This window comes from Lacinutrix sp. MedPE-SW, from assembly GCF_001874145.1.
Classification (GTDB): domain Bacteria; phylum Bacteroidota; class Bacteroidia; order Flavobacteriales; family Flavobacteriaceae; genus Lacinutrix.
In genome coordinates this window covers 173,015-230,685 of record NZ_MPCX01000004.1, presented here as the reverse complement: position 1 = coordinate 230,685, position 57,671 = coordinate 173,015, and the positions used below count along the sequence as shown (strand labels likewise).

At 30.7% G+C, this 57,671-nt stretch carries 57 protein-coding genes and 1 tRNA gene (2 of these 58 running past the window's edge); 23 read left to right on the top strand and 35 right to left on the bottom strand.

Annotated features, from left to right (window positions below; all coding sequences use genetic code 11):
• The 7 genes from BM549_RS06090 to BM549_RS06060 form a co-directional block, all read left to right on the top strand.
• On the top strand, nucleotides 1–1,810 hold part of the coding region annotated (locus BM549_RS06090) for a gliding motility-associated C-terminal domain-containing protein (RefSeq protein ID WP_290469453.1) (this coding region is incomplete at its 5' end). The annotated region extends 90 nt beyond the left edge of the window; 1,810 of 1,900 annotated nt are visible.
• Nucleotides 1,811–1,868: 58 nt separating this feature from the next.
• Nucleotides 1,869–2,798, top strand: coding sequence for a type IX secretion system membrane protein PorP/SprF (locus BM549_RS06085; RefSeq protein ID WP_290469452.1), 930 nt, complete (start codon nucleotides 1,869–1,871; stop codon nucleotides 2,796–2,798).
• An 18-nt stretch (nucleotides 2,799–2,816) separates the two neighbouring features.
• Nucleotides 2,817–4,733, top strand: a complete 1,917-nt coding sequence (locus BM549_RS06080) for an OmpA family protein (protein WP_290469451.1) — start codon at nucleotides 2,817–2,819, stop codon at nucleotides 4,731–4,733.
• A 132-nt stretch (nucleotides 4,734–4,865) separates the two neighbouring features.
• Nucleotides 4,866–5,405 (top strand): isopentenyl-diphosphate Delta-isomerase, encoded by a 540-nt coding sequence (idi, locus tag BM549_RS06075; protein ID WP_290469450.1) that lies wholly within the window; start codon nucleotides 4,866–4,868, stop codon nucleotides 5,403–5,405.
• Nucleotides 5,386–5,793, top strand: a complete 408-nt coding sequence (locus BM549_RS06070; protein WP_290469449.1) for a 6-carboxytetrahydropterin synthase — start codon at nucleotides 5,386–5,388, stop codon at nucleotides 5,791–5,793. The genes idi and BM549_RS06070 overlap by 20 nt, the downstream gene beginning before the upstream one ends.
• Nucleotides 5,794–5,956: 163 nt before the next feature.
• Nucleotides 5,957–6,223 carry a hypothetical protein gene (locus BM549_RS06065; protein ID WP_290469448.1) on the top strand — a complete coding sequence of 89 codons (267 nt, stop codon included), beginning with the start codon at nucleotides 5,957–5,959 and terminating at the stop codon, nucleotides 6,221–6,223.
• A gap of 57 nt (nucleotides 6,224–6,280) precedes the next feature.
• Nucleotides 6,281–6,354 (top strand) — tRNA-Thr (locus BM549_RS06060).
• 130 nt (nucleotides 6,355–6,484) lie between these two features.
• Here the strand turns inward: BM549_RS06060 and BM549_RS06055 are convergent.
• The 5 genes from BM549_RS06055 to BM549_RS06035 all read right to left on the bottom strand — a co-directional run bounded on the left by BM549_RS06055 (nucleotide 6,485) and on the right by BM549_RS06035 (nucleotide 11,232).
• A complete protein-coding gene (locus tag BM549_RS06055; protein ID WP_290469447.1) occupies nucleotides 6,485–7,189 on the bottom strand; it encodes a DUF4369 domain-containing protein in 705 nt (234 codons plus the stop codon).
• A 54-nt stretch (nucleotides 7,190–7,243) separates the two neighbouring features.
• The gene (locus BM549_RS06050) at nucleotides 7,244–8,554 is read right to left on the bottom strand and encodes a DUF819 family protein (protein WP_290469446.1); all 1,311 of its coding nucleotides are present in this window, start codon (nucleotides 8,552–8,554) and stop codon (nucleotides 7,244–7,246) included.
• A 436-nt stretch (nucleotides 8,555–8,990) separates the two neighbouring features.
• The gene (locus BM549_RS06045) at nucleotides 8,991–9,914 is read right to left on the bottom strand and encodes an alpha/beta hydrolase (protein ID WP_290469445.1); all 924 of its coding nucleotides are present in this window, start codon (nucleotides 9,912–9,914) and stop codon (nucleotides 8,991–8,993) included.
• 355 nt (nucleotides 9,915–10,269) lie between these two features.
• Nucleotides 10,270–10,869 carry an alpha-ketoglutarate-dependent dioxygenase AlkB gene (locus BM549_RS06040; RefSeq protein ID WP_290469444.1) on the bottom strand — a complete coding sequence of 200 codons (600 nt, stop codon included), beginning with the start codon at nucleotides 10,867–10,869 and terminating at the stop codon, nucleotides 10,270–10,272.
• Between the two features lie 3 nt (nucleotides 10,870–10,872).
• Entirely contained in the window at nucleotides 10,873–11,232 is a 360-nt protein-coding gene (locus BM549_RS06035; protein WP_290469443.1) for a MauE/DoxX family redox-associated membrane protein, read from the bottom strand.
• Nucleotides 11,233–11,274: 42 nt separating this feature from the next.
• Between BM549_RS06035 and BM549_RS06030 the strand changes: the two genes are divergently transcribed.
• Nucleotides 11,275–11,940, top strand: coding sequence for a M15 family metallopeptidase (locus tag BM549_RS06030; RefSeq protein WP_290469442.1), 666 nt, complete (start codon nucleotides 11,275–11,277; stop codon nucleotides 11,938–11,940).
• A gap of 18 nt (nucleotides 11,941–11,958) precedes the next feature.
• On the opposite strand, the gene BM549_RS06025 is transcribed toward BM549_RS06030, so the two are convergent.
• The gene (locus BM549_RS06025) at nucleotides 11,959–12,759 is read right to left on the bottom strand and encodes an RNA methyltransferase (protein WP_290469441.1); all 801 of its coding nucleotides are present in this window, start codon (nucleotides 12,757–12,759) and stop codon (nucleotides 11,959–11,961) included.
• A 410-nt stretch (nucleotides 12,760–13,169) separates the two neighbouring features.
• Here BM549_RS06025 and BM549_RS06020 point away from each other — a divergent pair, with 410 nt between their 5' ends.
• The 3 genes from BM549_RS06020 to BM549_RS06010 all read left to right on the top strand — a co-directional run bounded on the left by BM549_RS06020 (nucleotide 13,170) and on the right by BM549_RS06010 (nucleotide 15,176).
• On the top strand, nucleotides 13,170–13,430 hold the full coding sequence (locus BM549_RS06020) for a T9SS type A sorting domain-containing protein (protein ID WP_290469440.1): 261 nt from the start codon (nucleotides 13,170–13,172) through the stop codon (nucleotides 13,428–13,430).
• A 97-nt stretch (nucleotides 13,431–13,527) separates the two neighbouring features.
• Nucleotides 13,528–14,343 carry a DUF6503 family protein gene (locus BM549_RS06015; protein ID WP_290469439.1) on the top strand — a complete coding sequence of 272 codons (816 nt, stop codon included), beginning with the start codon at nucleotides 13,528–13,530 and terminating at the stop codon, nucleotides 14,341–14,343.
• 35 nt (nucleotides 14,344–14,378) lie between these two features.
• A complete protein-coding gene (locus BM549_RS06010) occupies nucleotides 14,379–15,176 on the top strand; it encodes a DUF6503 family protein (RefSeq protein WP_290469438.1) in 798 nt (265 codons plus the stop codon).
• 75 nt (nucleotides 15,177–15,251) lie between these two features.
• Here BM549_RS06010 and BM549_RS06005 read toward each other — a convergent pair whose 3' ends face one another.
• From BM549_RS06005 to BM549_RS05990, 4 genes are all read right to left on the bottom strand, one after another.
• Nucleotides 15,252–15,617, bottom strand: a complete 366-nt coding sequence (locus tag BM549_RS06005) for a hypothetical protein (RefSeq protein WP_290469437.1) — start codon at nucleotides 15,615–15,617, stop codon at nucleotides 15,252–15,254.
• Between the two features lie 49 nt (nucleotides 15,618–15,666).
• Nucleotides 15,667–16,968 (bottom strand): amidohydrolase family protein, encoded by a 1,302-nt coding sequence (locus BM549_RS06000; RefSeq protein ID WP_290469436.1) that lies wholly within the window; start codon nucleotides 16,966–16,968, stop codon nucleotides 15,667–15,669.
• A gap of 56 nt (nucleotides 16,969–17,024) precedes the next feature.
• Nucleotides 17,025–20,006: an amidohydrolase family protein gene (locus tag BM549_RS05995; RefSeq protein WP_290469435.1), complete on the bottom strand. Its 2,982-nt coding sequence runs from the start codon at nucleotides 20,004–20,006 to the stop codon at nucleotides 17,025–17,027.
• 69 nt (nucleotides 20,007–20,075) lie between these two features.
• On the bottom strand, nucleotides 20,076–21,143 hold the full coding sequence (locus BM549_RS05990; RefSeq protein ID WP_290469434.1) for a DUF3810 domain-containing protein: 1,068 nt from the start codon (nucleotides 21,141–21,143) through the stop codon (nucleotides 20,076–20,078).
• 97 nt (nucleotides 21,144–21,240) lie between these two features.
• Between BM549_RS05990 and BM549_RS05985 the strand changes: the two genes are divergently transcribed.
• A complete protein-coding gene (locus BM549_RS05985) occupies nucleotides 21,241–22,701 on the top strand; it encodes an aminoacyl-histidine dipeptidase (protein ID WP_290469433.1) in 1,461 nt (486 codons plus the stop codon).
• A 44-nt stretch (nucleotides 22,702–22,745) separates the two neighbouring features.
• On the opposite strand, the gene BM549_RS05980 is transcribed toward BM549_RS05985, so the two are convergent.
• The 8 genes from BM549_RS05980 to BM549_RS05945 all read right to left on the bottom strand — a co-directional run bounded on the left by BM549_RS05980 (nucleotide 22,746) and on the right by BM549_RS05945 (nucleotide 29,494).
• The gene (locus BM549_RS05980) at nucleotides 22,746–23,207 is read right to left on the bottom strand and encodes a hypothetical protein (protein ID WP_290469432.1); all 462 of its coding nucleotides are present in this window, start codon (nucleotides 23,205–23,207) and stop codon (nucleotides 22,746–22,748) included.
• A gap of 77 nt (nucleotides 23,208–23,284) precedes the next feature.
• Nucleotides 23,285–24,202: an AraC family transcriptional regulator gene (locus tag BM549_RS05975; RefSeq protein WP_290469431.1), complete on the bottom strand. Its 918-nt coding sequence runs from the start codon at nucleotides 24,200–24,202 to the stop codon at nucleotides 23,285–23,287.
• 28 nt (nucleotides 24,203–24,230) lie between these two features.
• Nucleotides 24,231–24,836 (bottom strand): hypothetical protein, encoded by a 606-nt coding sequence (locus tag BM549_RS05970; RefSeq protein ID WP_290469430.1) that lies wholly within the window; start codon nucleotides 24,834–24,836, stop codon nucleotides 24,231–24,233.
• A 10-nt stretch (nucleotides 24,837–24,846) separates the two neighbouring features.
• Nucleotides 24,847–25,797, bottom strand: a complete 951-nt coding sequence (locus tag BM549_RS05965; protein WP_290469429.1) for an SDR family oxidoreductase — start codon at nucleotides 25,795–25,797, stop codon at nucleotides 24,847–24,849.
• A 171-nt stretch (nucleotides 25,798–25,968) separates the two neighbouring features.
• Nucleotides 25,969–26,481 carry a hypothetical protein gene (locus BM549_RS05960; protein ID WP_290469428.1) on the bottom strand — a complete coding sequence of 171 codons (513 nt, stop codon included), beginning with the start codon at nucleotides 26,479–26,481 and terminating at the stop codon, nucleotides 25,969–25,971.
• Nucleotides 26,482–26,700: 219 nt separating this feature from the next.
• Nucleotides 26,701–27,918 (bottom strand): peptidylprolyl isomerase, encoded by a 1,218-nt coding sequence (locus BM549_RS05955; RefSeq protein ID WP_290469427.1) that lies wholly within the window; start codon nucleotides 27,916–27,918, stop codon nucleotides 26,701–26,703.
• A gap of 21 nt (nucleotides 27,919–27,939) precedes the next feature.
• Entirely contained in the window at nucleotides 27,940–28,482 is a 543-nt protein-coding gene (gldI, locus tag BM549_RS05950) for a gliding motility-associated peptidyl-prolyl isomerase GldI (protein ID WP_290469426.1), read from the bottom strand.
• Entirely contained in the window at nucleotides 28,475–29,494 is a 1,020-nt protein-coding gene (locus BM549_RS05945) for a bifunctional oligoribonuclease/PAP phosphatase NrnA (protein ID WP_290469425.1), read from the bottom strand. Before BM549_RS05945 ends, gldI begins: the two co-directional genes overlap by 8 nt.
• A gap of 87 nt (nucleotides 29,495–29,581) precedes the next feature.
• Between BM549_RS05945 and BM549_RS05940 the strand changes: the two genes are divergently transcribed.
• Nucleotides 29,582–30,001 (top strand): nucleoside-diphosphate kinase, encoded by a 420-nt coding sequence (locus BM549_RS05940; RefSeq protein WP_013870483.1) that lies wholly within the window; start codon nucleotides 29,582–29,584, stop codon nucleotides 29,999–30,001.
• 102 nt (nucleotides 30,002–30,103) lie between these two features.
• Complete coding sequence (locus tag BM549_RS05935; protein WP_290469424.1) at nucleotides 30,104–32,677, top strand: M4 family metallopeptidase; 2,574 nt, start codon at nucleotides 30,104–30,106, stop codon at nucleotides 32,675–32,677.
• 78 nt (nucleotides 32,678–32,755) lie between these two features.
• On the opposite strand, the gene BM549_RS05930 is transcribed toward BM549_RS05935, so the two are convergent.
• From BM549_RS05930 to BM549_RS05910, 5 genes are all read right to left on the bottom strand, one after another.
• Nucleotides 32,756–32,947: a cold shock domain-containing protein gene (locus BM549_RS05930; protein ID WP_013870485.1), complete on the bottom strand. Its 192-nt coding sequence runs from the start codon at nucleotides 32,945–32,947 to the stop codon at nucleotides 32,756–32,758.
• A 172-nt stretch (nucleotides 32,948–33,119) separates the two neighbouring features.
• Nucleotides 33,120–33,311, bottom strand: coding sequence for a cold-shock protein (locus BM549_RS05925; protein WP_013870486.1), 192 nt, complete (start codon nucleotides 33,309–33,311; stop codon nucleotides 33,120–33,122).
• A 103-nt stretch (nucleotides 33,312–33,414) separates the two neighbouring features.
• Nucleotides 33,415–33,711 (bottom strand): DUF721 domain-containing protein, encoded by a 297-nt coding sequence (locus BM549_RS05920; RefSeq protein ID WP_013870487.1) that lies wholly within the window; start codon nucleotides 33,709–33,711, stop codon nucleotides 33,415–33,417.
• A gap of 18 nt (nucleotides 33,712–33,729) precedes the next feature.
• Entirely contained in the window at nucleotides 33,730–34,146 is a 417-nt protein-coding gene (locus BM549_RS05915) for a hypothetical protein (RefSeq protein WP_290469423.1), read from the bottom strand.
• A gap of 2 nt (nucleotides 34,147–34,148) precedes the next feature.
• The gene (locus tag BM549_RS05910) at nucleotides 34,149–35,228 is read right to left on the bottom strand and encodes a DNA replication/repair protein RecF (protein WP_290469422.1); all 1,080 of its coding nucleotides are present in this window, start codon (nucleotides 35,226–35,228) and stop codon (nucleotides 34,149–34,151) included.
• A gap of 125 nt (nucleotides 35,229–35,353) precedes the next feature.
• Between BM549_RS05910 and BM549_RS05905 the strand changes: the two genes are divergently transcribed.
• From BM549_RS05905 to BM549_RS05870, 8 genes are all read left to right on the top strand, one after another.
• On the top strand, nucleotides 35,354–36,130 hold the full coding sequence (locus BM549_RS05905; RefSeq protein ID WP_013870490.1) for a tetratricopeptide repeat protein: 777 nt from the start codon (nucleotides 35,354–35,356) through the stop codon (nucleotides 36,128–36,130).
• A 27-nt stretch (nucleotides 36,131–36,157) separates the two neighbouring features.
• Nucleotides 36,158–36,640 (top strand): 6,7-dimethyl-8-ribityllumazine synthase, encoded by a 483-nt coding sequence (gene ribH / locus BM549_RS05900; protein ID WP_013870491.1) that lies wholly within the window; start codon nucleotides 36,158–36,160, stop codon nucleotides 36,638–36,640.
• Between the two features lie 204 nt (nucleotides 36,641–36,844).
• Nucleotides 36,845–37,042 (top strand): hypothetical protein, encoded by a 198-nt coding sequence (locus tag BM549_RS05895; RefSeq protein WP_013870492.1) that lies wholly within the window; start codon nucleotides 36,845–36,847, stop codon nucleotides 37,040–37,042.
• A gap of 5 nt (nucleotides 37,043–37,047) precedes the next feature.
• Nucleotides 37,048–37,323: a hypothetical protein gene (locus BM549_RS05890; RefSeq protein WP_013870493.1), complete on the top strand. Its 276-nt coding sequence runs from the start codon at nucleotides 37,048–37,050 to the stop codon at nucleotides 37,321–37,323.
• Nucleotides 37,324–37,329: 6 nt separating this feature from the next.
• Nucleotides 37,330–39,192, top strand: a complete 1,863-nt coding sequence (mutL, locus tag BM549_RS05885; RefSeq protein ID WP_290469421.1) for a DNA mismatch repair endonuclease MutL — start codon at nucleotides 37,330–37,332, stop codon at nucleotides 39,190–39,192.
• Nucleotides 39,193–39,218: 26 nt separating this feature from the next.
• Nucleotides 39,219–40,007: a rhomboid family intramembrane serine protease gene (locus BM549_RS05880; protein WP_041301446.1), complete on the top strand. Its 789-nt coding sequence runs from the start codon at nucleotides 39,219–39,221 to the stop codon at nucleotides 40,005–40,007.
• Nucleotides 40,007–40,867 (top strand): rhomboid family intramembrane serine protease, encoded by an 861-nt coding sequence (locus BM549_RS05875; RefSeq protein ID WP_013870496.1) that lies wholly within the window; start codon nucleotides 40,007–40,009, stop codon nucleotides 40,865–40,867. The genes BM549_RS05880 and BM549_RS05875 overlap by 1 nt, the downstream gene beginning before the upstream one ends.
• A 2-nt stretch (nucleotides 40,868–40,869) precedes the next feature.
• A complete protein-coding gene (locus BM549_RS05870; protein WP_290469420.1) occupies nucleotides 40,870–41,889 on the top strand; it encodes an endonuclease/exonuclease/phosphatase family protein in 1,020 nt (339 codons plus the stop codon).
• A gap of 15 nt (nucleotides 41,890–41,904) precedes the next feature.
• On the opposite strand, the gene BM549_RS05865 is transcribed toward BM549_RS05870, so the two are convergent.
• The 8 genes from BM549_RS05865 to BM549_RS05830 form a co-directional block, all read right to left on the bottom strand.
• Nucleotides 41,905–42,219, bottom strand: a complete 315-nt coding sequence (locus BM549_RS05865) for a DUF6122 family protein (protein ID WP_290469419.1) — start codon at nucleotides 42,217–42,219, stop codon at nucleotides 41,905–41,907.
• On the bottom strand, nucleotides 42,219–42,836 hold the full coding sequence (locus BM549_RS05860; protein ID WP_290469418.1) for a WbqC family protein: 618 nt from the start codon (nucleotides 42,834–42,836) through the stop codon (nucleotides 42,219–42,221). Before BM549_RS05860 ends, BM549_RS05865 begins: the two co-directional genes overlap by 1 nt.
• A gap of 30 nt (nucleotides 42,837–42,866) precedes the next feature.
• The gene (lepB, locus tag BM549_RS05855; RefSeq protein WP_290469417.1) at nucleotides 42,867–44,603 is read right to left on the bottom strand and encodes a signal peptidase I; all 1,737 of its coding nucleotides are present in this window, start codon (nucleotides 44,601–44,603) and stop codon (nucleotides 42,867–42,869) included.
• Nucleotides 44,604–44,663: 60 nt separating this feature from the next.
• Nucleotides 44,664–45,368, bottom strand: a complete 705-nt coding sequence (gene dapB / locus BM549_RS05850; protein WP_290469416.1) for a 4-hydroxy-tetrahydrodipicolinate reductase — start codon at nucleotides 45,366–45,368, stop codon at nucleotides 44,664–44,666.
• 102 nt (nucleotides 45,369–45,470) lie between these two features.
• Nucleotides 45,471–46,070: a DUF5683 domain-containing protein gene (locus tag BM549_RS05845; RefSeq protein WP_290469415.1), complete on the bottom strand. Its 600-nt coding sequence runs from the start codon at nucleotides 46,068–46,070 to the stop codon at nucleotides 45,471–45,473.
• Nucleotides 46,060–46,968, bottom strand: a complete 909-nt coding sequence (locus BM549_RS05840) for a ParB/RepB/Spo0J family partition protein (RefSeq protein ID WP_290469414.1) — start codon at nucleotides 46,966–46,968, stop codon at nucleotides 46,060–46,062. The genes BM549_RS05845 and BM549_RS05840 overlap by 11 nt, the downstream gene beginning before the upstream one ends.
• Nucleotides 46,969–46,970: 2 nt before the next feature.
• Nucleotides 46,971–47,735, bottom strand: coding sequence for an AAA family ATPase (locus BM549_RS05835; RefSeq protein WP_013870504.1), 765 nt, complete (start codon nucleotides 47,733–47,735; stop codon nucleotides 46,971–46,973).
• A 156-nt stretch (nucleotides 47,736–47,891) separates the two neighbouring features.
• Nucleotides 47,892–50,741: a pitrilysin family protein gene (locus tag BM549_RS05830; RefSeq protein ID WP_290469413.1), complete on the bottom strand. Its 2,850-nt coding sequence runs from the start codon at nucleotides 50,739–50,741 to the stop codon at nucleotides 47,892–47,894.
• A 209-nt stretch (nucleotides 50,742–50,950) separates the two neighbouring features.
• On the opposite strand from BM549_RS05830, the gene BM549_RS05825 reads away from it, so the two are divergent.
• The gene (locus BM549_RS05825) at nucleotides 50,951–52,402 is read left to right on the top strand and encodes a CotH kinase family protein (RefSeq protein WP_290469412.1); all 1,452 of its coding nucleotides are present in this window, start codon (nucleotides 50,951–50,953) and stop codon (nucleotides 52,400–52,402) included.
• On the opposite strand, the gene BM549_RS05820 is transcribed toward BM549_RS05825, so the two are convergent.
• From BM549_RS05820 to BM549_RS05805, 4 genes are all read right to left on the bottom strand, one after another.
• Nucleotides 52,403–53,608 carry a metallophosphoesterase gene (locus tag BM549_RS05820; RefSeq protein ID WP_290469411.1) on the bottom strand — a complete coding sequence of 402 codons (1,206 nt, stop codon included), beginning with the start codon at nucleotides 53,606–53,608 and terminating at the stop codon, nucleotides 52,403–52,405. It abuts the gene before it with no gap.
• A 115-nt stretch (nucleotides 53,609–53,723) separates the two neighbouring features.
• Nucleotides 53,724–55,844 carry a methylmalonyl-CoA mutase gene (gene scpA, locus BM549_RS05815; protein ID WP_290469410.1) on the bottom strand — a complete coding sequence of 707 codons (2,121 nt, stop codon included), beginning with the start codon at nucleotides 55,842–55,844 and terminating at the stop codon, nucleotides 53,724–53,726.
• Nucleotides 55,844–56,539 (bottom strand): hypothetical protein, encoded by a 696-nt coding sequence (locus BM549_RS05810; protein WP_290469409.1) that lies wholly within the window; start codon nucleotides 56,537–56,539, stop codon nucleotides 55,844–55,846. The genes scpA and BM549_RS05810 overlap by 1 nt, the downstream gene beginning before the upstream one ends.
• A gap of 11 nt (nucleotides 56,540–56,550) precedes the next feature.
• Nucleotides 56,551–57,671, bottom strand: the 3' portion of a protein-coding gene (locus tag BM549_RS05805; RefSeq protein ID WP_290469408.1) for a methylmalonyl-CoA mutase subunit beta. It continues 223 nt past the right edge of the window; 1,121 of the gene's 1,344 nt are visible here — the last part of the coding sequence; its start codon lies beyond the right edge, outside the window; it ends in the stop codon at nucleotides 56,551–56,553.

Sequence of the window (57,671 nt, the reverse complement as noted above, 5' to 3'; positions counted from 1 at the left end):
AACACCAGGTGATCAAGATACCTTTACCGTACCAGGAGAAGGAACTTATACAGATAATGGCGATGGAACAGTGACATTCACACCAGAGCCAGGCTTTACAGGTGATGCAACACCAATAGATTACACAGTTAATGATAATGACGGTAATCCATCAAATGTAGGTACTATAAGTGTTAATGTTCAAGCAAATCCAATCGCTATAGACGACGAAAGTTTGAATAATACTGTGAATACAGCGGTAACAATAAATGTTACTGTAGATAATGGTAATGGAACTGATGTTGATCCTGATGGTACAGTTGAACCAACAACAGTTAGTATAACTACACCAGGTGCAACAGATGAAACTGGAGATGGCTACAATGATACTTTAATTGTTTCAGGTGAAGGGACATGGGTGTCAGATGGAAATGGTAACATTACGTTTACACCAGAGCCAGGTTTTACAGGAGACCCAACACCAATTACCTATACTATAGAAGATAATGATGGTAATGAATCTAATGTTGCTACAGTTACAATTACATATTCGGCTAATCCAATAGCAGAAGATGATATTAGTACGGATAATCCTATTGGTTCTCCTGTTACTATTATTGTTACAGCTGATAATGGAAATGGTGCAGATAGTGATTTAGATGGAATAGTTGACCCTAGCACAGTTTCAATAACAACACCAGGAGCAACAGATACAAATGGAGACGGCCAAAACGATACATTAGTCGTAATAGGAGAAGGAACTTGGACAGTTGATGAAAGTGGAAACCTAACATTTACTCCAGAACCTAGTTTCGTTGGAAACCCAACACCAATTACTTATACTATTCAAGATAATGAAGGAAATATTTCAAATGAAGCAACTGTAACAATAACTTACGGAGATGTTGATTCAGATGGAGATGGAGTTTTAGATAGTGTTGAAGTTCTTAACGGTACAGACCCATTAGATCCTTGTGATTATAATACTGAGGATATTACAGAAGTTCAATCAGAACCTTTCTTATCGACAGATTGTGATGGTGATGGTGTAACAAATGAAGATGAATTGTTAGATGGAACAAATCCTCTTGAGAATTGTGATTTTGTAACTACAAGTGTAACTTTACCTCAATCATTAGAATTTTTCAATGGAGACTGTGATAATGATAATGTTCCAAACGGTATAGAATTCCCATTAGGAGATACCGATGGAGACGGTACACCAAACTGGTTAGATACTGATGATGATAACGATGGTGTAGATACTATAAATGAAGACTATGCAGATGTAGATTTAGAAGACGGAGAAGTAGATCCAACAGGAAATGGAGACCCAACTGATAATGATACAGATGGTGACGGTACACCTGATTACTTAGATGTTGATGATGATGGAGATGGAATTTTGACTACAAATGAAAGTCCAGATCCAAACAATGATGGTATAGGGTTTGGTGGAGATGCTGTAGATAGTGATGGTGATGGACTTCCAGATTATTTAGATATAAATAACGCATCTCCATCAGAAGATGATTTAGAAGTATTTAACGCAGTAACACCAAATGGAGATGGAGATAATGATGTATTTATAATTAGAAATATAGAGTTATATCCAAATAATACACTAGAAATCTATAACAGATGGGGAGTTATTGTGTATTCTACAGATGGTTATGGTCAAAATGGAAACTATTTTAAAGGTGAATCTAACGGTAGAGTTACAATTCGAGAAGAAAAACAGTTACCAGTAGGAACATATTTCTATGTACTTAAATACAATAATGGTACAGAAGACAAATCAAGAGCTGGTTACCTTTATATTCAACGTTAATTAAATAAATAAAGGAGGTAGAAAGATTCTGCCTCCAAAATAAATTATACCTTTTATAATGAAAAATAGAATATTAATTTTAGTAATTCTTATCAGTTCTATCTTTGCTTTAGAAAGTACTGCTCAACAGGACGCTCAATACACTCAGTACATGTATAATACAATGAGTGTAAATCCTGCCTATGCTGGATCAAGAGATGTTATAAGTATCGCAGGACTATACAGAACACAATGGGTCGGTTTAGATGGAGCGCCAGATACTCAAACTTTCAATATTCATTCTCCTATTGGAGATAGTAAAAAAGTTGGATTAGGCTTATCAATTGTAAACGATAATATCGGGCCAACACACGAAACGTATTTTGATATTGATTTTTCTTATACAGTTAACACTTCAGAAGAAGGAAGACTTTCTTTTGGAGTAAAAGGTGGCGGTCATTTATTAGATGTTGCGTATTCTGAATTAAATCAATATAGTTCAGATCCATTATTACAATCAGATATAAAAAACAGATTTTCACCTAACGTTGGAGCCGGAATTTACTATCGTAAAGGAGATAGATGGTATGTTGGTTTATCTGCTCCAAATTTATTAGAAACAACCCATTTTGAAGAATCTTCTCTTTCTGAAGCAAAAGAAAAAATAAATTTGTATTTAATAGGTGGTTATGTATTTGATATAAATCAAGATTTAAAATTAAAACCAGCAGTTTTATTTAAAGGTGTTCAAGGTTCACCATTGCAAGCAGATTTAACTTTAAATGCGCTTTTAAAAGAAAAACTCACATTAGGTTTAGCCTATAGATGGAGCGCAGCATTTAGTGCATTAGTTGGTTATCAATTAACCGATAAGCTAATGTTAGGTGTAGCATATGATAGAGAAACAACAGAATTAGGTAATACCCAATTTGAACAAGGTTCTTATGAAGTGTTTTTAAGATTCGAAATTTTCCAAAACCAAAAAATATTATCACCAAGATTCTTCTAATTTTAGAAACAACTAATTATGAAAAATAGAATTTATATAGTATTAGCCATATTAGCTTTAACCTTTAATATATCTTTTTCACAAGAAGATGGTAAAGTTAATGCTAGTGTAGATAAAGAATATAATAATTTAAAATATAAAGAAGCCATTAGAGAGCTTTCTAAACTTGTTGAAGACGGAAACAACAGTCCAGAAGTTTTAAGTAAGCTAGCAAACGCATATTATTTTAATGTTGAAATGGAAGAAGCTGCAAAATGGTATGGTGAGTTACTAGCTCAAGATTCTGTTGTAGATTTCGAATATTATTATAGATATGCAATGGCATTAAAAGCTACTGGTAAATATGAAGAAGCTAATAAATATTTAAAAAAGTTTTCTGTATTAAAACCTGAAGATTCACGTTCTAAAAAGTTTATGGAGTCACCAGATTATCTTACTACAATCGATAAACTTTCTGGAAATTTTACAATAGAAAATTTAGACTTTAATTCTCGTTTTTCAGACTTTGGAACCTCTTTCTACAAAGATGGAATTGTCTTTGCTTCATCAAGAGGTGATGGAAGACTTTATAAATGGAACGAGCAACCGTTTTTAGATTTATTTTATGTAGAAAATGATACTGCAGCTCCTCAGAGACTTTCAGAAAAAATAAATACAAAATTTCATGAATCATCAACATCATTTACTAATGATGGAAAAACAATTTATTTTACACGTAATAACTATATTAACGGTAAAAAGAGAAAAAGTAGTGATAGAGTAGTAGGTCTTAAAATTTATAAAGCTACACTAAATGATGCTGGAGAATGGGTAGATGTTGTTTCTATGCCTTTTAATAATGACGATTATAATGTAGCACACCCAGCTTTAAGTTTAGATAACACTAAGCTTTATTTCGCATCAGATATGCCAGGCACTAAAGGAAAATCAGATTTATTTGTGGTAGATATTTTAGAAAATGGAGAATATGGAGAACCTACAAATCTTGGAGATGAAATAAATACAGAAGGAAGAGAAAACTTTCCATACATTAGTAATAACGGTACTTTATATTTCTCATCAGATGGTCACCCAGGTTTAGGAGGATTAGATGTATTTTATGCAAATTTAGAAGGGTCTAAAAAATCGGTTACAAATATTGGAAAACCAATAAATAGTTCAAGAGATGATTTTGAATTTATAATAGATGAATTTACAAATTTAGGTTATCTAACTTCAAATAGATATAATGGTAAAGGAGATGATGATATTTATAAATTCGAAAGACAAGTTTGTAATCAATTAATTGCAGGTACAGTAGTAGATAAAAATACAAACCAAGTAATACCTGATGCAACAGTAATAGTTTATAATTCTAAAAATAAAGAAGTTTACCGTTTTAATTCAGATCAAAATGGAGCATTTAGTTATAATTCAGATTGTAAAAAAGGAACATATAGAGCAGTAGCAAGTAAAGAAGGTTATAACACAGAAGAATTAACTTACTCAATTGATCCTGAAATTGAGTTAGACCTAGCATTAAAACTAAATTTAACACCTGAGAAACAGGCAGCAGAAGTAGGTACAGATTTATTTGTTTTACTAAATTTAAATCCTATTTATTTCGATTTCGATAAGTCATACATTCGTCCAGATGCCCAAGTAGAACTTCAAAAAGTTATAAACTACCTAAAAGAGTATCCATCTGTAAGTATTGATGTACAATCACATACAGATTCAAGAGGTCGTGACGCATATAATGAGTCATTATCACAAAGAAGAAACACGTCAACAAAAAATTGGATAATTGAAAAAGGAGGAATATCCTCTAGCAGGATATCAGGTAGAGGTTATGGTGAATCTCAATTAGTAAACCGATGTTCTAATGGTGTTAAATGTTCTGAAGAAGAACACCAACAAAATAGAAGAAGTATGTTTATAGTTACAAAAAACTAAAACTATTTCAATACAAAAAAAAGCGTTCTATTCTTTAGAACGCTTTTTTCATTTAGTATCATTACTAAAATAAACTTAAAACATAATATTTGTATACTCTATTTTGTAAATTTGTTAACCTCAAGAAATAAAATGGTAGAAGAAAAAGTAATTTTAGTAAACGAAAAAGACGAACAAATAGGTTTAATGCCTAAAATGGAAGCACACGAGAAAGCTTTGTTACATCGCGCATTTTCAGTTTTTGTTTTTAATGATGATAATGAATTAATGCTACAACAAAGAGCGTTAGATAAGTATCATTCACCAGGATTATGGACCAATACATGTTGCAGTCACCAAAGAGAAGGAGAAAGCAATTTAGATGCAGGAAAACGACGTTTACAAGAAGAAATGGGCTTTGAAACAGAGCTTGAAGAAAAAACCTCTTTTATATACAAAGCACCTTTTGATAATGGTTTAACAGAACATGAGCTAGATCACATTATGGTAGGAACATATAACAAAGAACCTAACATAAATAAAAGTGAAGTAGCAGCCTGGAAATGGATGCCATTAGAAGCTGTGAAAACAGATATTGCACAGCAACCAGAAATATACACAGCATGGTTTAAAATTATATTTGATAAATTTTATACATTCATAAACACATCAAATGAAAGTAACGGTAAGTAGACGAGCACATTTTAACGCAGCACATAGGTTGTATAGAAAGGATTGGAGCGAGACTAAAAATAACGCTGTTTTTGGTAAATGCAATAATCCCAATTACCATGGGCACAATTATGAGTTAATAGCGAGTGTTACCGGCAACATAGACCAAGAAACAGGTTATGTTATGGATATGAAAGTATTAAAGCAGATTATTAAAACTGAAATTGAAGATGCTTTCGACCATAAAAATCTAAATTTAGATGTGCCTGAATTTAAAACACTAAATCCCACAGCCGAAAATATTGTTGTAATAATATATAATAAGATTAAAGCTAAATTAGAATCCCATCTAGACCTTGAAATAACACTTTACGAAACACCTCGTAATTTTGTAACGTATTCTGGTTAATAATAAATAAACAACACCTATATTTTTTTACCAATTTTTAGCTTATTTAAAAGCATTTTATTGAAAATATATATTACAGTATATCTATAATTAAAATACTTAAAAAAAAGCTCTACAATTACAAGTTAATGTTTAATTTTGCCGTTAAATAAATAATTATATTATGGCAAATAAAAGAGACCTAAAAAAAGACATTAATTATGTTTTAGGAGACATTATTGAAGCAGTTTATGTGTGGGAATATACTAACCCAACAAAAGAAACTAAAGAAAGCGAAGCAATTATTGATGATGCAATTGAGACTTTTGACGTTTTAATAGCAAAAGTAAACGCAAAAGATGTAGAAAATAAAAAAGCACACTTTAAGTCAATTAACACAGAATTAGAGACTAAGGGTCGCGAACTTATAGAAAGAATAAATAAACTGTAAAAAGTTTAAAAAAAAGTTTGCAAATATAAATTACAAATTTATATTTGCACTCGCTTCGCCGATGTAGCTCAGCTGGCTAGAGCAGCTGATTTGTAATCAGCAGGTCGTGGGTTCGAGTCCCTCCATCGGCTCTTAATAAACCTTAATTACTTTTGTAATTAAGGTTTTTTTGATTTTATATACTTTCTTATAGTATTTTGAGCAATAAAAAAGCCTGAGTTTTAAATTAAACTCAGGCCTTTTATTTTATATAAATCTTGTTTATTGTTGTTCTTCAGCTTTAATATCGTTTATAAAATTTTGTAATTTTTTTCCGTAAAGTGAAGCTTTTATTTTTGGAGTAAGAGAATTATTAATAGTATCTAATAACTTAATATTTGCATTATATAATTCACTTAGCGCTAAATAAGGAGCAACTTCACTGTCTTTTATAGTAATCGCGTAATTAGCAGTATACAAATATTTTCTTTTTTCTAAATTTTTAGATTCTTTTTGCGCTTTGGCAACTGCTATTGTATCATTGTTTTGCATTGCCTCTAAATTCTCTTTTATCAAATCTAAATACCTATTATTAAACTTTGTCAACATGTTACGGTAATCGTTTAATTTGTCTTGTTGTTCACTTCCATTTATAGTGGCGTCGTAAACAAAGTTTTTTAAAGTTGTATTAATCTCAGTTACACCTTTAGCTGCAAAAAATGAAATTTGGCTCTCATCGTTATCATTTTTATCTAATTCAAGGTAAAATACTTCAGGTTCTTCTATATTACTTTCTAATTTAAAGTTTGAATCTCCATTTACAATTAAAGAATCTACAGTTACTAAAGTAGAATCATTTGCTTTTTTTAAGTAAATAGTTCCTTTTTTTAAACCTTTAATTTGACCTTTTACAGTTAATTTAGAACTGTCATCACTTCCGCAAGAGAAAATAAGTGAAAGACACAGTATTGCTATTAGTTTTTGCATGAATTTTATTTAAAAAGTTAAGTGCGCAAATATGCTATAAAAAATAATTAAATACTAACCAGCAGCGGCTAATTCCATTAAAATTGTACAACCAATTGCAGCAACGGTTCCAACAGCATAACCAAATACGGCAAGTAAAACACCTACAGTTGCTAAGGATGGATGAAAAGCAGAAGCTACAATTGGAGCAGAAGCAGCACCACCAACATTAGCTTGACTACCAACTGCTAAAAAGAAATATGGAGCTTTAATTATTTTGGCTACAAATATTAATAACACTGCATGAATAGTCATCCATACAATACCTACGGCAATTAGACCAACATTGTCAAATATTAGTGTTAAATCCATTTTCATACCAATACTAGCAACTAATATATAAATAAACACACTTCCAAATTTACTTGCTCCAGCACCTTCGTAAGTTTTGGCTTTTGTAAAAGATAGTAGAATGGCTATTAATGTTGAAATACTTATCATCCAAAAGAATTTTGAACCTAAGAATGTAAATATATTTTTTGTAGTTGGAGATTGTATTCCTGCAACAACATTTTCGAAAAATGGTGCTAAAAATTCAGCTAAAAAATGAGCGATACTAACAGTGCCAAATGCAATTGCACCAAGAATCATCATATCTGTAACAGATGGATTTCTCTTTACTTTTTCAGAAAAAGTAGAAACTTTCACTTTTAGCTCTTCAATAGAAGAAGTATCGGCCTTTAGCCATTTGTTTATTTTATCTCGTTTACCAATACCAATTAATAATATTGCCATCCATACATTGGCTACAACAATATCTACAAATACCATACCTCCATAAAGTTTTTGGTTATATCCGTAAATTTCTAACATTGCAGTTTGGTTAGCGCCACCACCAATCCAACTTCCTGCAAGTGTAGATAGTCCGCGCCATACAGCATCTGGTCCAGCACCACCAACGGTTTCTGGAGAAATAATAGATATTAATAAAATAGCTATTGGCCCACCAATTACAATACCTATAGTACCTGTAAAAAACATAATAAGTGCTTTCCAACCTAAATTAAATACGGCTTTTAAATCTATACTTAAAGTCATTAAAACTAATGCTGCTGGTAATAAATAACGACTTGAAACGAAATAAAGATTAGATTTTTCTGTTACAATTTCACCACTTGCTTTTACCGTTTCCCATTCTGGAGCTATTAACCCAAATGTTGTAAATATTGCAGGAATCATATAAGCTAAAAATAGGCCAGGAACAATTTTATAGAATTTTGGCCAGAATCCTTTTTCAATAGATTCTGTATAAAAGATAAAGCCTAAGGCTAGCATTAATAATCCAAATACAATAGTATCGTTTGTAAATAAAGGTGTATTATCCATAGTTGTTAGTTTAAGTTTTTGCAAAATACAGAATTAAAAGTTGTATAAAAAAAACAAGTAAATAAAGTTTGGCACACTAATTGAAATATACTAATCGTGAATAACTACAGCGACTTTTTTAGAGTGTGGTTACTTTAAATTACGAGTGGTTATTTATCATATTTTTGGTTGGTTAGTATGAAAAAGCATTCCGTCTTGGAATGCTTTTTCTATTTATTAATTTATGATAATACTTTCTTAATATTCAGTTAATTAATAATGACAAAAAAAAGTTTGGCACACATATTGTTTTATATTTAGTGTAATTAAAAACAATGACTATTTTAGAGTGTGGTTACTTTAAATTACGAGTTTTAATTACATATTTTTGGTTGGTTAGTATGAAAAAGCATTCCGTATTGGAATGCTTTTTCTATTTAGGTATTTACTGCTTTTTTTATTTTATAAACTTTACTATACTATCTATTAATTGTGGTGATAAAGTTCTTGCAGTTTCATTATAAGATTTAGAGTTTTCTAAATCGCCACCAGTTATTGGCACCATAACATGGTTCATGTTTTCAATAATTTTTAGGGTAGATGTTCTAGCAGCATCATTTAATAATTTGGCTTCGGCTTCACTTACTTGTAAATCTTTAGTGCCATTAATTATTAAAATTGGCATTTCCAGTTTTTTAATTTCTTCTTGAGGCTTATAACTCATCCAATTTGCTATAAATGGTTGTACATCTAAATTAAATATACTTGCTAGAGCAGGTGGAAAATTAGTTGTTGTTTTGCCTTCTGCTAAAACACCAAAAATACGTTTAGTATCTTCTGTAAACATTGGTGCTGTTTTTTCTATTTGCTCTAAAATAACTTGATCTATTGCCTGGCCTGCACCAGCGATAGAAATTAAACCGTCGGCTCTATTTTTTGCAGCAATAATACCTACTAGGCTTCCTTGGCTATGTCCTGCAACGTATATATTTTTAAAGGCATAATTTGTTTTAAAATAATCTATTACAGCTTTAGCATCTGTAACAAAATCATCAAACATAATATTTTTATCAACTTTGTTTTTTCTAATTTGTTTTACAATACGTTTATCATATCTAAAAGTTGCAATGTTATTGTTTGTTAAGCCAATTGCTAATTTTTTTAAAGCATTACTTTTTAAAAAGTTTTGATTTCCATCTCTATCTGTTGGTCCAGAGCCAGCAATAATAATTACCAAACTAGCTTTAGTATTATCTTTTGGAGTTAAAAGCGTACCATCTATTAATGTGTTAATCGCTATTTCTTTACTAGAGTAATTAATTTCTTGTGCTAAAAGAAAATTACCAAAAAGTAATAATAAAATAAGATGTAATGATTTCATAGTTTAATATTTTAAATAAGTAAAACTTAAATTATAATGGCTAATTTACATTTAAATATTAAACATTTTTCTATTTTTTTTATTTTAAAAAAGATGTATTTCGTCGATAATTACCAATATTTTGTCTGTAAATGTTAAAATTATGTGTATTTCGTCGAAAATAGAAGCTCTTAATCGTTTAAAAATTAAAATCTGTTATACATTAGCAGAGTACTAAAATCACATACTTTAGTTCAATGGATTAATTAATTAATATTTGCACCGCTTTAGTTGATATAGTAACCCTAAATCTAACCTAAAAAATATATTGCAAATAATAGAAAACCGAAGTTGAGGGACTTCGGTTTTTTTTGTTTTAATGTTTTATTATTCTAAATGTAAGATTAATTCTAGGTGCAACTTTCTTTTTTGTTTTAGGAATTTGGTGTAACCAGAAATGTTGCGTTTTACCTTGCATAAGTAGTAAACTACCATTTTCTAATACTAACTTAGATTTAAGCGTTTTTTTAAACCTATGTTTTAAATTAAATTGGCGTACACCTCCAAAACTTATTGATGCTATTATTGGGTTTTCACCTAACTCTTTCTCATTATCTGCATGCCAACCATTACTATCGTTTCCATCTCTGTAATAGTTAGCTAAACATGTAGTAAAACTAGTATTAGTTATATTTTCTACTTTTAATTTTATGTCTAATAGAGCCTTAGAAAAAGGTTTGGGATGCATTGTTATATTAGAGTAACTATAGGAATTGCTATTTTCTGCAAATAAAGCAGTTAATCTAGGTTGTAAGTGTGTTTTACCAAAAATTTTGATAGTGTCTTGCTGCCAATGTGTCTCTTTTAGTAAGGTATTAAAGAGTATTGAAGATTCATTAGCATTAAAAATATTAGGAAAATAACTTATATCTGCATCTGGAAGATTTAGTTTTATTGCTTCGGAAGGAAATAACATGATTTAAAAATTAAGATACCAATACGCCCAATACATTAAAAAGAATTGTAATGGAAGTCTTAAAATTAAAATCCATTTAGGTATTCCGGCTGAAGCTTTTTCACTAGAAAGCATATAAAAATGTACTAGTAAAAAGACTGTTAACATTAAAATTATTCCATAAATTGAAATATTCTTTAAGGCAGGAATACACAAACCAATACCTAAAATAATTTCAGCAACGCCACTAAGTTTAACCATTAGGTCATGATTAGGGATATATAACGGCATGATGCGTTTATACATTTTTGGTTTTATAAAATGCATGATACCAGCAAAAATATACATTGCAGCCATTAAGTAAAGGTGCCAAGGAAAACTCATAGTCAATAATTTTTCTCTAAATTAGCGTATAATTTTTGTTTTATGAGAGCTTTATTTTCCTTTTTACTAACAATATATTCATTATCTGTTTTTGCACAACTCCCAAAAGGTTTTGTGTATGTAAAAGATGTTGTACCAACAATACATACAGAGTTGCGCTATTGTAGTGATAATAACTTTGTTGGAGAAGTTATTGATGGTTATATAGAAAATAAAGCCATATTAACTTCTCAAGCAGCTGCGGCATTAAAAAAGGTACAAGAGCAATTAGCAAAGCAAAATCTATCTATAAAAATTTACGATTCTTATAGGCCGCAACGCGCAGTAAATCATTTTGTACGTTGGGCAAAAGTAGAAAGCGATACTTTAATGAAACAACAATTTTACCCAAATGTAGAAAAGAAAAACTTATTTAAATCTGGTTATATAGCTTCAAAATCAAGACATAGTAGCGGTAGTACATTAGATATTACAATTGTAAATATTGAAAATGGAGAAGAATTAGATATGGGATCGCCATACGATTTTTTTGGGAGTGCTTCATGGATAGAAAATAATAATCTAAATAAAGTACAGGCTAAAAACCGAGAACTACTACAAAAAGTAATGCTAGATAATGGTTTTAGAAACTACGCTAAAGAGTGGTGGCATTTTACACTACGAGGAGAACCTTACCGTAATCAATATTTTGATTTTTTAGTAGAGTAGTAGGTGTAATAATTACTATTATTTAAAATCGCGTTGTCTTTTTGCTTCAAAAATTAAAATACCTGCAGCAACAGAAACATTCATAGAATCTATTGCACCTTGCATTGGTATTTTTATATTTTGTTTTGCAGCGTTTCGCCAGTCATTACTTAAACCTGTAGCTTCTGTACCAACTATAATTGCTGTTGGTGTTGTAAAATCTTGCTTGTGGTATTCTTGTGATTCTTGTAAAATAGCAGCATATATATTTATGCCTTTAGAGTTTAAAAAGTTAATGATAGCCTCGGTACTTCCAGTTGCAATTTGATTGGTAAATAAACAGCCTACACTAGAGCGTATAATGTTAGGATTGTATAAATCTGTTTTAGGGTTCGCAATAATTACAGCATCTATATTTGCAGCATCTGCAGTTCGTAAAATGGCGCCAATATTTCCTGGTTTTTCGGGAGCTTCAGCAACTAAAATTAATGGGTTTTTGGTGTTAAAGCTTAAATTTTCAAAATTGTTTTCTTTAGTTTTCGATATTGCTATAATACCTTCAGTGGTTTCTCTATATGCAATTTTAGTATAAACATCTTTACTTATCTCTATAATTTCAGCATTTAAATTACCTAGAGATTCTAAAGTATTTACATCGCAAAGTTCTGGATAGAATAAAATGGTCTTTAAATTATAATTCCCTTTTAGAGCTAATGTAATTTCACGAAGTCCTTCAACTATAAATAATCCTGTTTTTTTTCGTTCTCTAGATTTGTCTTTTAATAAAACAATTTGCTTAACTAAAGTATTTTGGGTGCTATTTATTTGTTTGTAAACCATTAATTTAAAACTATTAATTCTATATTTAGAGAATAGACAAATTTACGCTAAAAAGATTATTACAAAATAATTTGTAATATTTTTTAACGTAACCAAATCTATATTTTTACATCTATAGTATATAATAAGTAGGAGATTTTATTTTATGGTTGTTGTAATTATTAATCAATAACCAACCAACGCCTTTAATAGTTTGTAATGGTGATATATAAGCAGGTATTGCTGTGATTGATTTAACGGTTAAAGATTCGGAAATTTTAGGAGATCAAGATCCAGTAGATTTTAATGTTTCATATTACTTGTCACAAATGGATGAAATGTTGGTCAAAATATAATAGCAATATTCTAATTTTAATACTCCTGTAATTACCAACACTTTTGTAACAGAGTTTGTAGAGTTTCAGCTATCTGTGAATACATTCGAAACACAAAACTTTTCATTATATCCAAATCCTGCAAAAGATGAAGTTATAATAAAAAGTAATATCGCTTTACGCGGAAACACTTCTGTAACAATAATTGATGTTCAAGGAAAAATAGTTAATTCAAAAATATTAAACGTAAACAGTTTAGAAACCCAACTAAACATTTCTAATTTAGAATCAGGATTGTATTTTATAAAACTGAAAAATGGTAAAACTGAAACTATAAAAAAACTAATAGTAAAATAAATTATAGTTAAATATTAATTAAAAAGCTTCAGTAAAAACTGAAGCTTTTTTTGTAAAGAGTACTTTCGTTGTTCGACAAACCTAAAAACAAATAAAAATGATAAAAAATAGTATTATAACACTAATGTTACTGCTTATAGTATCAGCTTGTAAAAACAATACAGAACAAGTAGACTCTAAAACAACTAAAGCAATAGAGACGCCAGAAACCGTAGAAGTAAAAACAGCTAATTATCCCGAAAATCTTGTGAAAGTATTTAATGCTCATGGAGGTATAAATAAATGGAAAACCATGAAGTCTTTAGAGTATACTCAAGAAAAAACTAATGGAAGCGAAGTAACACTTACAAACCTGTATACTCGAGAAGCATTAATAGAGGCGCCAAACTATACTATAGGTTTCGATGGTGAACAACCATGGCTATTAAATAAAACAGAAGAAGATTATAAAGGCTATGACCCTAAATATGGCTATAACTTAATGTTTTATTTTTATACAATGCCATTTATACTGTCAGATGATGGTATTAATTATGCTAACGCAGCGCCTTTAGAATTTGAAGGCAAAACGTATCCAGGAATACAAGTAACTTATAACGCAGGAGTTGGTGTAACACCAGAAGACCGTTACGTGCTATATTACAATCCAGAAACTTATATTATGGAATGGTTAGGTTACACCGTAAACTTTGTACCAGGAATAGATAAAAAAGAATTACATTTTAGAAAGTATGGAGATTGGCAAGAAGTTAATGGATTATTATTACCAAACACCATTACAGGTTATGGTTTTAAAAATGATAAACCAACAGTAGCAAAAGTACCTAACACATTTACAAATGTAAAAATTACAACAACGGCAGTAGATAAAAACAAATTTACTAAACCAGAGAAGGCAGAATTTGTAGAGTAGTACTTAAAAAAATAAACAAACTAAAAGAGATTAAAATGAAAAATAGCATTATCGCATTAGCCTTATTATTTATAGTATCGGCATGTAAAGAAAAAACCGAAACTATAAAAACAGAAGATTATAAAACTAAAACACTAGATGTTACAACCTCTATATATCCAGAAAATGTAACCAAAGTATTTAATGCTCATGGTAGCATAGAGCAGTGGAATGAATTTAAAAATTTAGAATTTACTATAGCAAAAGAAACTGGTGACGAAAAAACTATTACCGATTTAAAAACACGTCGTTCTTTTATAGAAACAAATACGTTTGCTTTAGGGTTTGATGGTGAAAATGTTTGGTTAGATAAAAAAGGAGAAAACGAATACAACGGAAACCCTAATTTTTACTATAACCTTATGTTTTATTTTTATGCAATGCCATTTGTTTTAGGAGATGATGGTATCACATATTCATATACTAATGCTTTAACAGTAGATGGTATAAAGTATCCAGGAATTAAAATAAGTTATGATGCAGAAATAGGCTCGTCTCCAGAAGATGAGTATATTTTATATTACAATCCAGAAACTTTTAAAATGGAGTGGTTAGCATATACAGTTACTTATTTTTCTAAAGAAAAAAGCAAAAAGTGGTCGTTTATAAAATACAGTAATTGGCAAACAGTTAGTGGTTTACAATTGCCAGAAACTTTAACGTGGTACAATACAGAAGATAGTTTACCAACAGAGCCAAGAAACAGTGTACAGTTTAAAGCTGTAACGTTATCTAAAAATATGGCAGCAGATAGTATTTTTGCTAAACCAGAAACAGGCGAAATAGTAAAATAATCTATTTTATAGAATTTTAAATAAAAAAAGGCGTACCAATTGGCACGCCTTTTTTATATATAAGTTTTATAGTGTTTAATTGTTTTCGTTTAATAAAGTAGAAAAATGAGTTTCTTCAGGATTAAAAAAGTTTCCTGTAAACATAACATTATCCAATGCTTGATTTAAGTTTATTTTCGAGCTTAAATCTGAGAACTTGTAAATCTTATTATTTTTGCTAGTTAAAGCAACAAAGTTTCTATTATCAATATGCTTTTTAGATGTCGATATTGTTTTTATACTATTTGTGACTACACTTAGGTTATTATGTATAATATAAGATGTATCTACATCAATAGTAGAAATAAATAAAGGTGTATTATTTTTTTGTTCATCTTTTTGTGCTTGAGAAAAAGAGAACAAACTATATAAAAGAAAAAAAGTAATTAATAATGGTTTCATAATAACTCAATATACTTAAATATAATGTTTTAAATAAATAATTAAAACATTATTGTTGCTTATACTTATTGCTATAACGTTTATAAAGCTCTGTTTGGTGCGATTCTAAACTTATATCACGTCCTTGAATATAGGCTTTAGATAATTTGTTAGTTCTCATATCAAGCGCATCTCCTTCACTAATAAAAAATGTAGCATCTTTTCCAACCTCTAATGAACCAACTTTATCGTCAATACCTAAAATTTTTGCAGTATTTAATGTAATTAAACTTAAAGCTTTTTCTTTATCTAAACCAAAAGCGGCACATGTACCCGCTAAAAATGGTAAGTTTCTGGCATTCATACGTTCCATGTCACCAGAGTTCTCTAAGCCTACTAAAACACCAGCATTAACTAATGTATTTGCTAATGTATAAGTTACGTCATAAGCATCATCATCACTGTTACTATTACTGTGTATACGTTGTAGTAATACAGGAATATTATTTTGCTTTAATAAAGGCATTACCTTATCTGCTTCTGCGCCACCAACTATAACTAAACTTTTTACATTATTATCTTTAGCAAAAGCAATGGCATCTGTAATTCCTTTTTGGTCATCTACGTGAACAAATAATTTTTTAGTACCATTAAATAATGGTTGTAAAGCTTCAAATGGTAAATGTCTTGGCGATTTGTTACCAGCGTTATAAGCCTTACTTTCTAAAACATAATTTGTTAGATTATTTACTTGTTCGGTATATTTTTTATTAAGTTTTAAGCCTGCTGGCTCACCTAACCACCAACGACCACGAGAATAAGGGTTTGGCCAGTTAAGATGAATACCATCATCTTCTTTTATAACAGCATCCTCCCAATTCCAGGCATCAAACTGTACAATAGATGAGGTTCCCGAAATGCGTCCGCCACGTGGTGTAATTTGTCCCATTAACACACCGTTTGGTCTCATAGATTCCACAACTTTAGACTCGGTATTATAAGCTATTAAACTTCTTACATGTGGGTTCATAGCTCCAACTTCTCTAATATCGTTAGATGCGCGTACGGCATCAACTTCAACTAATCCTAAAGTTGAATTTGGTGCTATAAAACCAGGATAAATATGTTTACCGTTGGCGTTTATAACTTTACCTTGTCTAGCAATTTTCATGTTTGCACTACCAACAAAAGTTATTTTGCCTTCGTTAAACATTATTAATGCGTTTTCAATAACTGTTCCATTTCCTAAGTGTGCTGTTGCACCTTCAATAGAATAGGCTTGAGTTTGTTGTGGCGCAGGTGTTTGCTGCGCAATTGCAATTACAGATAATAGTAATGCAAAGGTTAGTAATTTGTATTTTAAATATTTCATTTTGAAATGTGTTTTATTAATTTGAAAAAAAATATAAGGTTTTCCTATTTTGCTTATTATATTTCTGTATCACAGTGAAAGTGTTCTTTCTCTTTTTTCACAATAGGTTTTGTTTTTAATCCCTTATTTTTTGCTTGTAACATTAAAGTTGTAAGCTCATTTTTTTCTTTTTTAATGGCTTCACGTTTTTGTTTATCTGTTTCAATATCAAAATAAGTTGCACCTTCAATTAGGGTTTTTTCTGCTTTTGCATAAATAGACATTGGGTGATCGCTCCATAATACTACATCTGCATCTTTTCCAACTTTTATACTACCAACACGATCGTCTATATGTAATAATTTTGCAGGATTAAGTGTTACAAATTTCCAGGCTTCTTCTTCGCTAACATTACCATATTTAACTGTTTTGGCAGCTTCTTGATTTAAACGTCTAGACATTTCGGCATCATCACTATTAATTGCAACGGTAACACCGGCATTATGCATTATAGCAGCATTATATGGTATCGCATCATTAACTTCGTATTTGTATGCCCACCAATCACTAAAAGTAGAACCACCAACACCATGAGCTTCCATTTTATCGGCTACTTTATAACCTTCTAATATGTGAGTAAATGTATTTACACGAAAATCGAATTTTTCTGCTACTTTCATTAACATGTTAATTTCACTTTGTACGTAAGAGTGGCAGCTAATAAAACGTTCTTTGTTTAAAATCTCGGCAATTACTTCCATTTCAACATCTTTTCTATAAGGCTTTCCACTTTTCTTTAAAGCATCATACTCTTTTGCACGTTGAAAATAGTCTGTATATACTTGTTCAACTCCCATTCTTGTTTGTGGAAAACGTATCGTGTTATTTTCTCCCCAATTACTTTGTTTTACGTTTTCACCTAAAGCAAATTTTATAAATTTTGGTGAGTTTTTATATAACATGTTTTTAGCACTTTCTCCCCATTTAAGTTTTATAATAGCACTACGACCACCAATTGGGTTTGCAGAGCCATGTAGAATTTGAATACTAGTAACACCACCAGATAAATTACGGTATATACCAATATGCTCTGGGTTTATAACATCTTCTTGTGTTACTTCTGCTGTAGAGTTGTGTCCAGATTCGTTAACTGATGAGGTTGCAATATGCGAGTGCTCATCTATAATTCCAGCGGTTAAATGCTTGCCTTCTCCATTTATTACTTTAGCGCCAGAAGCATTTAAATTTGTTCCTATTTTAGAAATTTTCCCGTTTTTAATTAAAACATCACTGTTTTTTAAAATACCTTCTTTTTCGTTAGTCCAAACCGTAACATTTTTAAATAAAATAGTTTCTTGTTTTGGTTGTGTAGTATTACCAAATGCCATGTTTGGATAGGTTACAGGAAAGAATTTTCGAGACTTACTATCTTTTTTGTCTTCATCTTTATCCTTTTTCTCTTTGTCTTTATTTTCTTTCTCTACCTTTTTCGCATTAAAAGTAGATTCGTTTCCGTTTGGAAAATAAGCTTTACCACTAAAGTTATTAGTATCTGTTATGTTAGATACTAATCTAATAAACTCTTGTTTTGTAGTATCTACTGTAGAGATTGTAAGGTTTAACCAATCGTCTTTAAAGCTTACTTTAGCGCCTAATGTTTTATCGTTTGCTTTAGCCTTTGCTTTTAACTTTTCTAATTTACCAGAAATAGAAAGTTCATAGGTTGTGTTATTTAAATTAAAAGTATAATCACCTCTAATGTCTGTAGTATTTAAAGCCTTAAATTCATCTTTTTCTCCGGTAACCCAATTTTGATATATTGTAGTTTCTTTATCAAAAATATCTCCAGAAGTTACTAAGAAATTTGCATAAGCACCAGTTTTTAAGGTTCCTAAAACATTAGATTTTCCTAGTATTTGTGCAGGAACTGTAGTTAATGCAGCTAAAGCTTTTTCTTTGCTTAGTCCAGCTTCTATGGCTTTAAGTACATTAGCCATAAATTCTTCTGGTTTTTTTAATTTGTGTGTAGTAAAGGCAAAGTTAATATTGTTTTCTGCTAGTATTTTTGGGTTATGTGGTTTTTGGTTCCACTCACGTAAATCTGCTAATTCAACAGCACTTGCTAAAAACGGATCTTCCATATCGTAAGCGTCTGGGAAATCTACAGGTAAAATGAATGAAGCGTTTGTAGCTTTAATATCGTTAATATATTCGTATTCATCACCACCACCAACAAAAACATATTGTGTATTAAATTGGTCACCAATATTATCTAAACGCAAGGCATTTAGTTTGCTACCAGCTTCCATAATTTGGACTTGGTTTTTATTTGCAATAAAAGCTTCTAAAGTACGGTCTTTTTCTTTTGCATTTCCAGTTGCATACCAATTGGCATCCATATTTACTTGGCGTAATAAAGCAAATGCACCCATAATAGAAGTTGGGTAGGCTTGACGTGAGGTTTTACTTTTACTTGTTCCTAAATATTGTCCAGATTTTTCGGCTAAAATTCTATTAGCATCTGTACCATTAGAGTTTAAAGCTATTAAAGTTCCTGTACCACGAATAATACCATCATCAATATGTGTATTTACAGTACCAAAACCAGCTTTTCTTAATGCTTCGGCAGCTTTACTATCAAATTTAAAATGTGCAATAGCATCTTGTTCTGCTCTAATGTGGTCATTCCAGTAATAGCCTTCACGACCAGCATCGTATTGTGGTCTTCTAGAATTACCGCTTGGAGATTTTGGTGTTTCTACACCAAAAGTAGAGTAGATATCTATAAAAGAAGGATAAATACTCTTTCCTGTTAAATCTACTTTTACAGCATTTTTTGGAATGGAAACCGATTTTCCTACAGCTACAATTTTACCATCTTTAATAAGCAGAGTACTTTTGTCTAATACTTGAGTAGGTGAAACGTGAATTGTAGCATTTGTTAATGCTGTGTAATTGGAATTTATGGTTTTTACACCATCATTTTTGGGTGCATAGTCTTGCGCAAACAATGCTGCGCTAAAACATAACATTGTTGTTAGTAATAATTTTTTAATCATGAGTTAGTTTAATATGAGATTAAGCATTAAATATAATACTTAGCCAAGATATTTTTCTAATTATGACTGTTAAAGTGTTTTGTTTTGAAGATAATTTACTAAAAGAGCGACAACATAACTATAACTTTTCATACCGCCTTTTTGGTTATTAACTTCTAAAAATGTACTGTAAGTTGTTTGAAATAAAGGCTCTATAGGGTTTTTATGGTTTTTCCAAAATGTTCTAACGTCTTGGTAGTTTTTTAAAATCCCAGGATTTAATTCTTGAAGCTTTATGGTATATAATTCAGGATCTCTTCTGTATATTTCGTGTAAACAATGCCTCAAAGCAAAGGTATAACCAGAATATTTAAAATAAATATCAGTATTACTAGTTGCTGCTAAAAAACCTATAAAATTAGCTTCGTTTTCTGCAGCATAGCCTAACTGGTGTGCTACTTCGTGAGAAGCTGTTGTTGGTAATTTAAATATAGGAATCCAACTGTTTACTTGAGCCTCATTGGTTAAAGGGTTTAAATAACCACTAAATCCCATATAAGTTAATGGCATGCTAAGTAGTGATTTTTTTATGCTTTTTCCTTCGTATTCTAAATGCGGAAATGTGTTTTGAAGTATATTATAACCGTCTGGTACTTTTTTTAATAATTGAGGTTTAGTATAAGGAAACACAACCTTTACGGTGTCATTATTTGCTATTTGAAGCTGAATTTTATTAGACTTATCAATAAGTTTATTGGTAACTGCTAGAAGTTCTTCGGTAGTGTAATCGGCTTTTAAATTAAGGTTTTTATGAAGTGGTAAACGGTAATAATTAATAGCCCAGAATACATGAAACGCAATATAAATAATAGCTAATGCAGCAAATACATCAATTAACCAATGTTTAAAATCTTTAATTATACGTTTACGATTTAAAAAAAGCCATCTTAAAATAAAAATAATTGCAAAAGCATATATAAAATCACCAAACGAAAAAGGTAACCAACCCAAAGTAAACCTAAGAATTTTTGAAGTTAAAGGATACAAACCATTGCTATAATAGGTTTCTACAAATTCTGGAAACTGTGCTAATAGTTTTACAATTAAAATAGCAGGAATTATAGAAAGCGCAATAATTAATTTTTTGTGTTTCAGCATAGCTCAAAAATAGTTAATTTTCTGTTAGACCAACCAACAATTTTAATCCTGAAAACTCTTTTTCGTACTTTAGCAGTTCTTAAATAAAATTAGATATATGAATACTGAAATAAGAGCTTTAGAACCAAAACCATTATGGAATAAATTTGCAGATTTAAACGCTGTACCGCGACCTTCTAAAAAGGAAGAACGCGTAATAAAGTTTATGAAAGATTTTGGTGCTAACCTAGGCTTAGAAACTATTGAAGACGAAGTTGGTAATGTAATTATTAAAAAACCAGCAACACAAGGCATGGAAGATCGTGTAACCATTGTAATGCAATCGCATTTAGATATGGTACACCAAAAAAATGCAGATACAGTATTCGATTTTGATACCCAAGGTATAGAAATGTATGTTGATGGTGATTGGGTAAAAGCAAAAGGTACAACACTTGGCGCAGATAATGGTTTGGGTGTTGCTACAATTATGGCAATTTTAGAAAGCACAGATATTGCACATCCTGCAATTGAAGCCCTTTTTACTATAGATGAAGAAACAGGAATGACTGGAGCTATGGGATTAAAAGGAGGATTGTTAACTGGCGGTATTTTGTTAAATTTAGATACAGAAGAAGACGACGAAATTGGAGTAGGTTGCGCAGGAGGAATAGATGTAACAGCAACAAGAACTTACGAAGAAGAAGAAACACCAGAATTTAAAATTGGTTACCAAATAATAGTAAAAGGTCTACAAGGCGGACATTCAGGAATGCAAATTCATGAAGGTTTAGGTAATGCAAATAAAATTATGAACCGTTTATTATTTGATGGTTTTGAAAACTTTGGTTTACGTATTTCTGAAATTGATGGTGGTAGTTTACGTAATGCAATACCAAGAGAAAGTAAAGCAATAGTCGCTATTGATGCTATACATGAAGAAGCTTTTAATACTGAAATACAACAATTAGCCAATAGTATTAAAGCCGAATTAAAAACGATGGAGCCAGATTTAGAAGTTGTAGTTTCTAAAATCGATACTCCAGAAAAAATAATGAATTTAGGCGTGCAAGAAGGTTTAACACGAGCCTTATATGCTGCATTAAACGGTGTGTACCGCATGAGTGCAGATATTAAAGATTTGGTTGAAACTTCAAACAATGTTGCACGTGTTATTGTAAAAGATGGTGCTGTTAAAATTGGATGTTTAACAAGATCATCGGTTGAAAGCTCTAAGTTTGATTTAGCAAATACACTACGCGCTACTTTTGAGTTAACAGGATGTGAGGTTGAATTCTCTGGCGATTATCCTGGTTGGACACCAAATATGGAGTCTTCTATTTTAAAAGTGTTAGATAATTTATACCAAAAACTTAATGGCGAAAAAGCGCACATTGCTGCTTGTCATGCAGGTTTAGAATGTGGTATTTTAGGTCAAAATTATCCAGATATGGAAATGATAAGTTTTGGGCCAAATATTAAAGGCGCTCATAGTCCAGATGAACGAGCACAAATTTCATCGGCTCAAAAATACTGGAAGTTTGTTTTAGAGATTTTAAAAGAGATTCCTAAAAAATAATAATTTATAAAAAAAGCACAATCTCAAGATTGTGCTTTTTAATATTATTCGAATTCTGAATCGTAATAACCAAACCGTATTGTGGCTTTGTTAAAAATAAATTCGGTTTCTGTTTCTGTAAATTCTATATTATCAAAAAATATAGTGTAATCTACGTTGTTAATTCCTGTATGTACTCTTCCTGAAAAAGAGGTGCCTTCTGTTTCATAATCTTCACTTATTTGACCGTTGTAAAATTCAAATGTAGAAGAACCTTCTACTAACCTTCCACTAATTCCTGCATGAGGAACATTATTAGGGTGTGACTTGGTGTAATTTTCAAAGCCTAAAAAGGTAAATTCAAAATCAGGTTTATCACTAAATGTTAAGCAATCATTAGGCTCTATAACTGTAGATTCTAAAAATGCTATTTCTAAGCAATTTGCAGACTGTTCAATAGTTTCAGTTTCATCATCTGAACAGGAGAAAAATGTTATTAGTAAGAGTAAAACTAAGAATTTCTTCATAATTTATTTGTATCGTGATTGATGTAAATTTCTTAAAATTTTACTCTAAAATAATAAATAAAATAGCAATAATACTACTAATTCATATTCACTTTAAATTTTTCTCTATACTCTGTAGGACTTATGCCTTCTTTCTTTTTAAATAATCTTGAGAAATATTGTGGATATTCAAAACCGAGTTCGTAAGCAATTTCAGAAATACTTTTATTAGGTTCTAATAAAATATTTTTGGCTTCATCTATTATAAACAGTTGTATATGCTCTGTTGTGGTTTTGCCTGTTTCCTTTTTAAGTGTGTCGCTTAAATAGCGTTGAGAAACAGCAAGTTTATTTGCTAATACTTCAATAGTTGGTATGCCTTTTTCTTGTATATTTTCGTTTGTAAAATAATTTACTAATTCTTGGTTTAGTTTCGCTAATAAATCTATGGTTAATGCTTTTCTATTTAGAAATTGTCTTTCGTAAAAACGATTAGCATATTTTAATAACGTACTTAATTGTGATATTATAATATCTTTACTAAAATCGTCTTGATTATTTTGGTATTCTATTTCAATATTAGCTACTATAGATTCTAATTGTTTTTCTTCTTTAGGAGATAGGTGTAAAGCTTCGTTTGCAGCGTACGAAAAGAAACCGTATGTTTTAATTTGTTGTGCTAAAGCAGTGCCTTTTAAAAAATCTTCGTGAAAATTTATAGAAAATCCCTTTTGTTGAAAAATAACACTTTTATCCCATTGCATTACTTGTTTTGGAGCCATAAATATTAAAGCTCCATTTGTAAAATCATACTTAGTTCTACCATAATTTAAATTACCACTTATTATTTTTTTTAAACTTATAGAGTAACAGTCGTTAGTTATTGGTGGCGAGCTTTCTTTTGGGCATGGTAAGTATCCTTCTCCATTTGCAGTAAAGACACTTAACATAGGGTGTTCTGGACTTGGTAGCTCTAAATACTCTAAGTAGGCAGATAATGTATTGAAGTGTTTCATTTTATTTTTACTTTAAGTACTTATATAATTATTTCATAATTCCTAAATTAGTAACAATATTTGCTGGACCTTCTGGAAACCATGTTTTTATTAAAAATTTTGGTATTGAGCCTACTGGAATATAATCTGCATTGTATGTAATTTTAGTTGTCGATTTGTTTATTTTTTCAAACTCATAGATAACTTTATAAGTTTTCATTCTTTCAACATCTTTAGTTTTATAATTGCTTGTAATTGCCGTAGCTATAAATTTAAGCTTATTCTCGGTTTTTATACGATTTATTTTTAAAACTAAATCACTGTCAACAAGTGGCCAAGGTGCATTAAAATAATAATAAGCAATCCATTCATTTTTGGATGTTTTATCAATTTCTTTTGTAATTGGTGTTCTTTCTAAAAAATTTTTATGATTTTCTGTTTTAGAAAAGTATGCGTCTAACTGTTCTAATGTTACGTTTGCTTTGGTTTGTGCAATGTAATAAAAATGTGTGCCTTCTTTTTCTTTAACCAATTCATATTTTATGGTAGAGTTTCCGTCTTTTGAGATTTCAGTTGTCCAATTTCTACCTTGAGAAAATACATTAACCGAAATTAATAAAAGAAGTGCAAAACTAAAATAATTTATGCTTTTCATAATTTATGTTTTATAATTTCCAATGAAATCCTGTTGCTTTTTCTGAAACTTCCCAAAGTTTTACCATCACTGCTTTATCTTTTGCATGTGGTTCTAGTTTGCATTCTCCAACAGGTCCTGTCCAATAGTTTCTTCCCGTAGGACCGTAAAATCCTTTTTGGTCAAGATTAGGTTCTGTAGCACACATTAATTCTGGGTAAGCACCTCTTTCTGCAGATTGTACTAAAGGAGTTAATTTCATTAATTGCCAAATAAATCTAGTTAATAGACTTCCGCTAGTTTTTATAAGTGATGTTTTTGAAGCTCCTGGATGGCAGGCATAAACTTTTACATTAGTTTTGTCTGCTTTTTTAAGTCTGTCTTGTAACTCATAAACACACATAATTTGAGCTAGTTTGCTTTGACTGTATACAGTATTGGGGTTATAATTTTTATCCCAATTCATATCATCAAACTTAATAGTTTTAATACCCATTTTATAGCCTTCACTACCAACTGTTACAATACGCCCATTAGATTTTTCTATTAGCGGAAAAAGTAAACCTTGTAATAAAAAATTACCATAATGGTTTACGCCTAATTGACTCTCAAAGCCATCGTGAGTAAAAGTTTGTTTTGGTACTTGTGCTATTGCTGCATTGCATATTAAAGCATCAATTTTTGAAGTTGTTTTAATAACTTCTTTTGCCGCTTTTTTAATAGATGCAAGCGAGGCTAAATCCATTTTAATGTTTAATACATCTATAGTATTGCCAAGTTCTTTTTTTAAAGTATTAATTGTGTTTTCTGCTTTTTTAGTATTTCTATTAAGCATTATTACTTTAGCACCTTTAGAGAGCAATATTTTTGCAGCTTCAAAACCAGTACCACTTGTAGTTCCTGTAATTAAAAATGTTTTACCATTTAAGTTTTTTATTCTAGCAGGTGTCCAGCCTTTTTTACCAAATTGTGTTGTTTTCATTTGTCCTTAATTTTTTAATATAAAATGATAAGGCAAAGTTAAATGTATACTATGCTTAAGTTTTTATACTCATTTTCATAGTTTGTATACTTTTTGGTGTGTTAATATTATTACACGTATATAATTTAAGTATTAAAAAAATGTGTAGTAAATAATTCTGCTAACTAAATGTTACTTTTTAAGCTCTTTGGCAAATAATAATAACTGTTTATTGTAATTGTTAATTCTTGCATGAGCAGTACCATCTATTAATAAAATAACAATAAGCATTGCTATAGTAGTAATCATGCTAGCACGCCAAATAGGTTTGTCTATAAATACAATTATTAGTGCACAACTTGCAATAATTAAAGGAATTATTTTAAAAACAATAGTTTTATATTCTTTTAAAGTACTTTCTGCTCGTTCAAGCTCAGTATCTACAAACATTACAGCATTAGTTTTATATGCTTTTTCAAATTGTTTAATTCTTGATTTATTAGTAAAAAATAAACCTAAGCCAATTATTAATAATAATGCACCAGCTACTAATAGTGGTATAATATAGGCTCTTGCAATATCGGTTTTACCTAGTTGCCAAAAACCTACACTTGCTAATATAAAAATGATTGCAAATAGTATAAAAAATTGTGTTGAGAATACTTCACTTTTTGCCCAATCTGTTGCTGCTTTTAATATTTCCATAATTCTTTATTAAAGTTTATTTGTTATTGATATTGCGCTTTTTTACAAAAATAGGAGAGAAGTTACATTTTAAATGTATACAAAATTTCAATTCTTGTATAATTTTTGGTGTTATTTAAAATAGATTTTTAAATTTAATTATGCATGCTAGTTTTTAGGTATAAAAAAACCTTCAGCTTTTTTTAACTGAAGGTTTTTAATTTCCGCGAAAGCGTAATATTACTTTATACTCATTAACTCGATATCAAAAATTAAATTTGAATTAGCAGGTATTGGTCCGTTTGCAGCAGCGCCATAACCTAAAAATGAAGGAATAAATACTTTAGCTTTATCTCCAATTTTCATTCTTAAAAAGGCTTCTCTAAATCCTGGAATTAATCCAGCACTTGTATTATATTTTCTATCAAAAGGCTTGTAAAAGCCATTTTCGTCTGCCTTTTCATCGTAAGTTCCATTAGCTTTGGCAACATCTTTCCAAGTTGTATAAAATAAAGTACCATCTTCAAAATAACCAGCACAGTTAATATATACATTGTCTGATGGTTTTGGTTTTACACCATTACCTTCTTTTGTAGTAATCATTACCATACCTGTTGGAGATTCGTAAACTTCACCTTTTAAATCGGCATTAGCTTTTTTAAAGCTATCTGCAGCTATTTTAGCTTTTTCTTTAGCTATTTCTTCTTGTTTCTTTTTAATTTCTTCAATACGTTGTGGTAATAAAGGTTCTTGTTCTGTAAATACAGCAGGAGCATCAAAGGCTTTAGCTGCACTACCTTTACGTATAATTGTTAGCTTGTTAATTACAACATCTTCTAACGGTTTGTTAGCACTAGAACGCTCTTTAGAAACTGCGACATTAGATATAGAATCTTGAACTTCTAAACCTTTTACAAGCTCACCAAAAACAGGATGACAGCTTGTTCGTGGCGCGTTACAATTTTTTAAAGTTCCATCTGCTAAAAAGGCATCTAATCTTTTTAAAGGGACTTCGGTTATAAAAAATTGGCTTCCATTTGTTGTTAAACCTCCAGAATTTGCCATAGATAAAATACCTGCTTTATCGTGGCTTAATTCTTGGTCAAACTCACTATGAAATTTATAACCAGCGCTTCCCATGCCTGTAGCAGTTGGATCACCACCTTGAATCATAAATTTATCCATTACACGGTGAAAAGTAATACCATCATAAAATGGTTTTCCTTTTAACGAATCTGCTAAACTTGGATGAGTACCTTCAGCAAGTCCAACAAAGTTTGCTACTGTTACTGGTGCTTTTTCAAAATATAACTTGGCAACCATTGTACCTTTTGTAGTTTGAAACTCTGCATACAATCCATCTTCTAAATCTTTATAATTGTCTTGGCAAGAAGCACTTGTTATACCAACTACTAGTGCGACTATAAAAATCTTGATCATTTGTTTAAAATTGTTCATGTTTAAAATATTGATTTTTTGTTATTGCTTTTTTTGAATAGAATTTACTGTTACTGTACTTTGTATAGGTGTATTAGTACCAATTTTATTTTCGTCTCCATAATAACCGTAGGCTTTTTGAGATGGAAAAATAAATTTAAAAGTTTCTCCGGCTTGCATTAATTTTAAACCTTCGCGTAAGCCAGAAAATAACTCTTCTTGGTCCATAGCATAATTTTTTGTTTTTAACGCTTCTGCGGAATAGATGGTAACACCATTTAAATTAGAGATATCATAATTAAAATTAACAATATCACCAAATGTTGCTTTAGGTGTATTTTCTTCTGAAGCTTTAAGAACTGCATACCAGAAACCGTTTTCTGAAGCCTTATAATTAAGTGTTGTATCTTGAGCAATAAGTGATTCTATTAAAACCTTTTCGTTTTGATAGAGTTGTTTATTTCTCTCGGCAGATTCTTTAATAAAAGAACCTGTTTTAGAAGATATAGGTTTTCTTGCTTCAGGTGTTGTTTTACAAGCAAAAGTTGTAAGTAATATTATTAAAAGGAAAATACCTTTATTCATTATTTAGGGCTTTACTATAGGTTGGTAATATACTAATAAATTTTTCAACTGTTGCTTCTAGAGATGTTGTGCTTTTTCCTCCAGCAGCATTAGTATGACCGCCACCTTCAAAATGAGCACGAGACATTTCGTTTACAGAAAAATCACCTTTAGATCGTAACGAAATTTTAATTATTCCTTGCTTTTTATCTTCTATAAAAATAGCTGCTAGAACCGTTTTATTAAGTGATAATGCATAGTTTACAAAACCTTCGGTATCTCCTTTTTTATAATCTAATTGTTGTAACTCGTCTTGCGATAATGTAATATATGCGGTATTATACTCTGGTAAAACTTTTAAATTACTAAGCGCACAACCTAATAATTGCATTCTATTAAACGAGTTTGTATCAAAAACATTGTTATGTATTTGTGTATTATCTGCACCTTTATCTATTAAGTCTGCAATTATACGGTGTGTTGTGCTTGTGGTAGATCTAAATCTAAAAGAGCCAGTATCTGTCATAATACCAACATATAAACACGTTGCAATATTTTTATCTACAGCATCTAAAGCTTCAAGTTTAGTTAAAAAGTGATAAACCATTTCGCAGGTAGAACTCATGCTAACATCGCTAAACATATATTTAGCATAATCATCGGGTTGTTGATGATGATCAATCATAATTTTAATTGCATCACTACGTTCTAAAACAGGTTCCATATTACCAGTTCTATGTAAAGCATTAAAATCTAGTGTAAAAATAATATCGGCATGGTTAATAATGTTTTCGCTTTCTTCGGTTTGCGTATCGTATTTTAAAATAGAATCCTCTTTTGGTAACCACTTTAAAAACTCAGGGTAATCGTTTGGAGCAACAATTACTGCATCGTGATTTAATTTTAATAGGTAGTGTAATAACCCTAATGTAGAACCAATGGCATCACCATCTGGATTTTTATGAGGAATAATTGCTATTTTTTTAGGCGTTGCTAATAGCGATTTTATATCTAATATATCTTGTGTTGTCATAGCGCACGAAGATACAATTTTTTAATATGAGAATGTATTGTTTTATTAAAGAAATACACTACTTTTGCACCTTAAAAAATTAATAAAATGGCAACAAATAGAACATTTACAATGCTTAAGCCTGATAGTGTAGAAAAAGGACACATTGGCGCAATTTTAGAAAAAATAAACGCTTCAGGTTTTAGAATCGTAGCAATGAAATTAACGCAAATGACTAAAGCAGATGCTGAAGCATTTTACGCAATTCACAACGAAAGACCTTTCTTTGGTGAATTAGTAGAGTACATGACACGCGGACCTATTGTAGCTGCTGTTTTAGAAAAAGAAAACGCAGTTGAAGATTTTAGAACTTTAATAGGTGCTACAAATCCTGCAGATGCTGCAGAAGGAACAATTAGAAAATTATACGCAGCTTCTATTGGAGAAAACGCTGTACACGGTAGTGATAGTGATGAAAATGCTGCTATCGAAAGTGCTTTTCATTTTTCAGGAAGAGAGATGTTTTAAGCATTTAATCGTAAAAAATATACACTTAAGCCTAATTTTAACACAATTAGGCTTTTTTTGTATTTGTCAATGAGTTACTTTAGCGACTCTAAAAAATTGACAATGAATACTTTAAAATCTGTAATTTACGTTCTTCTTCTATTTACATCAATAGCTTTTGCTCAAAACTCTCAAAGTGCAATAAGTAATTTAAAAAATAAAACAAACGCTACAATTACGCTTAATGCTCAATCTAAAATTCCAGAGTTTATAAAATTTCCAAATGCTTCAGCCTTAAAAATAAGTGGTACAACACTTGAAGATAAAGCGCTTCAATTTTTAAGTAATAATAAATCTGTTTTTAAACTTAATACTATTGAAAATGCATTTAAAATAAATAAACCAGAACACGATAATATTGGAAATTCACGTCTAGTTTTAAATCAAATACAAAATGGTGTACCAGTTTACGATGGTAAATTATTGTTTCATTTTAATTCTCAAGGAGATTTAACTGCTATAAATGGTAATTACATTCCGCAAATAAAAATTAATACTCAACCGTCAATAGATGCTGCTTCAGCAAAAGCAATTGCTATTCAGGAAATTATTAATCAAAACATTAATAATTCTGGAGAAACTTTGTTAGTTAAAACTAATACGTTATTTGTTTTTCAAAAAGGATTAGCCCAAGGTTATCAAGGTGCTAATTATTTAGTGTATCAAGTTGAAGTAACAAATGATTTAGATGTAAGAGAATTTATTTTTGTAAATGCACATAGTGGTGAAATTGTAGAACAATTTACGGGCATTGCCCATGCAATTGATAGAGTTGTTTACGAAAATAATACAAGTACAATTGCTTGGCAAGAAGGCGATGCTTTACCAGGAACTTTAACCATTTGGCAACGTAATGAAGTTGAAGCTTCTGGTCATGTATATAATTTTTTTAATAATGCATTTGGTTTTGCTTCTTACGATGGTGCAGATGCACAAATGCAAACAATAAATAATAACCCTAATATTAATTGCCCTAATGCAAGTTGGAATGGAGTAACAGCGAATTATTGCGATGGTACTGCTGCAGATGATGTTATTGCTCATGAATGGGGACACGCATATACACAATTTACCAGTGGATTAATTTACCAATGGCAATCTGGAGCAATTAATGAATCATATTCAGATATTTGGGGAGAAACGGTTGATCTTTTAAATAACTATGAAGATATTGATGACGATAACTCTTTAAGAACTAGTGGATGCGGTAGTAGTGATAGATGGCGTATTGCCGAAGATGCTACAGCATTTTCTGGCGCGATTAGAGACATGTGGGACCCAACGTGTAATGGTAATCCTGGAAAAGTGACAGATGCAGAATATTTATGTGGTACTGCAGATAATGGTGGTGTGCATATAAATTCTGGTGTTCCTAATCATGCATATGCGCTATTGGTTGATGGAGGCAGCTATAATGGACAAGTTATTTTAGGAATTGGTTTTACTAAGGCGGCACACATATTCTGGCGTGCACAAAGTCAATATTTAACAGCTACTAGCGACTTTGTAAATTTAGCCGATGCTTTAGAAGCTTCTGCAAACGATTTGTTAGGCGTTAATTTAGAAGGTTTATCTACAACAAACACACCTGCAGGACCATCTGGAGAAATTATAACTCCAGCAGATGTACAACAGGTAATAAATGCAATTTTAGCGGTAGAATTACGTGTAAATCCAGACGCTTGTGCTTATACACCTGTTTTAGTTGAAACTGCTCCATTATGTGATAACGCAAACAATAATCCTATATTTTTTGAAGATTGGGAAAATGGTATTGGTAATTGGACATTAAGTCAAGACCAAACAGCGGCGACTTGGACTGCTAGAGATTGGGAAATTGAAACTAGTCTGCCTAACGGAAGAACAGGAAGTGGTATTTATGCTATAAATGCACCCATTGGAGCGCCACAATATGGAGGTGATTGTGCTTCAGATTTCCAAAACGGAATTATGCGTTTGCAAAGTCCTGTAATTACTATGCCAGATTTTACAGATGGTAATTTTGAATTAGCATTTAATCATTACATTTCTATAGAGCCTAGCTGGGATGGCGGAAATATTAAAATGAGTATAAATGGTGGTGCTTGGGATATTATACCGTCTATAGCTTTTACAGCAAACCCATATAACGGTACGTTAAATGGACCAGGACAAAACGATAATCCTATGGCAGGAGAAAATGTGTTTACAGGAACCGATGAAGGTTCTAATAAAGGCAGTTGGGGAACAAGTATAATAGATTTAGGAAGTTTAGGAGTTTTGGCAAATGATACGATACAATTTAGATTTGAAATGGGAACCGATGGTTGTAATGGTCGAGAAGGTTGGTATCTTGATGAATTTAGAGTTTATAATTGCGCTTATGCATTATCAGTTTCAGAGTTTGAAAATCTAGAGAGTTATGTAACAGTATACCCAAACCCATCTAATGGTATTTTTACTTTACAAAATAAAAAGCCAACAGCACTTGTAAATGCTAAAGTTTACGATATAAACGGACGTTTAATTAAAACAATAAACCTTAGCAATATGGCTTCAGAAAAAATAATAGATTTAAGTGAATTTTCTTCAGGTTTATATTTTATGTCTGTAGCTTCAAAAACATCAACAACTGTAATTAAATTACTCAAGCAGTAAGTGAGGGAAAAAATATTTTAAAATAGAAAAGCCCACTCAAATGAGTGGGCTTTTGCTTAAAAAATTATGTAGTATATATTAAATAACTTTAACGTTAACTGCGTTTAATCCTTTTTTGCCTTCTTGTAAGTCGAATTCAACGTCATCGCCTTCACGAATCTCATCAATTATACCCGTAACATGTACAAAATGGTCTTTGTCTACACCTTCTTCTGTGATGAAACCAAATCCTTTAGTGTCATTGAAGAATTTTACTGTGCCTTTACTCATTGTAATAAATTTTAATATTAATTATTTAATTATAGGCAAAGATGATGCCATTAATTAACATGACCTATTTATTAGGATGTTATTATTAAAATGTTTTTAAAATTACCATAAAAAAAAGCTCACTATAAAATAGTGAGCTTAATTGTAATAAGGTAAATTGAATATATATAGATTATATAACTTTTACGTTTACTGCGTTCATACCTTTACGACCTTCTTGAAGATCGAATTCTACTGCATCTCCTTCACGAACTTCGTCGATTAAACCAGAGATGTGTACGAAATGGTCTTTGTCTGATCCTTCTTCAGTTATAAAACCGAAACCTTTAGAATCATTGAAAAATTTTACTGTGCCTTGAGCCATTTTAAAAAAAATTTAATTTATAATAAGTCCCAAAGATAGTATTTTAATTTAACAATTGTTTTTTTAAACCTTTTATTTTGAATAAGTAACAATTTGTTAACCTCTACCTAAGTATTATTTTTTTTATTAAGTCTTTTTCTAGTGCCTCATTAAGCATTTTTACAATTTTTTCTTTTCCGTAACTAAGTTCTTCTCTAAGTACGCTAGAGCTTAGTTGTACAAACAAAGTATCGTTTTTAAGTTCTATAGCAGTTGTATAATTATTAACACCATTTCCCATTAAATTAGCCCATGCTTCACGAACATTAACTTTATCTAAACCTTTTTCTAAATTATTTGTTTCTACAAAATCTTTTAAGGCATCAGAGATGTTTAGTAAATTGTTATTGCGTTTTGCCATCTTTAAGTAGGTCGTTTTTTAATTAATGTTTATTGGAGTAAAACGTTTATATGTATAGACTTTATTGTCTTTATTTACAATTTTAAGTTTTTCTTCGTTTGCTAATAATATGGTTTCTTTCCAGTTAGTGTATTGTGTAGAATAGTAAATGTTTAAACTGTCGTTTTCAATTTTCAAGTTTAAAGTCTCGATATTTTTAGACGTTTCATAACTACCACTATAATTTGGTGTCATTTTTTTTCTAAAACCTTTTAAACTGTCGTTTACTATAATATAGTCTATAGTTTGATTTATTGTATATTCTTTTTTAGTGCCATCTGGTAGTGTAACACTTTCAATTTCCCAATAACCATCTACGTGATCTATAAATGTTTCAGGAGAATTAGAGCAGTTTAATAGAACTAAAAATATTAAGCTAAAAATAATTTTTTTCATAATTATAGTTTAAAAATTTCATAAGATTGATGTACTTGTTTTACAGCATTCTCTGTACGTTCGGCATGCGTATCACTAATAAAAAGTTGTCCAAAATTTTCATCGTCAACAAGTTTTATTATTTGTGTTACACGTTCTTCATCTAACTTATCAAAAATATCGTCTAGTAAAAGTATAGGATTAACACCACTTTGTTGTTTTATAAAATCAAATTGTGCCAGTTTTAATGCAATTAAAAACGATTTTTGCTGTCCTTGACTTCCAAATTTTTTAATAGGATGCTCGTCTATATTAAAAAGCAAATCGTCTTTATGTACACCAACACTAGTATATTGTACGGCTTTATCTTTATTAATAACATTTTTTAAAAGTGACTCTAATTCATTATCAAAAAGATCACTTTTGTATACTAAATCTACTATTTCATTGCCGTTGCTAATGGCTTGATATTTAGATTTAAAAATAGGTATAAAAGTTTCTAAAAAACTATTTCTTTTGTTAAAAACCTCTGTTCCAAAAGTATGTAGTTGAGCATTGTAAATGTCAAGCGTATCTTGATTAAAAGTATTATTTAAAGCAAAATATTTTAGTAGGCTATTACGTTGCGCTAAAGCTTTATTGTATTTAATTAAATGTTCTAAATAAGATTTGTCGCTTTGTGATATAACACTATCTATAAATTTACGTCGGGTATCACTACCTTCTGTAATTAAATCACGATCGGCTGGAGAAATAATTACCAATGGTAAAAAACCAATATGCTCACTAAATTTCTCGTAAGCTTTTGCATTACGCTTTATAACTTTCTTTTGTCCGCGTTTTAAGCTAACAACAATTTTTTCAGATTTATTTTCTTTATTATATTCTCCATTTACAACAAAAAAATCTTCATCATGTTTAATGTTTTGAGAGGCAATTGGATTAAAATAACTTTTACCAAAAGACAAATGATAAATAGCATCTAAAACATTTGTTTTACCCACGCCATTGTTGCCTACCAGACAATTTATGGTATCGTTAAACTCGAAAGTTTTACTGTCGAAATTCTTATAATTAAGTAATGAAAGAGACTTTAAAATCATAGATAAGGCTCAAAATTGAGGGAATACTAAAAGTGTAATTAAAATAGGTTGTGCAAAATAACAAATAAATAAACTTTTATATATGAAGAAAAATTTTATTTTTGCCACGCATAAATAAACTATACATGGCAACTTACAAGAAAAGAGGTTATAAACCAAAAACGGAAAAAGAAAAAGAAGTTATTGATCATGACTTAGGAGAAAACTCAACAACAGCTGAGGTTTTTGATACCTTAGATGAGACCGCTTCTAAAACCGAAGATTTTGTAGCCGCAAATCAAAAATATATATTTATAATCATTGGAGCAGTAGCTGTATTTGTTTTAGGATACTTAGGTTACAAAGAGTTTGTTACAAAACCAGCTCAAATTGAAGCAATGAACGAAATGTATCATGCGCAAAAACAATTTAATGATGCAGCTAACGGTATCTCTAGTGATTCGTTATATAACGTAGCATTAAATGGCAGCGAAGGTAAATTTGGTATGCTTGATATTATGGATGAGTATAGCGGTACACCAGCAGCGAACTTAGCTAAGTACTATGCAGGTATGGCTTACTTAAATCTTAAAGATTATAAAAATGCAGTAGCAATGTTAGATGGTTACAAAGCCGAAGACGAAGCAACAGGACCATTAGCAAAAGGAGCAATTGGAGACGCCTTTGTACAATTAAACCAAAACGAAGACGCGCTTAAATATTATATTGAAGCAGCTAAAATGCGTGATAACGAATTTACAGCACCAACATACTACTACAAAGCAGGAACATTAGCTTTAGAATTAGGAAAAGCAAAAGAAGCTTTAGGATACTTTAATACAATTAAAGAGAAATATCCAAACGCAACAGAAGCTAGCTCTGTAGATGTGTTTATAGGAAAAGCACAAGCGATGTCAAAATAAAAAATACCGCTTTCGCGGAAAGACTTTATGGCAACAGTAAATAATAATTTATCAGAATACGATAAAACATCAATCCCAAACGCGAGTAACTATCGGTTTGGGATTGTTGTTTCAGAATGGAACGAACACATAACCGAAGGTTTATATAAAGGTGCTTTTGAAACGTTAATAGAAAATAACGTAGCAAAAGAAAATATTATACGTTGGGATGTTCCTGGAAGCTACGAACTTATTTATGGTAGCAAAAAAATGCAGCAACAAAATGTAGATGCAGTAATCGCAATAGGATCTGTAATACAAGGTGAAACCAAACATTTCGATTTTGTTTGCGAAGGTGTATCTCAAGGTATAAAAGATTTAAATGTACTGCATGATGTGCCTGTTATTTTTTGTGTTTTAACAGATAATAATGAGCAACAAGCCATAGAACGTTCTGGCGGAATACACGGTAATAAAGGAACCGAAGCCGCAGTTGCAGCCATAAAAATGGCATTTCTAAACAAGCAGTAATTCGGTTCTTTTTTTAGCTAAAAGCCACGCATTTTATAACACTTTACTACTTAAAGTTTTAAAGTTAAATTTTACTTGTAGTATTATTTACTTCACAATTATACTTTAAAAACATGTGTTTGTTAACAATTTTTAGCACATGAGAGTCTAAACTCTGCTGTATTTTAAGTATTTTTGAGTGTATTTCAACGAGTAAAAATCACGATGCTTAAACCACAAAAAAAGAGACAGTTTAATTACAAACCAAGATTTTCAGAATCTCAAAAAGAAACTGAAAACTCATCGGTAAAAAAAGCATTTGAAAACAAACGTAAACCCAAGGCAAGTACATTGCCTATACTGTTGGTAATTTTAGGCTTGGTTATTGCATTAATGTATTACTTAGACGTTAAATTAAGATAAGGATTATGGGAATTATACCAAGTAAGAAAAATAAACGCTACAGTTATACACCACGATATTATAAAGGTGAAGGTAGCCCGTTTGAAATGAAGCATAAGTTTGATGACTATAGAACTACAGTAGGTTCTAATGGAGGCATTAAACAACGGTTTACATCTGCCTGGGATGAGTTTAGAAACTCACCAGATAAAGCAGTAAATAGGCGCGTGCTTATTATTATTTTAATTTTATTTTTTCTTTTTTTATTCTTTATAGATTTCGACCTGTCTATATTCTTATAATTATTTATGGCAGATATTATTCAACTGTTACCAGATCATGTAGCAAATCAAATAGCAGCAGGAGAAGTTGTGCAAAGACCAGCATCTGTTGTTAAAGAGCTTTTAGAAAACGCTATAGATGCAGGAGCAACACATATTAAACTCATTTTAAAAGACGCTGGTAAAACCTTAATTCAAGTAATTGATAACGGTAAAGGTATGAGCGTTACAGATGCTAGATTAAGTTTTGAACGTCATGCAACCTCAAAAATAAAATCGGCAGACGATTTATTTCAGCTTAATACAAAAGGGTTTCGTGGCGAGGCTTTAGCAAGTATTGCCGCAATTGCGCATGTAGAATTAAAAACAAAACAAGAGCAAGACGAAGTTGGTACTTGCATTGTAATAGAAGGTAGTGAAGTACAATCTCAAGACGTTGTTGTTACGCCCAAAGGCACTTCTTTATCTGTAAAAAACTTGTTTTTTAATATACCAGCTAGACGTAACTTTTTAAAATCTAATCCTGTAGAGACACGACATATTATAGATGAGTTTCATCGTGTAGCATTAGCACATCCATCAATTGGATTTGTAATGTATCACAACGGAAGTGAAGTTTTTAATTTACCAGTAAGTAATTATAGACAACGTATTGTAAATATTTTTGGAGCAAAAACAAACGAAAAGTTAGTTCCAGTAGAAGAAGATACCGAAGTTCTTAAAATTTCTGGATTTGTAGGAAAACCAGAATTCGCAAAAAAAACACGTGGAGAGCAATTCTTTTTCGTGAATGATCGTTTTATAAAAAGCGCTTATTTAAATCACGCAATAGGTTCTGCTTTCGATGGTTTATTAAAAGATGGAGCACATGCCAGTTATTTTTTAAACCTAACTGTAAACCCGCAAACAATAGATATAAATATTCATCCAACAAAAACTGAAATTAAGTTTGATGATGAGCATACGCTATATGCTATTTTACGCTCGGCAGTAAAACACAGTTTGGGCCAATTTAATATTGCTCCAGTTTTAGATTTTGAACGTGATGCAAATTTAGATACACCGTATAGTTACCAACAAAAAGGAACACCAAGTGTTACTGTAGATAGTAATTTTAATCCTTTTGCCGAAGAGAAAACAGTTAGTAACACATCGAGTACAGCAAGCAGTAGTAATACAAGTTTTAAAAAAACTCCAGCAGCTAATTGGGAAAGTTTATATGTAGGTTTAGAGAGTAAAGGCAATAATATACAGCAGGATTTTAGCGAAGTACATTTTGAAAGTGAACAGCAAAACGCTTCAATTTTTGAAGATAAAAAAATAGAGCAGAAGCAAAGTACCTATCAATTTCATAATAAATATGTTGTAAGTACAATAAAATCGGGCTTACTATTAATAGATCAAAATAGAGCACACCAGCGTGTTTTATATGAAGATTTTTTAAAGCATATTACAGTAAAAGAAGGTATGAGCCAACAATTACTGTTTCCTTTAGAACTTCATTTTTCACCACAAGAAATTGAAATTATAAAGCAATTACAAAGCGATTTAGAACATACAGGATTTGTTTTTCAAAAAATAGAAAAAGAACACGTTGAAATCACTGGAGTTCCAGTAATGGTTCCAGAAAGTGAAGTCTCTATTATTTTAGAGCAGCTAATAAGCGATGTAGAAAATGAAGTGCCAGATAGTAATTTTAGTGCTACAGATTTATTAGCAAAATCTATGGCAAAAAGTCTGGCAATAAAAACAGGACAAAGTTTAACGGCAGTAGAGCAAGAACATTTAGTAAATTCTTTATTTGCCTGTAAAGCACCAAGTGTATCACCAACAAACAGAACTACTTTTGTAACGATGACTGTTGATGAATTGGATAAGAAATTTGTATAAAACTGAAATAAATTCAGCTTAAAATTATGATGAAGATAACAGATACAGTAAAGCATTTAATAATAATTAATGTTATTTTCTGGATTGCAGCAATAAGCATTGGTACATATGGAGAAACACTTGGCAATTTGTTTGCAATGCATTTTCCGTTAAACGATACATTTAAGCCTTGGCAAATTATAACGCATATGTTTATGCACGCTACCTATAGTGGCAATCCTCCAACAATAACTATTATGCATATATTGTTTAATATGTTTGCATTATGGATGTTTGGTTCTGTAGTAGAATATAAATTGGGATGGAAACGTTTTCTGTTTTTATATTTTATGGCAGGATTAGGAGCGGTAGCATTACAAACAGGATTTACATATTTTACTTTTAATTTAGATTTTTCTACATTAACAAATGCAGGCTTTGATTCTAATCAAATTTTAGAAACTTTAAATTCTGGTTATAGAATGCGAGATATGCGTTGGGATGCTATTTTAGGCGCAGAGGATTTAAGTCGTTTTTTAAGCGATTTTAATACGCCAATGGTTGGAGCTTCTGGTTGTATTATGGGTGTTTTAGTTGCTTTTGGAATGTTAAATCCTAATGCAGAATTAATGCTTATATTTTTACCAATACCTATAAAAGCAAAATATTTTATTCCAGGAATTATAGCGTTAGACGTTATTTCTGCTTTTACTGGAGCTTCATTTTTTAGCCCAAGTAACACAGCTTTCATGGCACACATTGGTGGCGCTTTAACAGGATTTCTTATTATGTTATTTTGGAAAAGAAAACAATTAAATAATTTTCAGCAGTATTAATGAGTACAATAAATGATTTAAAATATAGGTATGCAAAGCTTAATGTACTTGAAAAATTAATAGCATTAAATGTTATTATTTTTATAGTCGCTTTAATTTTAAAAAGCACAGTACCACAAGTTTTAAAATACTTCGCTTTACCACCAGATTTTTTTAATGCGTTATTACAACCATGGTCTATTATAACTTACGCTTTTTTGCACTATAAAGTGCTTCATTTAGCGTTTAACATGCTTTGGTTATGGTTTTGCTCTAGAATGTTTTTAAATCTATTTAGCTCTAAAATGGCTTTAAATATTTATTTTCTTGGTGCTATTTCTGGCGGATTAACATTTTTATTATTTTATAATGTGTTTCCAACCTTTTTCTCAAATTCATTTTTCCCATTAGTAGGAGCAAGTGCTGCCGTAAGAGCTTTATTTATTTTCTTATGTGCTTATATGCCAAATAATGATTTAAGGTTTTTTAGTTTTAATATAAAACTATGGCATGTTGGAGCAGTATTAATAGGTTTTGATATTTTAGGAGTCTTTGGTTCTAATGGTGGCGGTAATTTAGCACATTTAGGAGGTGCTTTATTAGGTTATATTTATGCTAAACAACTTGGTAAAGGCAAAGATATTGGTAAAGGTTTTGAGCGCAGTGCAGATGCTTTTACTAGTTGGTTTAAAGCTGGAAAAAAAAGCAAGCTTAAAACAGTATATAAAGATAAAACTAAAGTAGGCGGATATACTAAAGGAGAATTTAGTGAGTTAAATAAACAAAAGCAAATAGACGTTATTCTAGATAAAATAAGTAAAAGTGGTTACGATAGTTTAACAGAAAAAGAAAAAGATTTCTTGTTTAGAGCAGGTAAATAAATATGAAGCGACTAAGGTTTTTTGAAAAAATAATTTTCTTCTTCAACTCTGTTGCGGCTTTTGCTCTTTTATTATCATACATATTACCGTTTTTACCTCCTAAAACTTTTGCAGCACTTTCTGTTTTAAGTTTAGGTGTTCCGTTTTTAATACTCTTAAATGTTGTATTTTTTATCTACTGGTTGGTTAAAGTAAAAAAGCAGCTATTATTATCATTACTTATTTTAATAGTTGGTTATATGTATTTTGGCTCTATTTATAAGTTTTCTGAAAGTAAAACAATAGAGAATAAAGACAACTTATCTATAATGAATTTTAATGTAAGATTGTTTAATCTTTACAAATGGATTCCTGAAGATAATATAGAAAACAAATTAGTTGAATTTGTAAAAAAAGAGTCTCCAGATATTTTAGCACTTCAAGAATATCACCCACGTGAAACTGTAGATTTTTCATTTTATAAATATAAATATGAAAAACTTTCGGGTAAAAAAGTTAAACTTGGTCAAGCTATATTTTCTAAATATCCAATTGTAAACTCTGGTTCAATTGCGTTTCCTAATACAGCTAATAATGCCATTTTTGCAGATGTAGTAAAAGGAAATGATACTGTTAGAGTTTATAATATTCACTTACAATCCCTACGTATTGACACTAGAGTAGAGCAGTTAACCACTCAAGACTCTGAAAAACTTTTTGATGGTGTTGGGCAAACTTTTAAAATGCAACAGTTTCAAACCGAGTTGTTTTTACTTCATAAAAGGCAATGCAAGTATAAAATGATTGTTAGTGGAGATTTTAATAATACAGCTTTGTCTTATGTTTATAAAGAAATTAAAGGAGATTTAGTAGATACATTTAAAGCTGCCGGAAACGGCTTTGGAAGAACTTATAATTTTAAGTTTTTTCCTATGCGAATAGACTTTATTTTAACACATCCAGATTTTAAAATTAATAGTTTTAAAACTTACGATGTTGAATACTCAGATCATTACCCAATAATGACTAAAGTAAGTTTTTAAAGTTTTAGTTTTTAGTTACAAACTCATCATCCAACAATCTACAGTATCTGCAATTATATGTATAATTAAGGCTAAACCTATAAGTCTTGTTTTTTTAGGGAGCACTAATGCAGCATATAATGGTATTAGGTAGTAGCTATGTAAAACATGAAAACCTATACTGCAACGGTTAGCTTGAAAAATGGGTGTTGCCAGTAAATGATCAAGATCTATTAAAATACCCAAAAACATAATTAAATACGCTTTTTTCCACTGTTGTTTAAAAAATAAACGTGCAACAAATAAGGGAACTATAAAGTGAATACCATAATGTATAATTGGTTGTAACATTAAGGTAACTTTTGAGATTCTAAAAAGTTAAGTGTATTTGGGCCTTGGTTAAAAAGTAAGTCTAAAATACTTAAATTATTAATATAGCCATGTTTAGCTTCAAATACCTGTGTGTAGGTTTCTATGTTAAAAACTGGTTCTTTTTTTGCATTTACTAGACCTCGATAGTCTTTTAAATTATTTGGTGTATGCTCAAAAGCTTCAGTTTTTTTTAATGTGATTTCAAGTTGTATGCAATCGCAAATTGTTTCAAAACATTTTAAATTAAAAGCCATTAATGTTTCAAAAGGTTCTTTAAAAAGTGGTTCTAATTCATCACAATAAAATTCAAAAAAAGGAGAAGTTCTGTATGCAGATTCTAAAGATTTCCAATGGTTTAATTGCCATTGGTAATTGTTAGCTATTTGTACTTCGCTGTATTTTTTTCTGTTTTTTTGAGAATATATAACAGGTATATTTAACTGTAGTTTTCCATTTGCAGCATATATATAATATCTGTTTCTATAGGTTTGCTTTTGAAAATTATCATGCATCTCTATTGTAACGCTTTCCGCTTTAGCTATAGCAATACAAGTTGCTATGGTTGGAAAGCATGTAGGATGAATTAAAATATGCATAGCTATTATAAAAAACGGTTTACACTTTATTTAAGCCTTTTGTTTGCGTTTTTTAAACTTGTTATAGCCAATTAAACCTCCTATTAATAATAGCACAGGAATTAGTAACGATACAGGTTTACCATCGCCATGTACGGTTGTAAAAAGCCTGTTCCAGCGTATTTTATTAATACCGCTAGCGTTAGAGTCCCAACTCATCCATACCATTACAGGTTTTCCTACAACATGGTCAAAAGGTACAAATCCCCAATAACGTGAGTCTATAGAGTTTTGTCTGTTATCTCCCATCATCCAATAATAATTTTGTTTAAAGGTGTAGCTTGTAGCTACTTGATCATTAATTAAAATTTGATTACCTCTTGTAGTTACCTTATTGTCTTCGTATTCACTAATTACACGTTTGTAAAGTGGTAATACATTAATGTCTAATTTTATTGTTTTTCCAGCTTCAGGAATATAAATAGGACCAAAATTATCTGACGTAAAATTATATTCTGAGTCATGAGGAAATAATCGGGTTCCAGAGCTTTTAGAGATGTCTTTTTCAACTAATTCTATTGCTGGATCTTTGGCTACTTGTGCGGCTAATTCTTCGGTCATGTTAGCCATGTATTTCGTTTCTGCAATACTCATTTTTAAACGGTTAAAAACAGTTTGAGTAAGTGCACCGGCTACTTGAGTATTTAATGAGTCTCTAGAGATTTCTATTAAATCTACATTTGCGTTTTGCTCTAAAGCTTGTTTTACTTCTGGGTTGTCCCAATACTCGTTAGAAATGCTGTAGGTTTCGTAACCTCTATCTTCTGTAATGCCATATTTGCTTCTAAAGTTGTTAATAGGCATTGTTGTTTTTATATTATAAAAAAACTGCAGTTTAGCACGTTCTGGCAATACATTTCGTTTTCCGTTAATGTAAACAACACCATCTCTTAATTCTAGAGAATCTCCTGCAATACCAACGCAACGTTTTACTAAGTTTGTTTTTTTATCTATTGGTTTGTAGTAGTTTCTGTCTGGTGTAAAGTCATTCATATCCAATAATGTATCTGCTGGTTGATTGAATACAACTATTTCGTTACGTTCAATTTTTTCGAAACCAGGTATACGTAAATATGGTAACTGTAATTTATTTAAAAGAGATGTTTTTCTATTTTCGTATTTATCGCTAAACAAGTAAGACTTTTGTTTTGTAAGCGGAATTGAATCGTGTACCATTGGTAATGCTACAGTTGTCATTGGTACTCTGGCACCATAATGAAATTTACTTACAAATAAGAAATCACCAACTAATAAAGATTTTTCTAAAGAAGATGAAGGAATAACAAATGGCTGAATAAAATAAGTGTGTACAATGGTTGCGGCAACAACAGCAAATAGTATAGAGCTTACCCAATCTCCAGCACCTGTTCTTGGCATTAAACTTCTATCTTCAATATATATTACATCTTTAGCTGCGTAGTTTAAATAGAAATTATAGAAACCAAGTGTTATAATTGCTAAAAATGTATCAAGATTAGAGTTTTTACCAAAACTTCTTGCTGTTTCAACCCAAACAACTGGAAACATAATTAGGTTTACAATTGGTAAAAATAAAAGAATGGTCCACCACCATGGACGTCTAATAATTTTCATTAAAATAACAGCATTATAAACAGGAACAAAAGCTTCCCATGCTTGCCTGCCTGCTTTAATGTATAATTTCCATGTTGCTAAGCCATGAATAACTTGTATAACAAAGAAAAATATAATCCATTGTGTACCGTTCATAATCTATTTTTTAAAATATTTTCTATTAGTAGTTTTATTAAAACTAATGTTACATTTTTTTTATTGACCTATATTTAATACGTCTTTCATTGTAAAGATACCTTTTTTACCAATAATCCACTCTGCAGCAATAACTGCTCCTAAAGCAAAGCCTTGTCTGCTGTGTGCTGTATGCTCGATTGTAATGGTATCTACTTCGCTAGTATAATTAATTGTGTGTGTTCCAGGAACATTTTCTATGCGTTTTGCTGTAATTGGTAAAACACTTTTAGCGTCTCCATCTAATTCCCAATTGTTATAATCTTTATGGTTTTCTACAATATCATTAGCTAAAGAAATAGCGGTTCCGCTAGGTGCATCTAGTTTTTGTGTATGGTGAATTTCTTCAATATCTACATTGTAATCTGCCAAATTAGACATCATTTTAGCTAATGTTCTATTAAGTTCGAAGAAAATATTTACACCTAAACTAAAATTTGAAGCGTAAATAAATGCACCATTTTTTTCTTGGCAAAGTGTTTCAATGGTATTAAAATCGTCAAGCCAACCTGTAGTTCCAGAAATTACTGGAATGTTATTATTTAATGCTTGAGAAATATTATTTACTGCTGCAGATGGAATACTAAAATCTATAGCTACATCTGCATTTTTTAATTCTTGACTAGGTGATGTAGACGTTTTTAAAACAATTTCGTGGCCTCGATGTATTGCAATGGTTTCAATTGTTTTTCCCATTTTACCATAGCCAAGTAAAGCAATTTTCATGTGTAGATTTTTTTATTTCTGTATTAAATATACTATTAGTGATACAGAATATCTTATTACTTTAGTTTAATTAAAATTGTATTAAATTAAAGTATATTAAGTTTAATTTATTTTAAAATTTAGCGTTAAGCCAAAATTTCCTGTTTTGTCTATTTCGTTTATTTCATAATGCGGTTTTAATGATAAATCTTCATCTACATTAAATTGAAGCAAGTGTGCATCTACGTTCGCATCTATAATATTTAAGGCATATAAACCTACTGTAATTAATAAAGATAATTCTTTATTTCTTCTAAAGGTTTTTTGTCTTTCTAAAAGGCCATCATCTGTTAATCTACCTTGAAACTCATCATCTGTAAAACCTGCTAAACGACGTTTGTAAGCGTCTCTGGTTCTATTGTAATTTTTATTATTTGTGGTATAAAAATATATTCCTGCACCAAGAGCTCCATAAACAATTGGTATTTTCCAGTATTTTTTATTGTAAGCTTGTCCTAATCCTGGTAATACGGCAGAATAGAAGGCTGCTTTTGCAGGAGAAAGCGGGTTTATAGGCTTGCGTAACTGCGTGCTATCAATTTCGGTTTTTAAATCACCAAGCTTCTCGGTGTCTTGTTTTGTTTTAGGTTGGTTTTCTTGAGCCAAAGCAGGAAAACTTAAGGCTAAAACAAAGCAGAAAAATAATATGAATTTATTTAGCACGTTGCACTAACTTTTTTATACGGTTAAAATCTTCTTCAGAATGAAAAGGAATTGTAATTTTTCCTTTACCATTGTTAGAGATTTTAACGTCTATTTTATGTCCAAAGTATTCTGAAAACTCTTTTATGCCTTTTTTAACAAACTTCGGCATTTCTGTTTCAACAGGTTTTTTTGGAACTTCTACTTCACTTGTTGCATTAAAGTTTTTAACTAAAGCTTCTGTTTCTCTAACCGATAGTTTATTAGATAATATTTTTTCGTAAATATCTAATTGTACTGTTTGGTCTTCAATATTAATTATTGCTCTACCATGACCCATAGATAAAAAGCCGTCTCTCATACCTGTTTGTATGATTGGGTCTAATTTTAATAGACGTAAATAGTTTGCAATTGTTGAACGTTTTTTACCAACACGCTCACTCATTTGCTCTTGAGTTAAATTAATCTCGTCTATTAAGCGTTGGTATGATAATGCAATTTCTATAGGGTCTAAATCTTGACGTTGTATATTTTCTACAAGTGCCATTTCTAGACTTTCCTGGTCGTTTGCAATACGTATGTATGCTGGAATTGTTTCTAAGCCAATAAGCGTAGAGGCGCGAAAACGACGTTCTCCAGATACTAATTGGTATTTATCATAGCCTAATTTTCTTACCGTAATTGGTTGTATAACTCCAAGTTCTTTAATAGAAGAGGCTAACTCGCGTAGAGATTCTTCGTTAAAGTTTGTTCTTGGTTGAAATGGATTCATTTCTATAGCAGATAATTCTAATTCTATAATATTACCTACTACTTTGTCTGCATTTTTATCTTCTGCAGATTGTATATCGTTACTTGGGTCTTTTAATAAAGCCGAAAGTCCTCTACCTAAAGCCTGTTTCTTTGTTGCCTTCGCCATGTTTAGGAGTTTTTATTTATTATTTCTTTTGCTAAACTTAAATAGTTTGCTGCACCTTTACTTGATGCATCATAATTTATAATGTTTTCGCCGTAACTTGGTGCTTCACTTAATTTAACGTTACGTTGTATTATGGTTTCAAAAACCATATCGTTAAAATGTTTTTGAACTTCTTCAACAACTTGATTAGATAAACGCAATCTAGAATCGTACATAGTTAAAAGTAAACCTTCAATATCTAATGCCGAATTGTGTATTTTTTGAACACTTTTTATAGTGTTTAATAATTTCCCTAAACCTTCAAGTGCAAAATATTCGCATTGAATAGGAATAATAACAGCATCTGCTGCTGTTAAAGCATTTAAAGTTAGCAAGCCTAAAGATGGAGCGCAATCTATTAAGATGTAATCATAGTCATCTTTTATAGCTTCTAAAGCCCTTTTCATCATGTATTCACGTTGATCCTTATCTACTAATTCTATTTCAATAGCAACTAAGTCTATGTGAGCCGGAATGATATCTAAATTAGGAGTATTAGTACTTATAATAGCATCTTTTGCGCTATTAGTATGTTCTAAAAGTTGATAGGTACCAATTTCTACAGCTTCAACATCCAGGCCTAAACCAGATGTAGAATTTGCTTGTGGATCTGCATCTATAAGTAATACTTTTTTTTCAAGAACACCTAAAGAAGCTGCTAAGTTTACAGATGTAGTTGTTTTTCCAACTCCTCCTTTTTGATTGGCAATGGCGATTATTTTACCCATTAAATGATTTGGTTTTATTAGGGAATTTAATATTTAAAGTCCAGCGTAAAAATACAATTATTTATGGGTTTTAAAAATGGAAGTTGTTAACAGTTGGTAAAATAAATAAAGCAGCTATTTCTAGCTGCTTTGTTAACGTATTAATTATAAAGCTTTTTATGCTTTTTCAGGATTATGAATACCTAAAATATAACCATTGGTTAAGTATTTTTTAGCTATAGTTTGTAAAAATTCTTTAGTTAAGTTATTTACATCATCTTCAAACGTAAAAATTCTTTTAGCATCTTTGTCTTGATAGTCTGCATTTTTAAGCAAATTCATCCAAAAACGATTTTGTTTTAGCTGTTCTTTTCTTTCTAAAAGTTGTGCTTCTTTTACCTTTGCGAGGTCTTTTTCTGTTGGGCCGTTTTTTATTAGCTTGTCTACTTCTGCTAAAGCAGCATTTTTAAGTTTTTCAACATTTTCTGGACCGCATGGAAAGCTTATGTTAAAATTAAACCAACCATAAGGCATTTTACTAATGCTTCCTCTTGCTCCAGCACCATAAACGCCACCTTCTTCTTCTCTTAATTTTTCGACTAATTTTATGGTTAAAATTTCTCCTAAACTTGTAAGTGCATGAGCTTCTTTAGCATTGTACGTTGTTGGACCGTGATAGGTTATTCTAACTGAACTTTTTTCGTCGGTTCCTTTTTCTACAATTTTTGTGTGTTGTCCTGTAAGTGGTCTAAAATCTGTAACTATATATTTTTCGTTACTATTATTTGTTGGTAAACTGGCTAAGTATTTTTCTGAAAATGCTTTAATTTTAGCTTCGTCTATATTACCTACAAAGTAAAATTTAAAATCTCCAGCATCTGCAAAACGTTCTTTGTATTTTTTATATGCCAAGTCGTAATCTGCTGCGTCAAACGCTTCTGGTGTTGGAAATCCCATGTATCTTGGACTTTTTCCATACATAAATTTACCCATTTCTATAGAGAAGAATGTTTGCGGATTTGATAACATATTACCAATAAATGCTTTTTGTTTATTGATATATGAGTTGTATGCTTTCTCGTCTTTATTTAATGCTGTAAAATATAAATGCGTTAACTGAAATAATTCTTCAAGATCTTTTGGTGTAGATGAACCTCTAAAATTCTCGCTATAAGTACCAATGCTTGGTCTAACATTTACAATTTTACCAGATAACATTTTGCTTAATTGCGTTTTGTCGAAACCGTTTACTCCAGCTTCAGCTAAACCTCCATTAGCAAAATTTGTGGCTTTATAGTCTGCATCTGTGTATAATGAATTACCGCCAAAGCTAAAGGCTTCAAACATAATTTCATCATTTTTAAAATCTGTTTTCTTATAAGTTACTGTTGCTCCATTACTAAGTGTAAGAGTAGTAGTGCCTAATTTTTCATCTTTAACAGTATTTGTAATACTACCTTTTGGAGGAAGTTTAGAAATTAAAGAAGAAGCGACAGCTTCGTCTTCGTAAGGTTTTATATCTGCATCTTTTAATCCGTTTAATAATGTTTTTACCTGTGCTTCTGTAACCTTTTCTAAGCCTTCTTTTTCTGGTCCTGTAATTACAATAACTCTATTATCGTCTCTTAAGTAGTTTTTAATTAAACTATTAACTTCTTCTAAGGTAATGTTTGGTAGTTCGTTTTTATACATATTGTATTCCCAGGTAATACCAGGCATTACTTCTCCTTCAAGAAAATGTCTAATGTACTCTCCAATAATTCTGTTAGATTCCATTTTGTCTTTATCTTTAAAAGACTTTTCCATGCTGGCTAACATTCTTTTTTTAGCTCTTTCAAATTCGCCTTGTTGAAATCCATAACGTTTAACACGTTCGTTTTCTTCTAAAAGCGCTTTTAATGCTTTTAATTGGTCTGTTTCACTCGTCATTGCAAAAGATTGGTATGCGTTTTTTGTTCGTGCCCAAGTACCGCCATAAAAGCTAGAGCCAAATACAAACGGAGGATTTTCGCTATTTCTTAATTCTCCTAGTCTTGTATTAATCATTTGTGAAAACAAGCTTTTTGCCATAGATTTTCTATAATCTTCTACCGTTTCTTCAACTTTAGCATTGTTTGAGTCTTTAAACATGACTTGTACTTGAGAGAAAGAGGCTTCTTTGTCAGACTCTATAGCAACAAATGTTTCATCATGATTTGGTACATAAAAAACATCTCTTTTTCTTGGGCTTTTAGCAGGAGCAATACGTCCAAAATGTGTTTTTATTTTTTCTTCTAATGTGGCAACATCAACATCTCCTACAGCCATAACAGACATTAAATCTGGTCTGTACCAATCTTTATAAAAGCGTCTTAAACTTTCGTAAGTAAAATTTTCTATACTTTCTTGGGTTCCAATAGGTAATCTTTTTGCGTACTGCGACCCATACATTAGTTTAGGTAAGTAGCGTTGCATCATGCGTTCGTTTGCGCCTTTACCTAGCCTTAATTCTTCTAAAACAACACCTCGTTCGTTATCAATTTCTTCTTCGGTTAATAGTGCATTATGTGCCCAATCTTCTAAAATTTGAAATCCTTTTTCTAGTTTTTCAGGATCTTCACTAGGTATTGGTAAAATGTATACAGTTTCATCAAAACTTGTGTAGGCATTTAAATGCGCACCAAATTTTACACCTATGCTTTGTAGATAATCTACTAATTCATTTTTTTTAAAATTCTTGGTTCCGTTAAAATTCATGTGCTCCATAAAGTGAGCTAAACCTAGTTGGTCTTTATCTTCTAAAATAGAACCGGCATTAATAACTAAGCGCAGTTCTACTTTGTTTTCTGGCTTGCCATTATTTTTTATGTAGTATGTAAGTCCATTGCTTAAAACACCTGTTTTTACTTCTGGGTTAAAAGGGACTTTTTGTGAAGTTTGTAAAGTTTTGGTTGGCTTTTCCTGAGCTTTTGATACTGTAGAAAATAGCATAATGGATGTGGTAATTAGTGTTGTAAACACTAACTTCCTGAATTTTGATACATTCATGAATTGTTTGTTTTGTTTGATTAATAGTTTATTAAGTTAATAATTTAAGCAGATTAAGTTTTTGTTTTGATAAAATTTTAACATTTTATGTAAGAAATTTAAATTTTAAGTTAATTTCTGCCTTAGGCATAACAATTGCTAAAAAATGAGTGTAGTAGAGTTAAAAATAATTTGTTACTTTAACATATATGCAAAATATAAACAGAACAATGAAGCAACTTAAGCAAGTTTTAATATTGGTTATTATTTTTTTTAGTGTAAACCTCATATTTGCTCAAGAAATTATAGCTGAAGCAGGTAGTTACGGTATCGATAATAAAAATAAAATTATTGTTTGGCATATTAAGGATTTAGATTCTATTAATGCTGAAAATAAAAGTATTAGCCAAGTTAAGTTTAATACTGTTTTAAAGTTTGAAAACGTGGTAAAAACATTGTCTTATGCTGAAGCATATAGTGTTAACAATGGGCGTGATTATACACTTTATATTACAAAATTGCCTGTAGTACAAGTTACTATAGACGACCCTAAAATAAACCGAAACAATAAAATCCCAGGTTATTTTTGTTATTATAATGCTGGTGAACATATTAAAAGCACAATGGGTGTGAGACATCGTGGAAATTTGTCACTAACATTTGCGAAAAAATCTTTTGATATAGAGTTTTGGAATGATAGTATTACTAAACAGAAAAAAGATTTGAAATTTAAAGGACTAAGGTCTGATGATGACTGGATTCTTGATGGTATGTTTAATGAGCCTTTACGTTTACGATCTCATATTTCGGCTAAATTATGGACTAAAGTTCATGAGCCTTATTACTCTAAGCTAGAACCAAAAGCTAAAAGCGGAATTGATATTGCTTATGTAGAGTTATTTAAAAATGATGAGTATTACGGTTTGTATCAATTTTCAGAATCTATAGACAGAAAACAATTACAATTAAAAGAAAACGAAGGTAAAAATATACACGGCGAATTATTTAAAGCCAACTCGTATAAAGGTGGACCAGACTTTACAAAATCTCCAAAATACAATAACCTCTTTCCACATTGGAATGGTTGGAGGATTGAGTATCCTTTTATAGATTATAAAGCCGAATGGAAAGATTTAGCTAAGTTTCAAGATTTAGTGGTTAATGGTAGTGATGATTTGTTTAAAAATACAATTGAAAATAATGTGCATATTGAAAATGTAATTGATTACTATATTTTTATAAATGTAGTTAGAGCAACAGATAATCTTGGAAAAAATTACTATTTAGCTAAATATAATACTGGTGAACCTTACTTTTTTGTAGCCTGGGATTTAGACGGAGTAATGGGAATTATACAAGATGGTAAGCAGGAAAAATATAGAAAAGATATTTTAGGAAATGGGCTGTTTAATAGGTTATTGGAACTAAACCCTAATGACTATAAAACCAAAGTAAAATCACGATGGAATGCTTTAAAAACAAATGAATATAGTTATGAAACTTTATTAGCAAAAGTAGATAAGCTTTATAATGAATTTACTAAAAATAAAATTTATGAGCGTGAACAATTAGTATGGCAAAATAAATTAAACGAAGTCTCTAATAAAGAACATTATGAGTATTTAAAGCAATGGTTGGAGGATAGACTTAATATTTTAGATAACTATTTTAATAGCCTATAATTATTGCTGTAATAATGTTTTATTTGCTTTATCGTCAATAATATATTCTATACCATTTTCAATAAGTAAGCCTTTTGTATCTCCAGAGAATTTTTGGTAACCGTGATGCACATCGGTTCTAATAATTTTTCCACTAAAATCAGTAGAAATTTCATTTACAGGAGTATGACCAATAACTATTTTTTTAACATCGTAATATCTTAAAATAGCATCAAGCTCTTCTTTTTTAATTCTGTCGTATTGAAACCTTGTTTTTACTAAACCACGATACCAAAAAGGACCTTTTGGGCTATATAAAAAATTAAGTGTTTTGTTTTTGGGTTTTTTAATGGTATCAAACCTTAAACGAATAAGATTATTTATATCACTTAAACTTAATTCGTAATCTAGTATTTCTGGACTAAGTCCTGCATGTACAAATAAATATTCTCCAATTTTTTCTGCAACATTTTTGGTGGCTAACCATTTTCCAAGTTCAGAATGTTGGGAGTAAAGGTGTTTAAGTGCTTCTTTTTTATTTTTTAATTGACTTATTTCTTGAGCAATTTTTATGTATTTACCTTGATTATATCTATAATCACCATGAAAATTTAATATTTCATGATTCCCTAAAATAAAATGAATCATTCCACCATGTTTTTTGGCTTGATATTCTAGTTTATAAATTAACCACAATACTTGGGTTACATTTATACCGCGATCTACAAAATCACCACCTAAAACTAAATGGCCATCTTTAAAAATCCAATTGTGATTTTCATCGATTATTTTATTTGCAAACAAAAAACCAGCGAAGCCATTATAATTTCCTTCAATATCTGATATTACAACCATTTTCTTTGGTAGCTCATAATTTGTATCGGGTACAAAATACTCTGGCTGTAATGCTACAAAAAAGGTGTTAAAATCTTTATTGTCTGTTTCAACAAGTATTGAGTCTTTAATTGTTAGTGGAGAAACTATAAGTTTATTTTCTCTGTTAACTCTATATAAAGTGTCTTTAATTATATAAGGTCCATCAACGCCATTAAATAAAATGGTTTTTTTTTGTTTATTTTTTATTGTCGAGTTATGGTTTTCTACTGTATTTTTTATTGCAGTAGAATCTTTGGTAATAGTTTGTTGCCCAAAGCTAAAAAACGAAAAAAAGCATAACCATAAACATCTTAAAATTGTAAAGTAGTGTTTATGTTTTATGCTTTTCATAGTTTATTATTATATAATAAAAATTAGTGCAATTGTTATTCCAAGTAGTCTATTTTAGATTAATTGTTTCAAATATTCTAGAATTTTTTGTTTTATAAATTTGATATTTAAAATACTAATCTATTAATATCTCTAGAAGTGTAATAGCTGCTTCGCTAATTTTGGTTCCTGGTCCAAATACAGCTACAGCACCAGCATCAAATAGATATTGGTAATCTTGTTTTGGTATTACACCACCAACAATTACCATAATATCTTCTCGGCCATATTGTTTTAATTCTTCTATTACTTGTGGAACTAATGTTTTGTGACCGGCAGCAAGAGAAGAAACTCCTAAAACATGCACATCGTTTTCTACTGCTTGTTTTGCAGCTTCTTTTGGTGTTTGAAATAATGGTCCAATATCTACATCAAAGCCAACATCTGCATAGCCTGTTGCTACAACTTTTGCACCACGATCATGACCATCTTGTCCCATTTTTGCAATCATAATACGTGGCCTTCTACCATCTTGTTCTGCAAATTGGTCTGCTAGTTCTTTTGCTTTTGCAAAAGACGAATCGTCTTTAATTTCTTTACTATACACGCCAGAAAATGATTTTATTTGTGCTTTATATCTGCCAAATACAGTTTCTAAAGCATCACTAATTTCTCCTAAAGTTGCACGTTCTCGTGCAGCTTCTACGGCTAAAGCTAATAAATTTTCTTTACCAGATTTAGCAGCTTGCGTTAAATTATTTAATGCTTGTTCAACTTTTTGGGTGTTTCTTTCGGCTTTAATTTTATTTAAGCTTTCAATTTGTTGACGTCTTACCGTTTGATTGTCTACTTCTAAAATATGTAAAGGATCTTCTTCTTTTAAAACATATTTATTAACACCAACAATTACGTCTTGTCCAGAGTCTATTCGTGCTTGTTTTCTTGCAGCGGCTTCTTCAATTCTAAGTTTAGGAATACCAGCTTCAATTGCTTTTGTCATGCCTCCCAGTTCTTCAACTTCTTCAATTAAAGACCATGCTTTTTGTGCAATATCATGTGTTAGTTTTTCAACATAATAACTTCCAGCCCAAGGATCTACTGTTTTTGTAATATTGGTTTCTTCTTGTAGAAATATTTGAGTGTTTCTTGCAATTCTGGCAGAGAAATCTGTTGGTAAGGCAATAGCTTCGTCTAACGCATTAGTATGTAAACTTTGTGTACCGCCAAATGCAGCTGCAGCAGCTTCAATAGTTGTACGTGCTACATTATTAAAAGGATCTTGCTCTGTTAAACTCCATCCGCTTGTTTGGCAATGCGTTCTTAGAGCAAGCGATTTTGGGTTTTTTGGATTAAATTGTTTTACTAGTTTAGCCCATAACATTCTAGCAGCTCGCATTTTTGCGATTTCCATAAAATGATTCATCCCAATAGCCCAAAAGAAAGAAAGTCTAGGAGCAAAAGTATCTATATCCATTCCTGCTGCTAAGCCTTTTCTAATATATTCTAAACCATCTGCTAAGGTGTAAGCTAACTCAATATCACAAGTAGCACCAGCTTCTTGCATATGGTAACCAGAAATACTAATGCTATTAAATTTAGGCATGTTCTTGCTCGTGTATTCAAAAATATCCGAAATGATTTTCATTGAAGGTGTTGGTGGATAAATGTATGTATTACGCACCATAAATTCCTTCAAAATATCATTTTGAATAGTTCCTGCTAATGCTTCGGGTTTTACACCTTGTTCTTCGGCAGCAACAATATAAAAAGCTAATATTGGTAAAACGGCACCATTCATTGTCATGGAAACCGACATTTTATCTAACGGTATTTGGTTAAATAAAACTTTCATGTCTTCTACACTATCAATAGCGACACCTGCTTTTCCTACATCTCCAACCACGCGTTCATGATCACTATCGTAACCACGATGTGTAGCTAAATCGAAAGCTACTGATAGTCCTTTTTGTCCTGCTTCAAGATTTCTGCGATAAAAGGCATTGCTTTCTTCAGCAGTAGAAAATCCTGCATATTGCCTAATAGTCCATGGTCTACGAACGTACATGGTAGAATATGGACCTCGTAAATTTGGTGCAATGCCTGCTACAAAATCTAAATGTTCTAAACTATCTAAATCTTTTTTAGAGTATATAGATTTAATAGCTATATCTTCTGCAGTAGTTGTAGTTTTTACATTTGTACTGCTTTGATTATTACTAGATTTTATGCTTATATGTTGAAGGTTTTTTTTGCTCATTAATCGTGATTATGTCCTGCGTGAGAATCTTTTTTATCTGTTACTCTAGGTCTAGTTGTTGTAGGCGTTTTATTAAAGTCTATTTTTGGTTGTTTAGGTGCTTCTAATGTTTTAATAGTTTCTGGATCTAAGTTCCAAATGTTAGGATAATAATATTCAAAAGCTAAAAAAGCAATTAAACTTCCGTCTGTTTGGATTGATCTAGAAGCACCTTGTAAAGGTGGTAAAATTAAATTTTTGCGCATACTATTTGTAGCTAACAAAGCATTAAAAGTTTCTTTAATATATTGTGTTTTTATATTATTAGCAATACAATCTACTATTGGGTGTGAGTAATTTAGTGTAGTTGTTTTATTTTTTGTAGACCAAAGTTTAGATTCTTGTTTTAAGGCATGAGCTAGTTCTACACTATGCTTACTGGGAATTAAATCAAATTGTATTCTACCATTATTTAAGTTATTTATAAAACCAGAGTATGCTTTAAATTTATTACTTTTTGCATTTTTGTCATAAAAGGCAAGAATGTCATTTTCAAAAGAATGAATTGCTTCATTATATAGTTCACCATTTGAAATTTCACAGGCCAATACTTTTGGGCTTGAAGCAAATTTGTATTCTATTTGGTTTTTAGAATTGTCACAGCTTGAAAAGCTTACTAAAATAGCTAAAATTAAAAGTTTAGAAATTGTCTTCATTTTTTAAATATTTATTCTGTTTTTAATCTGTTTTGTTCTAAGGTTTCTGCTAAACGTTTCTCTAAAATAGGTTCAATTAACGTTTTTCTGGCATTCATTTTTAAAAAAGGATAAAGTTCTAATTCCTCTTTCATTCTATCATTTTTATTAGGGTGTTTATTTGTGCCTAACAATGTAAGTTCGCCATTATTAAAACGGTCTTGTTCGCTTGTAGCGCTTTCTTTAATTTTTTTCTGGATAAGACCTTCTTTTAATTGGTTTAAAAAACCGCCGTTGGCTTCAATGTTTTTAAAAAGATCTAATGCTTTTTCTGCCAGTTGAATGGTTAGGCTTTCTATGTAATAAGAACCATCTGAAGCATTTTCAACACTATCAAAATAGCTTTCATGCTTTAAAACCAATAATTGGTTTCTAGCAATACGTTCACCAAATTCGTTGTCTTTATGGTATAAAGCATCATATGGTAAATTACAAATTGTATTTGCTCCACCAAGAATTGCACTCATACACTCTGTAGTAGTACGAAGCATATTTGTGTTGTAATCGTAAAGTGTTTTGTTACGTTTTGTTGGTATTGCAATAATGTTACAATCTCCAGGTAGGTTATATTCTAATGCTAAGGTTTTATAAAGCACTCTTAACGCTCGTAATTTTGCAATTTCGAAAAAGTAATTGGTGCCAACCGATACATTAAATGTAATTTGAGATTTTAAACTAGTTTGAAAATGGTTTAAATACTCATTAGCATGCGCTAAACTATAAGCTAATTGTTGTACTATAGTTGCACCAGCATTTTGATATAAGCTTAAATCTACACTTAATGTATTTGTAGAATTGGATGCAATTTTATTAAGTTGCTCGTGATCACTATTTAAATTAGAATACCAATTTCCAGATCTTGCTAAATTTCCAATAATATCGGTTTGAATATGTGCGTTTTGAAACGCTTTTGTTATTGTGTTTACATATTCTGAATCTAAAAATTGTAATTGAAAATAGAGTGGAGTAGTAGTAGGAATATTTTGTAATAAAGTAGGTATTGAAACCTCTTTATTAGGTATAATAAATTTAATGCTTTCTGCACCACGATTTAAAGCATCTATAGCTTTTGTATTAGATTTTTCTACATCAA

Coding starts and splice junctions, on each gene's coding strand:
- BM549_RS06055 (WP_290469447.1), bottom strand. CDS start 7,189: ATGCAAAAACTAATAGCAATACTGTGTCTTTCACTTATTTTCTCTTGC.
- BM549_RS06080 (WP_290469451.1), top strand. CDS start 2,817: ATGAAAAATAGAATTTATATAGTATTAGCCATATTAGCTTTAACCTTT.
- BM549_RS05995 (WP_290469435.1), bottom strand. CDS start 20,006: ATGATTAAAAAATTATTACTAACAACAATGTTATGTTTTAGCGCAGCA.
- BM549_RS05980 (WP_290469432.1), bottom strand. CDS start 23,207: ATGAAGAAATTCTTAGTTTTACTCTTACTAATAACATTTTTCTCCTGT.
- BM549_RS06085 (WP_290469452.1), top strand. CDS start 1,869: ATGAAAAATAGAATATTAATTTTAGTAATTCTTATCAGTTCTATCTTT.
- BM549_RS05875 (WP_013870496.1), top strand. CDS start 40,007: ATGAGTACAATAAATGATTTAAAATATAGGTATGCAAAGCTTAATGTA.
- BM549_RS06065 (WP_290469448.1), top strand. CDS start 5,957: ATGGCAAATAAAAGAGACCTAAAAAAAGACATTAATTATGTTTTAGGA.
- BM549_RS05870 (WP_290469420.1), top strand. CDS start 40,870: ATGAAGCGACTAAGGTTTTTTGAAAAAATAATTTTCTTCTTCAACTCT.
- dapB (WP_290469416.1), bottom strand. CDS start 45,368: ATGAAAATTGCTTTACTTGGCTATGGTAAAATGGGAAAAACAATTGAA.
- BM549_RS05865 (WP_290469419.1), bottom strand. CDS start 42,219: ATGTTACAACCAATTATACATTATGGTATTCACTTTATAGTTCCCTTA.
- BM549_RS05830 (WP_290469413.1), bottom strand. CDS start 50,741: ATGAATGTATCAAAATTCAGGAAGTTAGTGTTTACAACACTAATTACC.
- BM549_RS05990 (WP_290469434.1), bottom strand. CDS start 21,143: ATGCTGAAACACAAAAAATTAATTATTGCGCTTTCTATAATTCCTGCT.
- BM549_RS06000 (WP_290469436.1), bottom strand. CDS start 16,968: ATGAAATATTTAAAATACAAATTACTAACCTTTGCATTACTATTATCT.
- BM549_RS06005 (WP_290469437.1), bottom strand. CDS start 15,617: ATGAAACCATTATTAATTACTTTTTTTCTTTTATATAGTTTGTTCTCT.
- BM549_RS05915 (WP_290469423.1), bottom strand. CDS start 34,146: ATGAAAAAAATTATTTTTAGCTTAATATTTTTAGTTCTATTAAACTGC.
- BM549_RS05935 (WP_290469424.1), top strand. CDS start 30,104: ATGAATACTTTAAAATCTGTAATTTACGTTCTTCTTCTATTTACATCA.
- ribH (WP_013870491.1), top strand. CDS start 36,158: ATGGCAACAGTAAATAATAATTTATCAGAATACGATAAAACATCAATC.
- BM549_RS05975 (WP_290469431.1), bottom strand. CDS start 24,202: ATGAAACACTTCAATACATTATCTGCCTACTTAGAGTATTTAGAGCTA.
- BM549_RS05820 (WP_290469411.1), bottom strand. CDS start 53,608: ATGAAAAGCATAAAACATAAACACTACTTTACAATTTTAAGATGTTTA.
- BM549_RS05890 (WP_013870493.1), top strand. CDS start 37,048: ATGGGAATTATACCAAGTAAGAAAAATAAACGCTACAGTTATACACCA.
- BM549_RS05945 (WP_290469425.1), bottom strand. CDS start 29,494: ATGACAACACAAGATATATTAGATATAAAATCGCTATTAGCAACGCCT.
- BM549_RS05840 (WP_290469414.1), bottom strand. CDS start 46,968: ATGGCGAAGGCAACAAAGAAACAGGCTTTAGGTAGAGGACTTTCGGCT.
- BM549_RS05920 (WP_013870487.1), bottom strand. CDS start 33,711: ATGGCAAAACGCAATAACAATTTACTAAACATCTCTGATGCCTTAAAA.
- BM549_RS05970 (WP_290469430.1), bottom strand. CDS start 24,836: ATGAAAAGCATAAATTATTTTAGTTTTGCACTTCTTTTATTAATTTCG.
- BM549_RS05960 (WP_290469428.1), bottom strand. CDS start 26,481: ATGGAAATATTAAAAGCAGCAACAGATTGGGCAAAAAGTGAAGTATTC.
- BM549_RS05905 (WP_013870490.1), top strand. CDS start 35,354: ATGGCAACTTACAAGAAAAGAGGTTATAAACCAAAAACGGAAAAAGAA.
- BM549_RS05825 (WP_290469412.1), top strand. CDS start 50,951: ATGAAGCAACTTAAGCAAGTTTTAATATTGGTTATTATTTTTTTTAGT.
- idi (WP_290469450.1), top strand. CDS start 4,866: ATGGTAGAAGAAAAAGTAATTTTAGTAAACGAAAAAGACGAACAAATA.
- BM549_RS05985 (WP_290469433.1), top strand. CDS start 21,241: ATGAATACTGAAATAAGAGCTTTAGAACCAAAACCATTATGGAATAAA.
- BM549_RS05835 (WP_013870504.1), bottom strand. CDS start 47,735: ATGGGTAAAATAATCGCCATTGCCAATCAAAAAGGAGGAGTTGGAAAA.
- BM549_RS05910 (WP_290469422.1), bottom strand. CDS start 35,228: ATGATTTTAAAGTCTCTTTCATTACTTAATTATAAGAATTTCGACAGT.
- BM549_RS06070 (WP_290469449.1), top strand. CDS start 5,386: ATGAAAGTAACGGTAAGTAGACGAGCACATTTTAACGCAGCACATAGG.
- BM549_RS06030 (WP_290469442.1), top strand. CDS start 11,275: ATGAGAGCTTTATTTTCCTTTTTACTAACAATATATTCATTATCTGTT.
- BM549_RS06050 (WP_290469446.1), bottom strand. CDS start 8,554: ATGGATAATACACCTTTATTTACAAACGATACTATTGTATTTGGATTA.
- gldI (WP_290469426.1), bottom strand. CDS start 28,482: ATGAATAAAGGTATTTTCCTTTTAATAATATTACTTACAACTTTTGCT.
- BM549_RS05930 (WP_013870485.1), bottom strand. CDS start 32,947: ATGAGTAAAGGCACAGTAAAATTCTTCAATGACACTAAAGGATTTGGT.
- scpA (WP_290469410.1), bottom strand. CDS start 55,844: ATGAGCAAAAAAAACCTTCAACATATAAGCATAAAATCTAGTAATAAT.
- lepB (WP_290469417.1), bottom strand. CDS start 44,603: ATGAACGGTACACAATGGATTATATTTTTCTTTGTTATACAAGTTATT.
- BM549_RS06010 (WP_290469438.1), top strand. CDS start 14,379: ATGAAAAATAGCATTATCGCATTAGCCTTATTATTTATAGTATCGGCA.
- BM549_RS05895 (WP_013870492.1), top strand. CDS start 36,845: ATGCTTAAACCACAAAAAAAGAGACAGTTTAATTACAAACCAAGATTT.
- BM549_RS06045 (WP_290469445.1), bottom strand. CDS start 9,914: ATGAAATCATTACATCTTATTTTATTATTACTTTTTGGTAATTTTCTT.
- BM549_RS06015 (WP_290469439.1), top strand. CDS start 13,528: ATGATAAAAAATAGTATTATAACACTAATGTTACTGCTTATAGTATCA.
- BM549_RS06025 (WP_290469441.1), bottom strand. CDS start 12,759: ATGGTTTACAAACAAATAAATAGCACCCAAAATACTTTAGTTAAGCAA.
- BM549_RS06035 (WP_290469443.1), bottom strand. CDS start 11,232: ATGAGTTTTCCTTGGCACCTTTACTTAATGGCTGCAATGTATATTTTT.
- BM549_RS06040 (WP_290469444.1), bottom strand. CDS start 10,869: ATGTTATTTCCTTCCGAAGCAATAAAACTAAATCTTCCAGATGCAGAT.
- BM549_RS05810 (WP_290469409.1), bottom strand. CDS start 56,539: ATGAAGACAATTTCTAAACTTTTAATTTTAGCTATTTTAGTAAGCTTT.
- BM549_RS05965 (WP_290469429.1), bottom strand. CDS start 25,797: ATGAAAACAACACAATTTGGTAAAAAAGGCTGGACACCTGCTAGAATA.
- BM549_RS05925 (WP_013870486.1), bottom strand. CDS start 33,311: ATGGCTCAAGGCACAGTAAAATTTTTCAATGATTCTAAAGGTTTCGGT.
- BM549_RS05955 (WP_290469427.1), bottom strand. CDS start 27,918: ATGAACAATTTTAAACAAATGATCAAGATTTTTATAGTCGCACTAGTA.
- mutL (WP_290469421.1), top strand. CDS start 37,330: ATGGCAGATATTATTCAACTGTTACCAGATCATGTAGCAAATCAAATA.
- BM549_RS05880 (WP_041301446.1), top strand. CDS start 39,219: ATGATGAAGATAACAGATACAGTAAAGCATTTAATAATAATTAATGTT.
- BM549_RS05940 (WP_013870483.1), top strand. CDS start 29,582: ATGGCAACAAATAGAACATTTACAATGCTTAAGCCTGATAGTGTAGAA.
- BM549_RS05860 (WP_290469418.1), bottom strand. CDS start 42,836: ATGCATATTTTAATTCATCCTACATGCTTTCCAACCATAGCAACTTGT.